The sequence below is a fragment of the Robertmurraya korlensis NBRC 107688 genome, from assembly GCF_001591645.1.
Taxonomy (GTDB): Bacteria; Bacillota; Bacilli; order Bacillales; family Cytobacillaceae; genus Robertmurraya_A.
This window is the reverse complement of record NZ_BCVH01000003.1, coordinates 1-57,671: the sequence shown is the minus strand read 5'-3', so window position 1 is coordinate 57,671 and position 57,671 is coordinate 1. Positions and strand designations below refer to the sequence as shown.

General features: G+C 36.9%; 62 protein-coding genes and 1 pseudogene (1 of these 63 running past the window's edge). 15 read left to right on the top strand and 48 right to left on the bottom strand.

Features of this window, described 5'->3' with window-relative positions; all coding sequences use genetic code 11:
- Together BKO01S_RS06765 and BKO01S_RS06760 are read right to left on the bottom strand one after the other, a co-directional pair.
- On the bottom strand, nt 1-1,040 hold the 5' portion of the coding sequence (locus BKO01S_RS06765; RefSeq protein WP_066050760.1) for an MFS transporter. The gene continues 142 nt to the left of window position 1, outside the view; only the first 1,040 of its 1,182 coding nucleotides appear in the window; it begins with the start codon at nt 1,038-1,040; its stop codon lies beyond the left edge, outside the window.
- A 92-nt stretch (nt 1,041-1,132) separates the two neighbouring features.
- A complete protein-coding gene (locus BKO01S_RS06760) occupies nt 1,133-1,870 on the bottom strand; it encodes an SDR family oxidoreductase (protein ID WP_066050757.1) in 738 nt (245 codons plus the stop codon).
- A 157-nt stretch (nt 1,871-2,027) separates the two neighbouring features.
- Here BKO01S_RS06760 and BKO01S_RS06755 point away from each other — a divergent pair, with 157 nt between their 5' ends.
- Nucleotides 2,028-2,930, top strand: a complete 903-nt coding sequence (locus BKO01S_RS06755) for a LysR family transcriptional regulator (protein ID WP_066050754.1) — start codon at nt 2,028-2,030, stop codon at nt 2,928-2,930.
- A 162-nt stretch (nt 2,931-3,092) separates the two neighbouring features.
- On the opposite strand, the gene BKO01S_RS06750 is transcribed toward BKO01S_RS06755, so the two are convergent.
- Entirely contained in the window at nt 3,093-4,133 is a 1,041-nt protein-coding gene (locus BKO01S_RS06750; RefSeq protein WP_066050752.1) for an NAD(P)-dependent alcohol dehydrogenase, read from the bottom strand.
- A gap of 244 nt (nt 4,134-4,377) precedes the next feature.
- Here BKO01S_RS06750 and BKO01S_RS06745 point away from each other — a divergent pair, with 244 nt between their 5' ends.
- On the top strand, nt 4,378-4,782 hold the full coding sequence (locus BKO01S_RS06745) for a MerR family transcriptional regulator (protein WP_066050749.1): 405 nt from the start codon (nt 4,378-4,380) through the stop codon (nt 4,780-4,782).
- A gap of 73 nt (nt 4,783-4,855) precedes the next feature.
- Here BKO01S_RS06745 and BKO01S_RS06740 read toward each other — a convergent pair whose 3' ends face one another.
- Both BKO01S_RS06740 and BKO01S_RS06735 read right to left on the bottom strand, forming a co-directional pair.
- On the bottom strand, nt 4,856-5,278 hold the full coding sequence (locus BKO01S_RS06740) for a hypothetical protein (RefSeq protein WP_157077316.1): 423 nt from the start codon (nt 5,276-5,278) through the stop codon (nt 4,856-4,858).
- Nucleotides 5,279-5,350: 72 nt separating this feature from the next.
- Nucleotides 5,351-5,893 carry a helicase gene (locus BKO01S_RS06735; protein WP_066050744.1) on the bottom strand — a complete coding sequence of 181 codons (543 nt, stop codon included), beginning with the start codon at nt 5,891-5,893 and terminating at the stop codon, nt 5,351-5,353.
- A 193-nt stretch (nt 5,894-6,086) separates the two neighbouring features.
- Here BKO01S_RS06735 and BKO01S_RS06730 point away from each other — a divergent pair, with 193 nt between their 5' ends.
- Both BKO01S_RS06730 and BKO01S_RS06725 read left to right on the top strand, forming a co-directional pair.
- Nucleotides 6,087-6,749, top strand: a complete 663-nt coding sequence (locus BKO01S_RS06730) for a hypothetical protein (RefSeq protein ID WP_066050742.1) — start codon at nt 6,087-6,089, stop codon at nt 6,747-6,749.
- Complete coding sequence (locus BKO01S_RS06725; RefSeq protein WP_066050739.1) at nt 6,688-7,311, top strand: TetR/AcrR family transcriptional regulator; 624 nt, start codon at nt 6,688-6,690, stop codon at nt 7,309-7,311. Before BKO01S_RS06730 ends, BKO01S_RS06725 begins: the two co-directional genes overlap by 62 nt.
- 169 nt (nt 7,312-7,480) lie before the next feature.
- Here BKO01S_RS06725 and BKO01S_RS06720 read toward each other — a convergent pair whose 3' ends face one another.
- The gene (locus tag BKO01S_RS06720) at nt 7,481-7,888 is read right to left on the bottom strand and encodes a GNAT family N-acetyltransferase (RefSeq protein ID WP_066050737.1); all 408 of its coding nucleotides are present in this window, start codon (nt 7,886-7,888) and stop codon (nt 7,481-7,483) included.
- A gap of 231 nt (nt 7,889-8,119) precedes the next feature.
- Between BKO01S_RS06720 and BKO01S_RS06715 the strand changes: the two genes are divergently transcribed.
- Nucleotides 8,120-8,398 carry a hypothetical protein gene (locus tag BKO01S_RS06715; RefSeq protein WP_066050731.1) on the top strand — a complete coding sequence of 93 codons (279 nt, stop codon included), beginning with the start codon at nt 8,120-8,122 and terminating at the stop codon, nt 8,396-8,398.
- An 83-nt stretch (nt 8,399-8,481) separates the two neighbouring features.
- Here BKO01S_RS06715 and BKO01S_RS06710 read toward each other — a convergent pair whose 3' ends face one another.
- The 3 genes from BKO01S_RS06710 to BKO01S_RS06700 are packed head-to-tail and all read right to left on the bottom strand — an operon-like array spanning nt 8,482 to nt 10,110.
- The gene (locus tag BKO01S_RS06710) at nt 8,482-9,105 is read right to left on the bottom strand and encodes an FMN-binding negative transcriptional regulator (RefSeq protein WP_066050727.1); all 624 of its coding nucleotides are present in this window, start codon (nt 9,103-9,105) and stop codon (nt 8,482-8,484) included.
- Nucleotides 9,106-9,117: 12 nt separating this feature from the next.
- A complete protein-coding gene (gene paiA / locus BKO01S_RS06705) occupies nt 9,118-9,633 on the bottom strand; it encodes a spermidine/spermine N(1)-acetyltransferase (RefSeq protein WP_066050724.1) in 516 nt (171 codons plus the stop codon).
- Between the two features lie 24 nt (nt 9,634-9,657).
- Nucleotides 9,658-10,110: a MarR family winged helix-turn-helix transcriptional regulator gene (locus tag BKO01S_RS06700; protein ID WP_066050721.1), complete on the bottom strand. Its 453-nt coding sequence runs from the start codon at nt 10,108-10,110 to the stop codon at nt 9,658-9,660.
- Nucleotides 10,111-10,230: 120 nt separating this feature from the next.
- On the opposite strand from BKO01S_RS06700, the gene BKO01S_RS06695 reads away from it, so the two are divergent.
- Together BKO01S_RS06695 and BKO01S_RS06690 are read left to right on the top strand one after the other, a co-directional pair.
- Nucleotides 10,231-10,671 carry a GNAT family N-acetyltransferase gene (locus BKO01S_RS06695; protein ID WP_066050718.1) on the top strand — a complete coding sequence of 147 codons (441 nt, stop codon included), beginning with the start codon at nt 10,231-10,233 and terminating at the stop codon, nt 10,669-10,671.
- A gap of 20 nt (nt 10,672-10,691) precedes the next feature.
- Nucleotides 10,692-11,342 (top strand): YczE/YyaS/YitT family protein, encoded by a 651-nt coding sequence (locus tag BKO01S_RS06690; protein WP_066050715.1) that lies wholly within the window; start codon nt 10,692-10,694, stop codon nt 11,340-11,342.
- 122 nt (nt 11,343-11,464) lie between these two features.
- On the opposite strand, the gene BKO01S_RS06685 is transcribed toward BKO01S_RS06690, so the two are convergent.
- From BKO01S_RS06685 to BKO01S_RS06550, 28 genes and pseudogenes are all read right to left on the bottom strand, one after another.
- On the bottom strand, nt 11,465-12,667 hold the full coding sequence (locus BKO01S_RS06685; RefSeq protein ID WP_232311184.1) for a glycoside hydrolase family 43 protein: 1,203 nt from the start codon (nt 12,665-12,667) through the stop codon (nt 11,465-11,467).
- A 124-nt stretch (nt 12,668-12,791) separates the two neighbouring features.
- Entirely contained in the window at nt 12,792-16,598 is a 3,807-nt protein-coding gene (locus BKO01S_RS06680; RefSeq protein WP_232311183.1) for a glycoside hydrolase family 30 protein, read from the bottom strand.
- Between the two features lie 294 nt (nt 16,599-16,892).
- Nucleotides 16,893-17,168 (bottom strand): hypothetical protein, encoded by a 276-nt coding sequence (locus tag BKO01S_RS06675; protein WP_066050713.1) that lies wholly within the window; start codon nt 17,166-17,168, stop codon nt 16,893-16,895.
- 56 nt (nt 17,169-17,224) lie between these two features.
- Nucleotides 17,225-17,584, bottom strand: a complete 360-nt coding sequence (locus BKO01S_RS06670; RefSeq protein ID WP_066050712.1) for a hypothetical protein — start codon at nt 17,582-17,584, stop codon at nt 17,225-17,227.
- Between the two features lie 142 nt (nt 17,585-17,726).
- Complete coding sequence (locus BKO01S_RS25165) at nt 17,727-18,017, bottom strand: FtsW/RodA/SpoVE family cell cycle protein (protein WP_066050711.1); 291 nt, start codon at nt 18,015-18,017, stop codon at nt 17,727-17,729.
- Nucleotides 18,017-19,000 (bottom strand): FtsW/RodA/SpoVE family cell cycle protein, encoded by a 984-nt coding sequence (locus BKO01S_RS06660; protein WP_066050707.1) that lies wholly within the window; start codon nt 18,998-19,000, stop codon nt 18,017-18,019. Before BKO01S_RS06660 ends, BKO01S_RS25165 begins: the two co-directional genes overlap by 1 nt.
- 5 nt (nt 19,001-19,005) lie before the next feature.
- Complete coding sequence (locus tag BKO01S_RS06655) at nt 19,006-19,416, bottom strand: PadR family transcriptional regulator (protein WP_066050705.1); 411 nt, start codon at nt 19,414-19,416, stop codon at nt 19,006-19,008.
- Nucleotides 19,417-19,418: 2 nt separating this feature from the next.
- Entirely contained in the window at nt 19,419-19,901 is a 483-nt protein-coding gene (locus tag BKO01S_RS06650; RefSeq protein WP_369690991.1) for a sigma-70 family RNA polymerase sigma factor, read from the bottom strand.
- A gap of 574 nt (nt 19,902-20,475) precedes the next feature.
- A complete protein-coding gene (locus BKO01S_RS06645) occupies nt 20,476-20,988 on the bottom strand; it encodes a VanZ family protein (RefSeq protein ID WP_066050702.1) in 513 nt (170 codons plus the stop codon).
- A 28-nt stretch (nt 20,989-21,016) separates the two neighbouring features.
- Nucleotides 21,017-21,298, bottom strand: coding sequence for a hypothetical protein (locus BKO01S_RS06640; RefSeq protein WP_066050699.1), 282 nt, complete (start codon nt 21,296-21,298; stop codon nt 21,017-21,019).
- Nucleotides 21,299-21,333: 35 nt separating this feature from the next.
- Nucleotides 21,334-21,900 (bottom strand): YqaA family protein, encoded by a 567-nt coding sequence (locus BKO01S_RS06635; protein WP_066050698.1) that lies wholly within the window; start codon nt 21,898-21,900, stop codon nt 21,334-21,336.
- Between the two features lie 31 nt (nt 21,901-21,931).
- On the bottom strand, nt 21,932-22,138 hold the full coding sequence (locus BKO01S_RS06630; protein ID WP_066050695.1) for a twin-arginine translocase TatA/TatE family subunit: 207 nt from the start codon (nt 22,136-22,138) through the stop codon (nt 21,932-21,934).
- A 37-nt stretch (nt 22,139-22,175) separates the two neighbouring features.
- Nucleotides 22,176-23,096, bottom strand: a complete 921-nt coding sequence (locus tag BKO01S_RS06625; protein WP_066050693.1) for an LCP family protein — start codon at nt 23,094-23,096, stop codon at nt 22,176-22,178.
- Between the two features lie 21 nt (nt 23,097-23,117).
- On the bottom strand, nt 23,118-23,762 hold the full coding sequence (locus BKO01S_RS06620; RefSeq protein ID WP_066050691.1) for a DUF1232 domain-containing protein: 645 nt from the start codon (nt 23,760-23,762) through the stop codon (nt 23,118-23,120).
- 161 nt (nt 23,763-23,923) lie between these two features.
- Nucleotides 23,924-25,092, bottom strand: a pseudogene (locus BKO01S_RS06615) (FtsW/RodA/SpoVE family cell cycle protein).
- A gap of 395 nt (nt 25,093-25,487) precedes the next feature.
- Nucleotides 25,488-27,458, bottom strand: a complete 1,971-nt coding sequence (ltaS, locus tag BKO01S_RS06610; protein WP_066050689.1) for a lipoteichoic acid synthase — start codon at nt 27,456-27,458, stop codon at nt 25,488-25,490.
- Between the two features lie 284 nt (nt 27,459-27,742).
- Entirely contained in the window at nt 27,743-28,261 is a 519-nt protein-coding gene (locus tag BKO01S_RS06605) for a hypothetical protein (protein WP_066050686.1), read from the bottom strand.
- 654 nt (nt 28,262-28,915) lie between these two features.
- Nucleotides 28,916-29,311, bottom strand: a complete 396-nt coding sequence (locus BKO01S_RS06600; RefSeq protein ID WP_066050683.1) for a DUF302 domain-containing protein — start codon at nt 29,309-29,311, stop codon at nt 28,916-28,918.
- 234 nt (nt 29,312-29,545) lie between these two features.
- On the bottom strand, nt 29,546-31,396 hold the full coding sequence (locus BKO01S_RS06595) for a DUF2264 domain-containing protein (RefSeq protein ID WP_232311182.1): 1,851 nt from the start codon (nt 31,394-31,396) through the stop codon (nt 29,546-29,548).
- Between the two features lie 27 nt (nt 31,397-31,423).
- Nucleotides 31,424-32,548, bottom strand: coding sequence for a glycoside hydrolase family 88 protein (locus BKO01S_RS06590; protein WP_066050679.1), 1,125 nt, complete (start codon nt 32,546-32,548; stop codon nt 31,424-31,426).
- Nucleotides 32,549-32,563: 15 nt separating this feature from the next.
- Entirely contained in the window at nt 32,564-34,390 is a 1,827-nt protein-coding gene (locus BKO01S_RS06585; RefSeq protein ID WP_084361991.1) for a heparinase II/III family protein, read from the bottom strand.
- 11 nt (nt 34,391-34,401) lie between these two features.
- The gene (locus tag BKO01S_RS06580; protein WP_066050675.1) at nt 34,402-35,235 is read right to left on the bottom strand and encodes a carbohydrate ABC transporter permease; all 834 of its coding nucleotides are present in this window, start codon (nt 35,233-35,235) and stop codon (nt 34,402-34,404) included.
- A gap of 14 nt (nt 35,236-35,249) precedes the next feature.
- A complete protein-coding gene (locus BKO01S_RS06575) occupies nt 35,250-36,194 on the bottom strand; it encodes a carbohydrate ABC transporter permease (RefSeq protein WP_084361990.1) in 945 nt (314 codons plus the stop codon).
- A gap of 165 nt (nt 36,195-36,359) precedes the next feature.
- Nucleotides 36,360-37,973, bottom strand: a complete 1,614-nt coding sequence (locus BKO01S_RS06570) for a response regulator transcription factor (protein ID WP_066050674.1) — start codon at nt 37,971-37,973, stop codon at nt 36,360-36,362.
- Nucleotides 37,951-39,783: a sensor histidine kinase gene (locus tag BKO01S_RS06565; RefSeq protein WP_084361989.1), complete on the bottom strand. Its 1,833-nt coding sequence runs from the start codon at nt 39,781-39,783 to the stop codon at nt 37,951-37,953. Before BKO01S_RS06565 ends, BKO01S_RS06570 begins: the two co-directional genes overlap by 23 nt.
- A 92-nt stretch (nt 39,784-39,875) precedes the next feature.
- Nucleotides 39,876-41,228, bottom strand: a complete 1,353-nt coding sequence (locus BKO01S_RS06560) for an ABC transporter substrate-binding protein (RefSeq protein ID WP_066050668.1) — start codon at nt 41,226-41,228, stop codon at nt 39,876-39,878.
- A 119-nt stretch (nt 41,229-41,347) separates the two neighbouring features.
- Complete coding sequence (locus tag BKO01S_RS06555; protein WP_066050665.1) at nt 41,348-41,986, bottom strand: YesL family protein; 639 nt, start codon at nt 41,984-41,986, stop codon at nt 41,348-41,350.
- Between the two features lie 281 nt (nt 41,987-42,267).
- Entirely contained in the window at nt 42,268-43,128 is an 861-nt protein-coding gene (locus tag BKO01S_RS06550) for an SDR family oxidoreductase (protein ID WP_066050662.1), read from the bottom strand.
- Between the two features lie 194 nt (nt 43,129-43,322).
- Here BKO01S_RS06550 and BKO01S_RS06545 point away from each other — a divergent pair, with 194 nt between their 5' ends.
- On the top strand, nt 43,323-43,757 hold the full coding sequence (locus BKO01S_RS06545) for an Rrf2 family transcriptional regulator (RefSeq protein WP_066050658.1): 435 nt from the start codon (nt 43,323-43,325) through the stop codon (nt 43,755-43,757).
- A 118-nt stretch (nt 43,758-43,875) separates the two neighbouring features.
- On the opposite strand, the gene BKO01S_RS06540 is transcribed toward BKO01S_RS06545, so the two are convergent.
- A complete protein-coding gene (locus BKO01S_RS06540) occupies nt 43,876-44,640 on the bottom strand; it encodes a DUF4367 domain-containing protein (RefSeq protein ID WP_066050653.1) in 765 nt (254 codons plus the stop codon).
- Nucleotides 44,625-45,173 carry a sigma-70 family RNA polymerase sigma factor gene (locus tag BKO01S_RS06535; protein WP_157077313.1) on the bottom strand — a complete coding sequence of 183 codons (549 nt, stop codon included), beginning with the start codon at nt 45,171-45,173 and terminating at the stop codon, nt 44,625-44,627. The genes BKO01S_RS06540 and BKO01S_RS06535 overlap by 16 nt, the downstream gene beginning before the upstream one ends.
- A gap of 468 nt (nt 45,174-45,641) precedes the next feature.
- Here BKO01S_RS06535 and BKO01S_RS06530 point away from each other — a divergent pair, with 468 nt between their 5' ends.
- Together BKO01S_RS06530 and BKO01S_RS06525 are read left to right on the top strand one after the other, a co-directional pair.
- Nucleotides 45,642-45,893, top strand: a complete 252-nt coding sequence (locus tag BKO01S_RS06530; protein ID WP_066050649.1) for a hypothetical protein — start codon at nt 45,642-45,644, stop codon at nt 45,891-45,893.
- Between the two features lie 225 nt (nt 45,894-46,118).
- Nucleotides 46,119-46,601 carry a hypothetical protein gene (locus BKO01S_RS06525; RefSeq protein ID WP_084361987.1) on the top strand — a complete coding sequence of 161 codons (483 nt, stop codon included), beginning with the start codon at nt 46,119-46,121 and terminating at the stop codon, nt 46,599-46,601.
- A gap of 104 nt (nt 46,602-46,705) precedes the next feature.
- Here the strand turns inward: BKO01S_RS06525 and BKO01S_RS06520 are convergent, their stop codons facing one another.
- From BKO01S_RS06520 to BKO01S_RS06495, 6 genes are all read right to left on the bottom strand, one after another.
- Nucleotides 46,706-47,200, bottom strand: a complete 495-nt coding sequence (locus tag BKO01S_RS06520; RefSeq protein ID WP_439951034.1) for a tetratricopeptide repeat protein — start codon at nt 47,198-47,200, stop codon at nt 46,706-46,708.
- A gap of 97 nt (nt 47,201-47,297) precedes the next feature.
- Entirely contained in the window at nt 47,298-48,206 is a 909-nt protein-coding gene (spoIIP, locus tag BKO01S_RS06515) for a stage II sporulation protein P (protein ID WP_066050643.1), read from the bottom strand.
- Entirely contained in the window at nt 48,196-48,735 is a 540-nt protein-coding gene (locus BKO01S_RS06510; protein ID WP_066050637.1) for an RNA polymerase sigma factor, read from the bottom strand. Before BKO01S_RS06510 ends, spoIIP begins: the two co-directional genes overlap by 11 nt.
- 223 nt (nt 48,736-48,958) lie before the next feature.
- Nucleotides 48,959-49,435 (bottom strand): pentapeptide repeat-containing protein, encoded by a 477-nt coding sequence (locus tag BKO01S_RS06505; RefSeq protein ID WP_066050634.1) that lies wholly within the window; start codon nt 49,433-49,435, stop codon nt 48,959-48,961.
- A gap of 122 nt (nt 49,436-49,557) precedes the next feature.
- Nucleotides 49,558-49,920 (bottom strand): VOC family protein, encoded by a 363-nt coding sequence (locus BKO01S_RS06500; protein WP_066050631.1) that lies wholly within the window; start codon nt 49,918-49,920, stop codon nt 49,558-49,560.
- Nucleotides 49,921-50,046: 126 nt separating this feature from the next.
- Nucleotides 50,047-50,577: an alpha/beta hydrolase gene (locus BKO01S_RS06495; RefSeq protein ID WP_232311181.1), complete on the bottom strand. Its 531-nt coding sequence runs from the start codon at nt 50,575-50,577 to the stop codon at nt 50,047-50,049.
- Nucleotides 50,578-50,804: 227 nt separating this feature from the next.
- On the opposite strand from BKO01S_RS06495, the gene BKO01S_RS06490 reads away from it, so the two are divergent.
- On the top strand, nt 50,805-51,698 hold the full coding sequence (locus tag BKO01S_RS06490; RefSeq protein WP_066050627.1) for an AraC family transcriptional regulator: 894 nt from the start codon (nt 50,805-50,807) through the stop codon (nt 51,696-51,698).
- Between the two features lie 230 nt (nt 51,699-51,928).
- Here BKO01S_RS06490 and BKO01S_RS06485 read toward each other — a convergent pair whose 3' ends face one another.
- Complete coding sequence (locus BKO01S_RS06485) at nt 51,929-52,747, bottom strand: squalene/phytoene synthase family protein (RefSeq protein ID WP_066050624.1); 819 nt, start codon at nt 52,745-52,747, stop codon at nt 51,929-51,931.
- A 484-nt stretch (nt 52,748-53,231) separates the two neighbouring features.
- On the opposite strand from BKO01S_RS06485, the gene BKO01S_RS06480 reads away from it, so the two are divergent.
- The 4 genes from BKO01S_RS06480 to BKO01S_RS06465 all read left to right on the top strand — a co-directional run bounded on the left by BKO01S_RS06480 (nt 53,232) and on the right by BKO01S_RS06465 (nt 56,155).
- Nucleotides 53,232-53,672: a cell wall hydrolase gene (locus tag BKO01S_RS06480; protein ID WP_066050618.1), complete on the top strand. Its 441-nt coding sequence runs from the start codon at nt 53,232-53,234 to the stop codon at nt 53,670-53,672.
- A gap of 432 nt (nt 53,673-54,104) precedes the next feature.
- The gene (locus tag BKO01S_RS06475) at nt 54,105-54,971 is read left to right on the top strand and encodes a dimethylarginine dimethylaminohydrolase family protein (protein ID WP_066050615.1); all 867 of its coding nucleotides are present in this window, start codon (nt 54,105-54,107) and stop codon (nt 54,969-54,971) included.
- Nucleotides 54,972-55,333: 362 nt separating this feature from the next.
- Nucleotides 55,334-55,519, top strand: a complete 186-nt coding sequence (locus BKO01S_RS06470) for a hypothetical protein (RefSeq protein ID WP_066050612.1) — start codon at nt 55,334-55,336, stop codon at nt 55,517-55,519.
- Between the two features lie 213 nt (nt 55,520-55,732).
- Nucleotides 55,733-56,155 (top strand): hypothetical protein, encoded by a 423-nt coding sequence (locus BKO01S_RS06465; RefSeq protein ID WP_066050609.1) that lies wholly within the window; start codon nt 55,733-55,735, stop codon nt 56,153-56,155.
- A gap of 304 nt (nt 56,156-56,459) precedes the next feature.
- On the opposite strand, the gene BKO01S_RS06460 is transcribed toward BKO01S_RS06465, so the two are convergent.
- Both BKO01S_RS06460 and BKO01S_RS06455 read right to left on the bottom strand, forming a co-directional pair.
- On the bottom strand, nt 56,460-57,029 hold the full coding sequence (locus BKO01S_RS06460) for a DUF2812 domain-containing protein (protein ID WP_066050606.1): 570 nt from the start codon (nt 57,027-57,029) through the stop codon (nt 56,460-56,462).
- The gene (locus BKO01S_RS06455) at nt 57,016-57,333 is read right to left on the bottom strand and encodes a PadR family transcriptional regulator (protein ID WP_066050604.1); all 318 of its coding nucleotides are present in this window, start codon (nt 57,331-57,333) and stop codon (nt 57,016-57,018) included. The genes BKO01S_RS06460 and BKO01S_RS06455 overlap by 14 nt, the downstream gene beginning before the upstream one ends.
- Between the last annotated feature and the right edge of the window lie 338 nt (nt 57,334-57,671).

The following is a 57,671-nucleotide window of genomic DNA, read 5'->3' as shown; positions in this document are numbered from 1 at the left end:
CCTACAGCTGCCCCAATGGTGGTTCCTACATTACAGGATGAGATAAATAACCCGTTGGCAAAATCAGGTGCTTCCGGAGCGGACGACATAATCCAATATTGATTGATATTCCCTCCAACCCCTGCTAAAATTCCCCAGATTAACGTAATGAACATCATGGGTACGGATAAATGCCCAAAAAGGAATAGCACGATATAAACAGCTCCTAAGGCAAAAGGAAAAACGACTACTGATCTTAGGGCATTATTAGTTAGTAACTTCCCTCCCACCACGTTACCAATAATATTCGCAACCCCGAATACGGCTAAAAGGATGGTAATGGCATCCAAAGACATGTTCGTAACCGTTCGTAGATACTCAGCAAAATAACTATAAACCCCGAATATGGCTGAATTCAGGAAAACGACTGCAATAATCGACTGCCAAGTAATGAATTTTTTCAAAACCGATAATTGGGCTCCATAAGAAAGCTTTTCTTTCACAGGTATAGAAGGTACAAATAATAAGGTAGCAAAGAAGGCTATCACATTTACAACAGCAAAAAATGTCATTGCCATTTGTAGAGAAGCTGAACTCGCAAGAAAACTAGCAATCGGTACGCCAATAACCATCCCCGCTGATACGCCTATAAATACTTTTGATACCGCTTTGGGTGCTTCTTCTTTGCTGACAGAGGCAGCTGCAACTGTAAAAGCCAAGGAACAATAAATCGGATGAAAAAGGGCTGGGATGACACGAACAATTAAGGCAATAGTAAAATTCGTTGTAAAAATAGAAACGATGTTCCCTACCACGAATATACCCAATACGAGTAACATAACCTTCTTCCGGTTAATACCTGAAAACAATAAAGGCATCGTGGGTCCAGCTCCTGCAATTACTAAAGCAAAAAGGCTTACCAGCAGTCCTGCCTTTGATACACTCACATCAAAATGCTCAGCAAGGGCAGGCAGGATGCCAATCACCCCCATTTCGGTATTAATAATTCCGAAAACACCGAAGGTTAAAATAAATATAAGCAATTTGTTTGGTTTATCCACAAAAATCTACCTCCTACTTTCCCCTGTCATGACATAAAAAATTGCCTCTAACCATATTTAGGGCAATTTTTATGGTTATGAAAATACATCCATTAGTCCTCTTGTTGTGTTGGGCGAATAATGATTTCGCTGACGGTAACGGTTTCCCGTGTGCTAATCGCATACGCCACTGCCTCCGCTACGTCACTGGACTTTAAACCGATTGTATGCTGAAGATTTTCGACCCATTGTCGTCTTTCAGGGTCATTGATGGTCATATGAAGCTCGGTATCTACCGTTCCTGGAGAAATTAGCGTGCTGCGGATATTGTTTTCACGTTCTTCCTTACGCAAGCCTTCCATAATGGCACGAACCGCAAACTTCGTCCCACAATAAACCGCACCTTGTTCAAAAACAACATGTCCCGCAACCGAGTCCGTCGTAACGATTTGACCAGACTTTTGTTTTTGCATAATAGGGAGTACAGCAGCAATCCCGTTCAAGACACCCATGATATTGATGTCCAACATTTGACGCCATTCACTAAAGCGTTTTTGTGAAAGTGGAGCCGTTGGCATGATTCCGGCGTTATTAAAGAGCACATCTACACGACCATATTTTTCAACGGCCAGGTCGATCACTGCTTGCACTTGTTCTTCTTTCGTTACATCAGCAACTGCAAAAGAAATTTCAGCGCCTGGCAATGTTTCAACTAGTGCTTTCAAGCGGTCCTCGCGACGAGCCGCGATCACAAGTTTTGCTCCATCTTGCGCAAGTCTCTTGGTAGTTGCTTCCCCAATCCCACTTGATGCACCCATGATAATTACCACTTTGTTTTGAATAGTAGACATATTACATAACATCCTTCCGCTTTACATATTTGATCTGCTTGTTATCATTTTAGTTAGAAAACCACCATATTGCTAATACTTATATCTTATAACTTGATATGCTTGATGAGCATTTCTAAAGCCGTTATACTAATGTATACAAACGGAGGGCTGATTGATGGAATTAAGAGTATTGCGGTATTTTCTTACCGTTGCAAGAGAAGGAAGCATTACGGGGGCAGCTGATTTTTTGCATGTAACACAGCCCACTCTCTCTAGACAACTAAAAGACCTAGAACAAGAGTTAGGTAAAAAACTATTTACTCGAAGTAGTCACAGTATCAATCTCACAGAGGAAGGAATGCTTTTACGAAAGAGAGCAGAAGAAATCGTCGAAATGGTTGATAAATTAGAGACCGAATTTCATTCAATGGTAGGTACCATCAGTGGGGATGTTTACATTGGTAGTGGGGAAACAGAGGCCATGAAACAGATCGCACGGGTAGCAAAGGACTTACAGTTTCAATATCCCAATATACGCTATCATCTTTATAGCGGTAACGAAGACGATGTAACCGAACGGCTGGACAAAGGATTGCTCGACTTTGGTATTTTAATTGAGCCAGCTGATATATCCAAATACAATTATATCAATATCCCAGCCAAAGATGTGTGGGGCGTGGTTATGAGGAAAGACAGTCTTCTCGCTAGCAAGGACTCTATTAAAGCAGAGGATTTATTGAACGTCCCTCTAATCTGTTCACGACAAGCTATGAAACAGACATTTTCTAAAAATGAATTTGCGGATTGGTTTGGTGAGGATTTTGATAAATTAAACATTGTGACTACATACAATCTTGCCTATAATGCAGCCATTATGGTTGAGGAGGGCATTGGTTTTGCAGTAGTCCTTGATAAGATAGTGAATACGTCTAGTGATAGTAGCCTTTGTTTCAGACCGCTAGAGCCAAGACTTGAATCTGGCTTAAATATTGTTTGGAAAAAGCATCATGTTTTTTCCGCTGCTGCTGAGATGTTTATAAAAGAAATTCGGGTGAAATTTTCAAATTCTTTAAATTAACAAAAACGCCGACTTCTGGCGAAATATAATAATATTAATTCTCAAAAAATACAGTGGCATTGGACTTAATTCGACTTTGTAGCAACATATATACAAGGATGTCCAAAAAGCTAGGCTGATTGGACATCCTCAAAATTACATTAGATTTTATCATTTAAGCAATTACATTGTGCTGGTGTCAATCACAAATCGATACTTTACATCTGAAGCTAATACACGTTCATAAGCTTCGTCAATTTGGTCGGCTGAAATTACTTCAATCTTAGGAACGATGTTATGTTTTGCACAGAAGTCTAACATTTCCTGAGTTTCACGGATGCCGCCAATCATCGAACCTGCAAATGAACGGCGATGACCGATAAGTGAGAAGACGTTAACTGATAATGGCTCAGCTGGTGCACCAACGTTAACGAGGGTACCATCCAGCGCCAGTAGCGAAAGGTAGGCACTAATATCGATCTTAGCGCTTACTGTATTTACGATAAGGTCAAACGAACCCGCCAGATTCTTAAATGTTTCTGGATCACTCGTTGCATAGTAGCTGGTAGCGCCGAATTCTAAACCATCTTCCTTTTTATTCAATGTTTGTGACAGGACGGTTACCTCGGCACCCATGGCATGCGCAATTTTAACAGCCATATGACCAAGGCCACCCAGACCAACAACCGCTACTTTTTTACCTGGTCCAGCTCCCCAATGATTAAGAGGTGAATATGTCGTAATACCTGCGCATAGTAATGGTGCTGCAACGTCAAGCTCCATGCTATCAGGAATTCTGACTACAAAGTCCTCGGTTACGACAATATGAGTTGAATAGCCACCTTGAGTAGGCTCACCGTATTTGTCGACACCAGCGTAGGTAGGAACATTCCCTTTAAGACAGTATTGTTCTTCTCCTTTACGGCAATTCTCACATTCACCACAGGAGTCAACCATACATCCGACCCCTACTCGGTCACCGACCTTATACTTTGTAACCTCTGGTCCTACTTCGGTAACAATTCCAGCAATCTCGTGTCCAGGTACGAGTGGATAGTTCACTTGACCCCATTCGCCATGAGCTGTATGGATGTCTGAGTGACATATGCCTGCATATTTAATCTCAATTAAAACATCGTGTAGATCAAGGTCTCGTCTTTTAATTTCAGCCATTCGAAACGGTTTGTCTGGACCGTCGACTGCTCTCGCTTTCGCTACTGTCATTCGATTAATCCTCCAATATGCTTTGATTTTTCAAGAGAAGGGACTAGGATATGGTGTTAATTAACAGCCTTTTATTTCTCCTTTTTCTCTTGCAAATCTAGAATAATCCCTATAGTTAACTCTAGGTCAAGCAATAAATTTATGAATATATTAAACTTTGACGTTAGGAATTCTGCATGATAAAATCATCCCAAAACATAGAGTTAACTCGAAGTCTATATAAGAGAAAAGGAGATCAATAACGATGACCTATTCTATAAGCGAAGTTGCAAAAGAATTAAATCTCACCGTATATGCCTTACGTTACTACGATAAAGAAGGCCTAATACCGTTTGTTGAACGTACCCCTAGTGGAATTAGAGTATTTAAGGAATCCGATATTGAAGCATTAAAAATTATCCAATGTCTAAAATCTACTGGGATGCCTATTAAAGAAATTAAAGGTTTCATTGAATGGTGTTCAGAGGGCGATTCCACCTTGCAGCAAAGATATGACATGTTCCTGGAGCGAAAAGCTGCTGTAGAAGCACAGTTGGAGGATCTGAATAAGACAATGGAGCTCATAAATCATAAATGCAACTATTACAAGACTGCCCTGGATGCAGGAACGGAAGATATTCATAAGAATAATAAAATAGGAAACTTTTAATTAACAGAAAAGCAACTACCCTCATAACTGTTGTTCTGAGGGTAGGTGCTAACTAATTATTCATTATTCTCATTCATCCCTCACTTATTAGATCTAAGGCTCCCTGTATTTCTTTTTCAAACGGAATAATTTCCGAATGATCATCTTTCTCATGTACATAAAAGATTAAGATATTTCTCTTTTCAAACAGACTAGAAGAAACCAATTCCATGGTTGCGGTTTTCTTTGCAAATTCCCTTATCCCCTTCTCGACGTCATTTTCATTTTGGAATTCATAAATATAAAACGGTTTCTCATTTAACGTATAGGATCCTGGCTTTACCTTTGTTAATTCGGAACCGAAGACGTTTCCTTGTGGGAAATCTGCAGCCACTAATGTAACACCATTCTCTTGTAACACTTTTACAACATCTCCTTCTGTTATATGAGAACTATCACTTACAGATTGACAGGAAACCAATAATAAGAGAAAACATAGACTAAGAATCTTCCTCACTTGACTCACCCCAAACTTAAATAGAGACTACTACTTTATCGACTCTGATGATTTCTCACTTCTTCCATTTCTTCATTTTTGGCAAAAGATAAAATGGTCATCAGAATTCCATACATGTAGATCATCTGCCACGTATCCGCGTAGCCACAATACACCGTTGATTCGTCTAAGATAGAAGCCTTTCGGAAAATCTTCTTCTTCAGCTAGTATCTCAGATGCGATTGTGATGGAGCCTGATGGAGCTTGATGTTTTTTCTGCATGTGATTCCTTGAATCCCCTTCAGGCTGGTCCAGGTACTCTAGTCTTAGGTAAGGTCCGAGTTCAATCGGACATAATTCCAACCCAAGTTCGTTCGCCCTTTTAAAGAACTGAGTCGTAGTAGCTCCATCTGGAAAGCCAAGGTTGCCAACGGTTAGTTCAATGGTTTGTAGGCGGTACTTTGTTTCAGAAGTTGTAAACCTTTCATCCGCTAACAGCCTCTCTCCATACTCATTGATTAAAATAGAGGATTGTTGTAATTTCTTAATCAGTTCGCATTTCGTAAGGCCGCCAACCTCCAATGTTCTGGTGATAAATGAGCATTCAGGGTATAACTTTTCATTTGGGATACGCATTTAGTCACTCCTTATAAAGGATCATCCAATAAAAATTAACTTACTTTTGAGCGAACTCTAAAGGATTTCCTCACGATTGCGAAAGCATTGTGGAAATAAGTGGTTGACGAAGCATTAATAGACAGTTAATATAAAATTTAACTCAGGTTAATTTTTAAACCGTAGTTAATTTTTATTGAAATGAGGTTTACTAATGTTAACTTCCTTATCCAAAGTAATCGAAAAGATTCATTGGAAGCACTGGCTTTTCCTTTTCTTATTGTCACAGTCCATCTATGTATTGATGTTAACTATAACCATCCCGAAAATCTCCACTGAGGCTGGAGGAATGAGAATATTTGATATGATGCCCCTTGGATACACCTACCACTATGCCAGCTCATTTCTAGCTCGTTTGTCCGAGCATGGATACCATTTGTATAAATATGTTCAGATTCCTTTGGATATTTTCTTTCCCATTTTTAGTTTCGGTGCCGGATTTTGTATGTTGATTTTACTACTACGATTTTACCGCAGTTTGAGAAGAGAAAAGAAGAGTAAATACGATTTATTCCTTCAATGGATTGGCCTATTTTTACCCTTTTTAGCTATGCTTTGTGATTATTTAGAGAACATGATGATTGTCACAATGCTTTCTTTCAAGGACAATGTTTCAACCATAATCGTTTCAGTGGCTAATATTTTTACCATGATAAAGAGCATGTCCACGACCATATTCTATTCCATTTGTATACTTATTGTTATGTCCATTTGTGTTAGATGGGTTCAAAATAAAGTAAGGGAGAAAAAAACCATTGGAAAACTTCGGTATTCGAGAGAAGAAAAAAGCACAATTGAAGATAGCCATCCTAGATGAAATGCTTCGATTGTTAAGAACAAAGGATCTTACAGATATCTCTGTTGAAGAGTTGTGTCAAAACATCCAAACGACCAAAGTCACTTTTTTTAAATATTTTCGATACAAGGAACAAGTTCTTGACTACTTTGTACTCAGGTGGCTTTATGATAGAAGCAATGAAATTCATCGTCAGTGGTTCCATGGTAAAGAAGGAATCATCCATACCTTTCAAACAATTAGTGAAGATCCCTTGTTAGGAAAAAAAATCATGGTTTCACTCGTTCATTACTACTCTAAACTTAAAGAAAAACCAACTACGATGGAGATCACTCCATATGAATACTATTTATTTAACAAAGACGCCTTTCAAAATGGAATAAAACCTTTAGAATTAACCCAAATATTTATTTATTATCTTTCTCAGTTGGAATCTGTCAATAAACGAGACTATAATAAAAAAGCTTGCCAGTTGCTAGCGTTAATGTACGGCGTCCCTATTCAAACACATATTATGGAGCTCGAAGATATGTACCCATTTTATGAAATAGGGATTAATAGCATTTTAAATTCACACATTTGATTAAGGAAATAATAATTTCGTAAGAATGAAGGATCCATTTTTATGGATCTTTTTTCCTTTGTTAGCATCCCTACTTGTAAAATAATATAATATTCCCACCATTTGCTTCACCTTGTAAATCGTAAACCATCCCCAGATTCCCTCCTGAAGTGTATCAGAATAATAAGTATTATATAAACAGCGACATACCTGGGGCTTCAGATTCTCGGCCTACAAAACCTAGTTTCTTGTAAAACTCTTGTTTCCCTTTTGCACAAAATAATTGAACCCACTTTATTCCTTCCTCCTCACATTTGTTTATCAACGCTTCCATTAATTTTTTCCCGATACCTTGTTTTTGATATTCAGGATGAACCATTACATCACAAATAAGGGTTTGATAAACCCCATCTGATATAATCCGGCCAAATCCAATTAAATGTCTATTATGATAAATAGAAACGGAATACCAACTGTTACAAATAGCAGTATATAGTTGGTCATATGTATACAAGCCTTTAGCATTCCATCCAGTTGTTTGATGCAAACTTATAAAATCTTCCTTAACAGGACTTAGCTCATTGATATCGATCTCCATAAAATCATCCCCCTTGTGCATAAACAACCTTTTCCTGTATGTATATTTATACCATCTGTTAAATTATTATTCAATCATTAATAAACTAATATAAAATTTTTATTGGAGTTCTTTTCATATGATATTTGCTTCACAAAAGTTATTAGTTTATAATAATTATAGTTTAGAAGTCATTATAATATAAATCCAAAGAATATGGTTTATAGAACAACAAATAATGGAGGTCATAATATGCAAGCAGGATTAGTTGCGTTAAGAGAGGTAACAAGAGAAGAGTTTATGGACTTAGCTCAAAGTGGGGTTCGTGAACTATTTGACCTTGGACATTATAAAGTGTTTGATGGGACAAAAGGAAAAGAACAAAGTTACTTTGTTTACGAAATGGGAACACACCGTTGTTATTTAATTGATAAGGATACATGCTATGAGTTGGTAACAGCTTTCTATTGTGGCGGAGATAAACCAACCATCCTTACTAGTTTAAACGAAATTGCTTCGTCAGTTAAATAAAAGAGTACTTGTTTATAGGTTTATTCGATAAGGGAACCTCTTGAGGGTTCCCTATTTCTTATCTTGTCGCCCAAATAAAGTGGCTATATGTTATCCTTTCCCCTTTTTTCCATCAGTTCTGCCATTTGTTTCGAATGTAGATTTTCCTCATTTTGTAATTTACCAATGATGTTATGATAATCCGTTTCATTTCGGTTCTGACTTAATTTATAGGCAGCCTGTATTTCTTCCACCTTTATCTTAAATCCAACGATCCCTTTCAGTTCACTTTCTAAGAGATCAGGAGAAAGTTTATCCCATAAAACGGGATTTTCACGATGTTTTTCATATTTTTCAAGCATGATTGTTAATACTTCTATTAATTCCTCTTTTTCTAAAATGCTTGCTTTCCCATATATATGGACGGCTTGATAATTCCATGTTGGAACTGCTTCATGCCCATACCAAGAAGAAGAAATGTACGCATGCGGTCCCTGAAACATCACCAGCACATTTTCACTGGTATCAAATGTTCTCCACTGAGCATTTCCATAAGCCAAATGCCCAGTAATATAATAATCATCCCCCTTTTTATGTAACCCCATAGGCAAATGAGTAGCAATTGGTTTCCCATGTTGTGTTGTGACCATTGTGCCAAAAGAATTTTTCTGAACAAAATCCCAAATTTCATCAACATTTTTGACCTTAAAATATTTTGGAATATACATAGAATTCACCTTTCAAAGTGTTTTAGTCATAATAAAGTCCATTTGTTCTTCCTCACCCATAGTAAAAGAGTGGACGCCTGTTTGTACAAATCCCATTTTTTTATAAAAAGCAATGGCATTTTCATTTTTTTCCCATACGCCTAGCCAGATTTCCTTTTTATGACGCTCCATCGCCATTTCTATGGCTTTTTGTAGCAGATATTTTCCAAGCCCATGTTTTTGAAACTTGCTCTTTATATAAATCCTCTCGACTTCAAGTGATTCTTCTCCCCTTTCTTCAGTCTGAGAATCATTGCTATTGATCTTTAGATATCCAGCTACTTCATTTTCAAAATAAACAAAAAAGAATTCTGATGAACGATTGGATAGTTCTTTTTCTAATTGTTTTACGTTAAATGCCCTTTCCAAATAGGCAATCATATTTTCAGGTGAATTCTGATCTTTAAATGTCTCATTAAATGTTTCATAACTAATTTCTTGAAGTTTGTGTAAATCCTCAAGGGTACATTTTTTTATATTGATAGTCATTACAATGGTCGCTCCTTTATCTAATCAATAATTTCTCTTGTTTCCCTTTTTAACATATTCCCAGTCTATTTCTACATTTTTTCTTACTCTTTGAAGTAGATTGAAAATGGTTTCTGCTTCTTTTTCGCTAAATCCATCTAATGCAACGAGATTGGAATATTGATTTTCTCTTTTTATGAAAGGATAAACATGTTCACCTTTCTCTGTTGCAAAGAGTTTTTTAATTTTTTTGTTGTGTTCATCTTCTTTTTTTTCAATAAAGCCATTGATTTCAAGTTTTTTAATTGCACGAGCTGCCGTTGTTCGATCGACTTTTATCATCTCAGCTAATTTTTCTTGAATGATGCCTGGGTTTTCACATATTCTCACGAGGTACAAATACTGCCCTTTTGTCAGGTCATATTCCTTGAATTCTATATTACTTATGGAATCTAATGCCCTGGCAATCATTCCAATTTCTCGAAGAATTTCCTTCATACTTACCTCCTTATTAGATATTTTTATTGCAAATACAACAAAAATGATTTATGTTAAATTTAACCTAATTTCGTTGCACTTGCAACAATATTAGAATTTTATTTTGAGGGACTGATTCATATGTATATAAAAAAAATAATGAACGAAGAAGATTTAAGGCTAGCGTTTGCTATAAGAAAAGAAGTATTTGTGAAAGAACAAGGCGTACCACTAGAGGATGAATTTGACCCATTTGACACACTAAATGGACTTTGCGAACATATTTTAATCGAGTACAATGACCAACCAGTTGGAACGGGAAGGATAAGATTGATGGATGGAGTAGGAAAATTGGAAAGAATCTGCATCCTTCAACCCTACCGAACATTGGGTCTTGGAAAAATCATTATAAAAGCGTTAGAAGAAATCGCGGAAGAATTGGGAGCGTCACAGGTAAAATTACATGGGCAAACACAGGCAGAAGGTTTTTATCAAAAACTCGGGTATTATCCTGCATCTCCTATCTTTATGGAAGATGGGATCCCACATGTACTCATGCTCAAACAATTGTCTATGAAATAATGATAAAGTGGGCGAGTAAAGTGAAATATGTTCTTTTTGTATTCGGAATTTTACTATTAACCCTTGGTATTTCATTCACTATCCAATCAGACCTTGGAACTTCCCCTTTTGATGCACTATTGGTGGGACTCTCCAACAATGTAGGGCTTACTGTGGGAAGTTGGGAAATACTAATCGCTTTCCTATTGATAGGTTGTAATTCGATATTAAAAAGGCAAAAACCAGAGATCTTGGGGTTGTTAACAGCATTTATAACGGGGATTGGAATTGATATGTGGCTTTTTTTATTGAAAAATGTCATAACCCCCGAACTCTGGGTCAGCAAAGTTATTTATTTTGGAATTGGTTTAGTTGTTATCGGACTGGGAACTGCAATCTATTTACAAACAAATTTTGCACCGATTCCCGTTGATCGATTAACCTTAATCATCCAAGAATTAACTAGAACAAACCTATTCTTTTCGAGAACCATCATTTACCTCGTATTCTTGATCATGGCACTAATATTCCATGGACCTATTGGCATTGGAACCTTATTAACCGTTTGTTTAGGAGGGCTACTACTTAATTTCTTCATGGCAATTACTGAAAAATTATTAGACCGGATATTATCAAACTCTACTCCAGCCTCAAATTATGATACAGACAAAAAGCATTCAATGATGAAGTAACCCAATAAGGTCTGTTTCAGGTACTCCACCGGACTCAGGCCCTTTTTATTCAGGATTTCATCAAAACATGCGTTTATCCTCAGGATTCAACGCATGTATGACTATCCATCCCTATTTTTTTCTCAAACTCTATCCCACTTAGCCCTTATTGCTTCGTATTCTTCTTTTGTAATAGGAATAACTGAACCATGCCTCTTTTTGGTCGAACCTAAAGAATAATCAGAAGTTGGAAATTCACTAAATTCACCGCTTAAAAGAGTTGTAGTTCGTAAGGGAAGATACCCCTTACCTGATGAATACTGATCCACCATTAAACACCATTCTTCTCTATCGTTAAATTTAAAAATTAAAGGACCCTCCACATCGTGTCCAGTTAACTTCGTTGATGCTTCTATTGTTCCAATCTTTGACCATGTACCAAGTAAATGTTCACTTTTTTCTATTGTGATTTGTCCATCCCCAGAGTAGCGATAATATAATGTTTTATCTTTAGTGATTGTTGTGTCAATAATATGCGTATCATCTGAGCGCTCAATGAATAATGATGGTTTTGTAAACCTACGGAAATCCCTTGTCTTTGCATAGTACATTCGATGCGGTCCAAATTCTCCATATTGATCAGATACCCTTGAAGCCCAAAATACGACATATTCTCCTGTCTTTTCATCAAAACATGCCTCTGGTGCCCAGGCGTCCCCAGCATTGGGCCGAGTCACTTCCACCATTCTTGGTTCTGACCAGTTTACTAAATCATTTGATTCCCATACAAGAATCGATTTACTTCCAGCTGTCTGCGCTACATTCCAGCCTTTCCCATTTGCAATACGTAAATCGGTAGCAAGCATAAAAAATTTATCCCCTTCTGGTGATCGGAGAATAAAAGGATCACGTACTCCCTTTTCACCAATTTCAGAAGTTACTACGGGTTGACAATCATTCAGATCATTCCAGTTTAATCCATCCGTACTAATGGAAAAATAAATCTGTTCTCCCGTATCATGGTCACCTGAAAAATGAGCCATTAAATATGAAGTGAAAGATCTATTATTCGGTTTAGCCTTAACTGAAAGTATAATTTGCTTTTTATCACTTACCCTACCAACATTTATATAGGCGGTTAGCTTTACAGTTGTATCCGTTTCCGGTCTTGTTACCACACCAGCTGGGGTACCATCATACTGCTCATTTTTCTTGTTAATTACATTTACTATATCTGGTCTATCTGTTTCCCAGGATATCGTTGCTCCTTTAGCAGTCGTTAATGGTAATGTGATATTCCCTCTGATGTCATGAGCATTAGGAATTTCCAAAGTTGTTTTGGCCAATTAAATTATTTCCTTATCAGATAATATTGCTTTTACCATAATAGCTTTCCCCCCGGTTGGATTTCTAGAATCTATACGAAAAAAATGGGACAGTGTACCTGTCCCCATCACTCATTCCTTCTCTTTATTGTATTTCAGTCAATCCCTCAGCAGCACCCTGCAAATCATTCCTCGCACCTACTACTTCATCCAAACTACTTTGTGGATTTTGCAACACTTCTTTTGCTCTTTGAAGGGATTTGTGGAACGGTTTCCAACTATCTTTCGTATAGTTCTTTTCTCCTAAATCCTTATTAGCATTATATAATTCTTCTAGTTTTGTTTTGTTTACTTCCACTTTATTACGACCATTAATCACATCTATTCCGTCTAGAACATACGTCCCGCCCTTTACGACCACTTTTGCGGTGTGTTTCTTATCCTTCAGGCCACGTAGGTAATAAGAAGTTTGTCGATCACCTATTGAATGGATTCTTACATTTTCCTCTATTAATTGATCGTCCACATACACGTCAATTAATGCATCCGGTGTGGAACCAAAAAGGTTAAAGCCTGATCCTTCAAAATGGAAGACCATACTGCTGCTTGGAACAAAGGTAGGCGTATGGTAGATATTCACTCCTCTATAGTCCATAAAGGTTTCTTTTTGTTCGTTATCTTTTAGGGAAACCTTCAGGGTATGTGGTTTTTCTTCCAAGCCTCGTACCGAATAACGAATACCTGTGCCGGTGTCAACAGCGAAGTTCCCCACGTCTTTTCCGTCTAGTTCAAAGTTATAGAGAGATTTCTCGCCTGTTCCGGCTAGGTAATCAATTCCGCTGCCCGTAAAGTTAATCACGATATACGGATCATCCGCGAAGCTTGCCCATGCATTCGAGGAATTAGAGCCCCACGATGCATTTTTTCTAAAGGCATACACGGTATTCTCTTCTGTTCCGATGAGAGATTCATCAGATATTTTAACGATGTCACTTGGTCCTAACTTCTTGACTGCTAAAACAGGATCACTCGTCTCAATTTCAGCCTTGGTGAGACTGATATACTTCTCTTTTGATACGACTTTAAGCGTATGTGGTTTATCTTCAAGGTCTGCCTGTGACCACACCATTTGCGTAATGCTGCTATTATTGGTGTAGTTTGCCTCACCGACTAATTGTCCGTCTAAATACACATCAGCCTTGCCGTTTGATGGATTTGTTTCTCCAAATAGTCTAATCTCTGTACCTTTAAACGGAATTTCAAAGGATGCTCCTACTCCACCCCAAGCATTCGAACTGTTGGAGGACCAGCCGCTTGAGTAAAAGACTTTATTCAGTGTTCCTTGTACGGTGGTTGAATCTCTGTGACCAACCGTTACCCCGTTCCAAACGGGAGCATCTGATTTTGCGGTCATTTGAGTTCGGTTAAAATGAGCGTAGCCTGCTTGCGTATAGTCCCACTTTCCTACAAACCCAATCGGATTCAAGGAATCTAGCGATTGTAATGCCTCTTCCTCGGAAGAATATTTCTTACCTTGGGCACTATCAATTTTCAACGATTCATAGGTGTACCCTTTGATTGGATCAACACGGAAGTTATCATATAGAGTTTCATAATAACCAGATCCGATCACCACTCTTCCGGACATGACGGTTGATTGTTCATCCGTATACGAAGATATTTCTTCTCCGTCCACATATAGTGTGAATAGGTTTTCCTTGGCTTCGAAGGCTAGATTATGCCAGACTTTGTTGTCAAACCCTTCGAGTGTACCACTTTTCACTACTTTTCCAAGCTTCAGAATTTCGTAATTTCCGTTTGAAAAGACACGAGCATTGTACGGTGCGTATGAATCATTTCCGCCTGCCTTCATTTGACGAACTCCAATAAGGGCATAATTGCTTCTACCTTCAACCTCTGGCGTATGAGTGTCTAGTAAAAAGTCGAACGATGCTTTGTAATTCACCCAGCGGTGATCACCTATAGTTGTGTTTGGATTGCTGTTAGAAGCAGATCCATCTATTCCTCCTCCCCATACGGCCCAATCTGCGCCGATGATGTCATGTGAAATTTTCTGTTGTAGCATATTTCCATGAGCCTTCCCATCTGGAATCTCTAGATTCGTACGTTCAGCACTTCCACTAGCTACTGGTTTGGTGGCTTCTTTCACTACTTCAAAGGCTGCCAGCTGATCGGTTGTATATCGTGGGGTTCCGCCTCGACGGTCCACATAATCTCTACCTTTATCGTCCTTTGGATAATTTTTGTATTCAAAATCATCCTTATAAGGCAATGGAAGGATCGTATCCTTTGATACATCGACTGGTTCTGACACATATTCAAAGCCTTCTACTTCAGATTCCTTATCTAATGTAGAAATCGTTACAATGGAGTAAGGCTGCACTTCCACTTCATATACTCCATTTTCCGGTTGAATCACCTTTACTTTCTTAAACCAGTTTGCATCAATTGCTTCTCCCTGATCTGGTCCGCGTGTTTCCCACACATAGACCGGTGCATTTTCTTTCCCGTCTAAATTTTTCGCTTCGATCTTATATTTTCGAGTATCTTTTGTGTTGTTAGCAAAAACGGTTGAGTAATCATCTGTTTCAGGATCTTTTAATGTTAAATAGTTATGAGTACTCGTATCCACATCTACCCCACCATCAAAAAAGGCTCCATCACTATAAGTTGCACCCTTCACATACTGCCAACGCTCGTTCTCAGGTGTGGTATGGTCATCATATCCAACAAAATTCATCACATGGCGAACTCCTTGTACTCCTCCATCTACTTCATAAAAACCAGACCACGGGTCATACGCACTGATCAAATGCTTTGGATTATAAGCGGACCCTTCGTAAAAGGCGGCCACGGAAGGTTGAAAGTCGAAAGAAACGGCGTTAAGTGGGTTGCTTCCTGCTCCAGTCCAAGAGTAAACCGAAATAATACGGGATGTCACATCAATGATACCTGCCTTGCCTCCAAGTCCTTTATACTGCGGCTCCATATTGTCGCGGTATCGCGCATTGATCATCGGGGCAATCCCCTCAGACACCCAACTTTCTTTCGGCTTCTTCCCCTCGGCAATTAATTTATTCTGTAATTGAGTCATTTCATTTGAACCTGTTAGACCGTAATGGGAGCTGATGACATCAATTTCACCAATTAAATCGGGATGATTGAGAAGTGTCCGGCTAATGGTGGATGTATCTCGGTATCCATCTGCCGCTACTAGCTTGATATCTTTATAGTCTGTTTCATAATTTGGTTCTTGTTTGATTTTGGTCGTGAAGTATTTCAGCCATTCAAGCTCCATTCTTCCATTGTTATTTATGGCACGCTCATTTTGGGAAATCCCCACATAATCTAGTTTAACTCCATACTCCTTATACACAGCATCGATCGTTTGTTTATACCACTGATAGCGATTCTCGTATTCTCCATTTGCCACTCCATTCCATGTCCAGCGTGGTTCTCCCCATCGTAAAATTTCAACGGTAATATCAGGATTGATTGATTTAGCATCGGCTGCAAATTGGAAGCCAGCCCCTCTAAGGACATTGGCTGGTTCATCTGCATAACGCATGGTGGCTGGTTCTGTACCAGAAGAGGAATTCACATCTGCACCCAACTCCACTTTGACATGCGCGAGTCCAGCACCCGTATCCTTATTAAAAAGCTTATGCATCATTTCCCAGTATTCCTCTGGATGCTCTTCTTTGTAATCCATCATGAGCCGTGAAGTATTGTTAGCTGTTACCGTTCCAAAGCCTTTGAAGCGGTTATATTTATCAACATTGTTTCCGTCAATCGTAATCGTTTTTGTAGGAACTTCCGCTTTTGTTTTCGGTGTATCTACAAAAGCAACCGAGCCAAATAGCATGGACGTCACACAGATACTTCCGATGATTTTCTTAAACTTTTTCCTTTTTCTTGTCATGTTTCGCATCTTTCCTTCCCTTTGTTTCTTGTATTCTAAGTACCTTCAACTCCCCTCCTCTTATCCAAGTATTATGTTAGCTAGTGAGGGTTCCCTCATTAGTTCTAACTGATAATTGATTGAAGCAAATCACCTTGTTAGCGCTTTCATTATTTCATAGTTGGTTTGGATTTCTATACTAATTTCTTGACTACCTTACCGCTTTTTTTGACCTTTTTAATGAGTTTCGAATAATAGAAACACAGAAACCTGTCCTCTAAAAGAACAGGTTTCAAGACCTTTATTATCAAATTACATTTCAAACTAACATATCGTAGTCTGCCCCTCTTTTATTTCTCCATTTTGGTCATCAATATAATCTATCCCATTCTCACAGTTTTCTTTTTTATCCCACACAATCATATACTCATTTTTTTTGTGAGTTACAGAAATTATGTCCACTTTTCCATTGTTACTAGTATGATGTTCGATCACTATGGATTTCGCTCGTTCTTCTGTAATTTTAGGTTTTGTATTTTCACACCCGTTCGTGATCAGCAATGATAAAACCAATATTACAACACAACTGACTTTTTTCATTTTGCTCCCTCCTACCCATATCAACGTTACTTCCTGATTTATAGTTAGCCAGGCCGTCATTCATTGCCATCAAACTGTTCAATTTTTAACCCTCTTGTCTGTGGAGGATAAGACTCTCTAATGTAATCGTACCAAACTAAAATATGTTGTTCTTCTACCAGATTATCTAACATCTTCTCATCGCCTACACTGACCCTTATTGTGTTTGATATATTCTTTGAATCACCCATTAATTCAAGAAAAACACTAGTTGAGTTTATCTCCAAAATTTTACCCTGTATGATTTTCTTGTCAGATAACTCAATGTCAATTTCAGTATCTTCTCGTTCATGATCAATTTGATAACTATTTAAATAACCAAGTATAAAAACAATCAGGCCTAAAATAAGGATAAAAAGCATTGCTACCCTTAACATAAGATCACCTCAACTGATTAGTCGGAGGTTATATCTGCTACGTTACATACTTTCCTTAACTTAGTCCTACTAGGAACAAAAACCAATAAACGGCTATCAATAGTGACAGCCGTTTTAATAAAGAAATTACTTTATAAAAAATTTAGTCATAATTTAAAACTAAGTTTTTCCTACGATACACACTTAATACGATCCCAATTAAAAGAGAATTTAGGACGGTTGGTGTTAAACCGTAGCTAATAAAGGGTAATGACATCGATATAATTGGTAGTAATCCAAGGATCGTTCCTACATTATATGCAAATTGAACGGACAGTAATGAACATACTCCTAGGATAAGTTGTTTACCGAATTGATCTTTTATTTGTGCAAAAAGGATGAGTAATTTAAATAAAAGTAAAGAGAGTAATACGAACACGAAGCCAGCTAACATCACCCATAAAAATAGGTAATATTAGCAAAAGCCATGTCAGGTGTTAATATGCCAACATAACTAGGTGGATCTTGATTACCGACCCATCCACCATCAGATAGCAAATTTTTTAACACAATGTACGTATAACCAGCATTTTGTGCATATTCATCGGGATTTAAAAAAGCAAGTAACCTAACCTTTTGGTATTCTTTTGCGGTAAACCATAAAAAACTGACAAGGATAAGGATAAGAGTAAAAGATACCCCAATGGTTCCATAAATGACCTTCTTACTAATGGAACTAAAGAGAAATAAGCCGAACACAAGAACAGAGTAAATGATTACACTAGGAAAGCTAGGTAGTCCCATATATAAGAACACAGACAACAAGTAAACTGCTAGGACTACAATCAGTTTCGGCTTTTTCTTAGACAAATAGAAAGCCCAAAACACTAGAAGTAGAGGGAAAAGTGAACTCCCAGTAATGGTAATTCCAAATAAATGAATATACCCAACTCCATTAATCTCAACATTTGGTAATAAATTTAGGGTCAGTAATAATCCTATCCCTGCTATGAGGAAAAACCAACCCATTTTCTTAATCTTTCTATAATCAATCAGCATAACAATAATTGAAACAAAAATACCTAATATGATGTAAATCTTTTGATTGAGCATTAAATTTCCTGCGTATCGTTCCTGGGCATAGTCATTTAGAGTCGGAAGAATCCCCATAATTATAATAAATAAAAAGAGGCTAAATAGCTTCCAGTCAAACATTGGACGATAAAGCTTATTAAAGTGTATACCAAGTTCATTAGGGCTTCCCATTTGCTTAATAGCTTTTTCTTCAGCTTCTTTTTCATTCGTCCCCTTCGACACTAAGTCTACCTTGGACATTCTAATATGATAACTTAACTCTTTGTAAACAACCTCTTTGGCTTCTTTTGACTTAATATGCTGCAGCACTTCAGATAAGAAATGTTCTTTTATATTTCCCATATGTGTTACCTCTCCAATATTTCTTTTAGAAAGTAAGCTTTGCTATTCCCTTCGTTTTGAAGGTTTTGTAACAATCTTAACCCTCTGTTACTAAGCTGATAGTACTTAACATCAGGTTCTTCCCAGTAAGTCTGAAGGTAACCGTTATGTTCGAATTTATGTAAGGACATATAGAGGAAACCCTCTTCGTTTTCAAACTTTTCGATTCCTCTTGCACGCAGCAATCTACTCAATTCAAAACCCGTACGCTTTTCTTTAAGTAACTGAAAAATAGCTAATAATACATCCTCTTCTGAAGTTACAGAAAGCTGATTCATTTGTCGTCTAATGCTACTTTTATGTTTCTCGGTAAAATTCAGGTCCTGTAAAACCGCTCTTTTCATAGCATTTTTCAAGTTTTTTAACCGTTCTTCCATGTTTATCCCTCCAAGCTCTCTTTTAGGATTTCTTTTGCTCGTTTTAGCCTGGTCTTAATCGTATTCTGATTCACACTTGTCAGGGAGGAAATTTCTCTAATTGATAGTTCCTCGAAGTAGTATAAATAAATCACTTCCCGGTATGTATCAGGCAAACTCAATACGATTGCCACTAATTCTTCGTCTTCATATCTCTGTATCACTTGGTTTACCACTTCTGTTTCCTGGCTTTGTGTATCCCTTATTTTTTCCTCCGATACGATGATATGTTTATAATGCCAGTTCCTTAGATAGTCCTTACAATGATTGATGGCAATTCTCCAAATCCATGATTTTAATGAAGACTTTTTTTGAAATTGCTCTAATCTTTGAAAGCATTTAACAAATATCTCTTGTGTAAGGTCTTCTGCAATCTCCCTCTTACCTACGTATGAATAGGTAAGGTGTAATAACGATTGGCCATATTCATCCATTAATTGATCTATTAGTTCTCTCTGTCATGTACGATAAGGTCTTCAATGATACTTTCTTCCACTGTAATCTGCTCCCTTCCACCCATTAGACGTTTCTAAACAAAAGAAAGTTTTTGCTCTTTATTAAAAATTGTTTTCACCAACAAAAAAAGAGCTAGGATCGTACCCAAGCTCTCTAATGTTTAAATTGATAACTATGTATATCTATCTTTATTTTTGTTTCTTTTTAACACTAGCAAGTTTGAATATTAAGAAACCAATACCCACCAAGATGATTAATGATGTCAACGGAACAATAATATTTGTAGTCATCAGCTTCCTCCTTAGAAGAACATTAATTCCCATACTACTGACCTTCTTTATTAGGATTCTTCAATACCTCTAAAAAGCTTCTTGAAATTTTCATTGAATCTAGAACGTTCGTAATAATAGGTGCCTGAATCACCGGAATTAAAACTGGCATCTCTTATTGCGCTAGCTATATTGTTTGCTGAAAATAATATACAAACACTAAGAATGACAATTGCACCTGGTAGTGTTGACGTTCAACTTTCACAGGCGTAGTCACCAATAACAGGATATTTTTTTATCTATGGAATACAAACTTACCTATTTTCTTAGAGATTATTTTATAAATAATGCGCCCTATAAACACACCCAAAACACTGTATACTACTTCTTTCATGTTCGTGCTTAATTTGAGTTTGTCATATTTTAAGCCTATAAAATTAACCACTTGAGTGCCTACTGATACCATTAGCCCAATTAGCAATATATTTTTCAGCCGACTAATTTTTCCCCATATAATTGGTGCAAGGAATCCCAAGGGGAGTAGCAAAACCATTTTTCCAATGGCACTATCAGAGAGTGGTCCCAAGAGAAATGGATCCCTCTCATAATACGTATAGCTGATTTGACCAATTTTCAAAAAAAAAGACTTTAAAGACGGCAGATTGATGGAACGATGGATATTTTCAGTACTTATTGTTACAGAAAACATAACCACACAGACATACAAAGGAAATAACAGCCTGACTAATAACTTTTTTTGTTCTTGCAGATAGAGTAACTTCAATGAATGATTCTCAACTAAATACAAATTGAAACCTCCATCCTCATCTGTTTCACTATTTATTACCATTCAACCTTTGATTAAATTTTATAATATTCACTATTCTATCCGTTTTCTTCTGGATAAGTAGTACAAAAAACGCAAGGTACATCGCTACCATCGAAATGATGATTGAGTATCTAAAAATGGTAAAGAAAAAGTCTGAATAAGCGATTGCTTGAACCACTGAAACTCCATCAACATCTACCGTTTCCATATCCTTTTTAAATCCAACGGTCATTAAAAGAAACGAAATGACTAATGAGTATACTCCGGTTTTAACTATTTTCTTCTCCACTCTAAACCCTCCAACCAAAGTAATTTTTGAGATTACTAGTTTGAACTCTTTTTAGACATAAACAAGATAATGACGATGGTTACTAATCCACCAACCAGCGTAATCCACGGAAAATAATCATTCATAATTTGAACGGCACGGTCGCCAAAATACATAATGATCACTCCTTCTAATAGAAACCTAGCGCCTCTTCCAAGAAGTGACCAAATAATAACATCTTTTAGCTTCACCTGACTGATACCTGCTAATATAGTAAAGACCTTAAAGGGAATCGGAGTAAATCCTGTAAAAAACAGAGTCTGACCACCGTATTTATTAAAATATCGATCTGCTTTACTAATAATATCTTCAGATACAATCAGTCTTAAAACTTTTCTACCGAATTTCTTCCCAATCCACCAACCGAATATAGCCCCAGCGACAGATGATACCGTAGTAACCCCTGCATATAGAATAGCTCGGTCAGGGTTCGATATTCCCATCGGAATTAACAATACATCCGGAGGAATTGGAAAAAACGAGGCCTCGGCAAATGACATAATGATTAGACCAATTAGTCCATATTGATCAAGGATCTCAACGATTTTATTAAAAAATTCCACTCAACGACTCCCATCTAACGATTTCATTTAATTAGTTATTTTTTTCTTCTTTATGTTCGGCACCTAAAGTTGTAATTTCCTCTTTTATGCTGCCGGTTAATCCTTGAGACGCTCTCTTAAACTCTTTAATCGATTTCCCTGCCGCTCGACCGATTTCAGGGAGCTTTTCTGGGCCAAACACGATAAGAGCAACAACAAGTATTAATATAACCCCTGGGGCACCAATATTAGATAACATTTCTTTCATCTCCAGTTATAGTAATTTGAATCACCAATTAAGTTTCTAAGAATGACTTTAATGCTTCCTTATTTATATCTAGATCTGCTTTAAGAACCGCACCAACATCAACCGTGTCATTCTCAAAGGAATATTGAATAGGGATTCTAATACTCTCGACCCCTTGCGACTTGTTCGTAATTAGCCCCTTACTTATTGATAGGATAGATTGGGTGTCTAAGTTTGTATCAACATACGGTGCTGTACGGCCGATAATTTTCGGAAGATTGTACAGGTTTTCAATACTTACTGCTTGTTCTTTCAATTTCGATATTACTTCTTGTTGTCTTTCCACTCGACCAAAATCACGTAATCGATCATGACGAAAGCGAACATATCCGAGTAAATCGTTCCCATGTAGCACTTGAGTACCTGGCTCAAGGACCGTATCAATTCCATAAGACATTTCATAAGGGATTTCAACCTCCACACCATCCGGTGCAACAACATCGACTATTTTGGTAAACCCCTCGAAATCGACGATCGCATAATAATTAATATCTACATCAAAGTTTTCCTTGATAGTTTGCCTAACCAACTCGGGGCCGCCAAATGCAAAAGCTGCGTTTATCTTTTGGTACCCATGACCCGGAATATCCACATATGTATCTCTCATGATAGAGGCCAACTTTATTTTATTGGAGATAAGGTTATAATGAGCAATCATTAACGTGTCTGAACGTGAATGTTCTTCCCCTCTGGAATCATTACCGATTAACAACATATTAATCTCTCCAAATTGTGGCTCCAAAGCATGAAATTCATAATTATTATTTTCTTGATGTAATTCGTTACTTGATTCCATTACTCCACTCTTAAATTGGTAAATAGAAAATCCTACAGTTATCACTGCTACTAAAAACAGAGATAACAGAGAATTCCTCAACCATTTCCTTTTCTTCCTTACTCTTCTAATCATAGTAACACCTCTTGAATTCCTTTATCCTACTGTCTTAGGTAACAATGACCTAGAAACAATCTTTAATGAAATTGCATCATCTAAATATCCTATCGCAAATAAGTAATCAGGCAAGACATCAACTGGAATAATAAAATACATTAACACACCACCGATAATTGCCAGTTCAGCTGCTGTACCTTTACCCGTAAGGAACCTTTTGAACATTCCACTTAACTCATTGATAAATGGTCCCACACTACCGATCCTATCAATCTTATTCTTAAAGTTTTTGATTATCTTATTTTTACCTTCCGGTGTTTGAGAATAATGATTCAATTCTTCCAGCTGCTTTTCAACCTGCTCAACACTAAATTGTTTGTTCTCATGTTCAGATATGGAAAGCATGTACTGAATGCTATCGATAGATAATTGAAGCTCTGATATCTGATTCCCTTTTTCGAGTCCAAGCGGGTATCCTGCAGCCGAGTACAATTCATGTAAAGGAATGGTAAGACATTCTGAAAGGATTTGTAGATGATTGGGTGTAGCCTTCCTTTTGCCATTTTTAATTCTTGAAAGTGTTCCTTTATCAATATTCGTCAGCTCACTAAGTCGTCTTAGTGATATTGATTGTTTCCTCAGTGATTTTTCTATAAGCAAACCAAGTTCTGTCTCTATGACCATTACCTCCTAACTTACAACATCTAAAACAAGTTAAATTTGTCTAATTGACTATAACTGAATCGTTGACATAATGTCAACGGATTTACACAGAACGACAACGACTCGACACATCCTAGATAACTATTACATAGGACGACACTAGTACTTATTTTTATAATTCTTTATTTTGCCTGAAACATGTACTTTTGGTATGGCTTACGTATGGATAATATGATTCCCAAGAAAATCATATTGGAGAGCAAAGAACTTCCTCCATACGATAATAAAGGGAGAGAAATTCCCTTTACTGGCATGAGACCTACTGTCATTCCGATATTTTGGAAAATTTGGAGGCCATACATCATTAATAACCCAAAGCATACATATTGACCAAATGGAGACTCTGCCTTATCTCCGATAACAGCCATACGATATAACAAGAGGAAAAATAAACTAATGACAAGCGAAGCAACCATAAAACCTCCCTCTTCCGCAATGGTGGCAAAGATAAAATCCGTATGCTTCTCAGGGATATAGACCGTTCCATTTCCAATCCCATTTCCCTTTAACTCTCCGCTACCAACAGCTAACATCGCTTTTTTCGTTTGATAGGCATGATCGGCATATTCATTTGGTGAAAGCCAGCCCAGTATTCTCTCCTGCTGATGGGGTTTCAATATAGGTATCAGCTGATCATAGAAGACATGAGGATGCAGAAAATAGACATATATGAAAATGGCAATGGCCACCGTAGGAACGGCAGCAGCTGCCGCAAGGATTTTCTTATGTAAGCCGGATAAAAAAAGAACGGTTGTGCTTCCTGCTAAATAAAGTACCACCATGCCAGTATCAGGCTGTTGGTAAACAAATAACGAAGGGATGATTGTAACCAAAAGGACCTTACCAATTAGAAGAAAATCTGTCCAGATGGTCCATGTAGATAGAATAAATTATGTCTATGGGCTAGCTGGGAGACCAACAAAAGCAAAGCAATTCTAAAAAACTCGGATGGCTGTATAGAACCAATGAAGGGAAAGCTATACCACCTTTTTGCCCCCAAAATGGACGGAGCCATACTAGACGGCATAAGAGGCAATAAAACAATAGTCGTAAGACCTATAAGATATAAAGGCCAAGCGATTCTTTCAAATTGATCTGAATCTAAATAGGCAACCACTAGTAAAATGATAAATCCCAGTAAATAGCTGACTCCCTGTTTAAGAGCAAAATTCTGCTCCCCATACTGACCAATTCCCTGGCTACTGTAAATAAAAAGGAGACTCAGGATACTGAATGTGCCAATAATAAACAATACCGACTTATCTAATCTCTTTAAATATGTCATTTCCATCATTCGTTCTCCTTTTTTATGTTCCCTATGAGAACTGTAATCACTCTTCCACCCACTTAGAGGGGAGAAACTCTATCAATATTACATTTATCGTTGACAATTTGTCAACGATAGAGGCGATATCTAGATACTAGTGGAAATGAGTGAACTAAGTTGGCATTTAGGACACATGATTCCCAAAAACTAGTAGGATAGGTGAACTAAATGAGCATTTAGGACATGTGATTTCCAATAATCAGTAGAATGCGTAAACTAAAAAAACATGATATCCATCAAGCTTAATTAATACGTTCCTAGTCTATCTTAAAAGCAAACCTCCTGAAACCAACCTTTCCTCTTCGATTCAAAACAAAAAAGGCATTAACCAATAATGATTAATGCCTCCTGCGACTATTCTATTTTTCTTTCTCTGCTTTTCCATTTACTTCTGCATTGCTGGCTTGCTTCTTGCCGTATAAATACTTACTCGGGTTTACGGGCACCCATTTTTCATTAGGTGTGTAGAAGCGCAGAAGATCGCCATTTAATAGTTTGTCAGAATAGCTTAGCTCTTGTAATACCGTATCCTTCATCTTCAGCATTTCTTCCGAGGGTTCATAAATGACTTCCTTCGTTGTATTATCGTAGTAATCACCTTTAATGTAACTATACTCCCTTGTTACAAAATCCCCATTTCGGAATGGAACAAAGTCTCTATGATGGTCTGAGAACATATCTGTCCCGAATAAAAGATAATCTTTTGCATCAATACCTAACACATGAAGAAGAGTTGGTACCACATCAATCATTCCGGCATATTCGTGGTTTGTACCTTGACCTTCAACGCCTGGTATATGAATCATAAATGGCACTCGTTGAAGTTCTGAGTTTTTCAACACGGTGATCTCTTCACCTAGTATTTCTTGCATGGCTCGATTATGATTCTTAGAGATTCCATAGTGGTCACCGTAAATCATAATAATAGAGTTATCATATAGTCCTGCTTCTTTTAAATCCACAAAGAACTTTGCTAACGCTTCGTCTAGATAGCGAGCCGTCTGAAAATACCCATCCACTGTGCTATCACCTGTTTGTGAAGGTACGAGCGTTGCTTCTCCTTCACCAAGAACGAATGGATGATGATTCGTTAACGTAATCATATGTGCATAAAATGGTTGTTTTAATTCTTTTAATAGAGGGATTGATTCCTCGAAGAAAGGCTTGTCCTTTAACCCATAATTGATCACATTATCCTCGTTCATATTGTAGTAAAGGTCGTAATAAAATTGATCAATTCCTAGTCTTTTATAGATTTTATCCCGATTCCAGAAGGATTTGCCATCTCCGTGAAATACTGCACTTGTGTATCCCTGTTGTTGCCCGATAATAGCCGGTAATGCCTGAAATGTATTATTCGCCTTCGTGACAAAAGCGGAACCTTGTGAAAGTCCATAGAGGGAGGTATCCATAATTAGTTCTGCATCGGCTGTTTTTCCTTGTTCTGTCTGGTGAAAGAAATTATCAAAGTAAGTAAAATCTTGAGTCTCATCATGGACGAGTGAATTTAGAAACGGGGTTACTTCTTGTCCGTTTAACTCAAAGTCTATGAGGAATGACTGAAATGATTCTAGATGGATTTTGATAATATTCTTTCCCTGTCCCACACCAAAAATCTCGGGGTTCGACTCTGCATATTTCGCTTTTGCATAATTTTCAACTTCTACAATAGCGCTGCTGTCAGCCATGACTCGCTGCGAAGAGTTTTGAAGACTCACAACCGCATCATAGACAATAAAATTATAGGTTCCTAGATATTTCACCAAATAATTTCGGTCAAAGGTACGCTTCAGTAGTTGTGGCCGGTCCTTTTCAGCTAAATGGAGATTAAGACTGAAAGCTAATATACCTGTTACCAAGACGGCTATTGGTATACGTAACTTAAGTCGATCTGTTGTCCACTTCCCTTTTACCTTACTATAAAGGAATAGAAGAAAAAGGATGTCGATGATATACAAAAGATCGTAGGGTTCCATTAAGTCTAGAATACTACCCCCTAGACTGGTTCCAAAGTTACTTGTCTGCGTAAGAGTAGCTAAAGTCATAAAGTCACTATTAAAACGGTAATATACGACATTTGCATACTGGATGAGAAATAACAACGTGCTTAAATAAATAATAGCTCGTCCTGATCTTCTCCCTTTTGTAAATAACCCCAGCCCTAGAATGAGAATTCCTGAACTAAGAGGATTAAAGAACAGAAGGAACTCCTGTACGGTCCCTTTCACACCCAACGAAAACTCTAGTTTATAAAAACTATACGTTTTGATCCAAAAAAGAACGACAGCTATCACGAAGAAGCTCATTCTTGAATAGATAATCTTCTTCATTTTTCCACCTCAACAATAGTAAATTACATTTGCCACCTGTAAGAGGTCATTCTATGATAATTTTCTTTAAAGGTCAATTGATAATATCACTCGACCTCAACTAACATTCCCTGTTTCATTGAATTCAATATCCCTGTAGCTAGGTACATAAAGCCTTATTTATGAGGTCGAAACTGAATCCTAAACACTCCAGGAACAACTTAATTGAAAAAGCAATGCCTGATTAAGCATTGCCCATTAAGTAAAGTGTAATTTTGTGCCAGGATTCTGGGTTTTCTACTCCACTATAGCAAACCCAATCCTCTAGCTTTCTGATCTGATAGGGGAGTAGGCTTAAAGCCTCCCATTTCTATAACAACCTCTTTACCCTTTAGGGTAACTATATAATAATCTTCTAATCTCGTAGCTACTATCTTATCAACTTGTTCATTTTTATAAAATCCCTCAATATCCCTACGCACTTTATCTGGAACAACTCTAAAATCCCTTGTATCATGTATTACAGGCTCTTTTAATAAGGTTGCTTCTTCCTTACTGCCGGGAAGATCCATTTCGTTTTGCTTGTTTTTCTGAAGGTTATAGATGCCTTGTAATAGTTTAATCAACTCTGAAAAACCTAGAAACACGATCCCTGAAACTACTCCGCTCAGTAAAACTGTCCAACTGAGAACTCCTTGAAAGTTTCCCAGAGGATAGTATTCTACACTTGTACCATAATATAACCCAGAAATGACTCCACCAATAATAGATAAAATTCCAATGATAAATAAGGCCTGTGCTATATTATTACTTTTATCATTCATAAAGAGCACCTCCGTTATATTAAATTATTCTTGTACTGCTACCATTCCCTCCCGGTATAGCAAATGCGTTTTATTCATTTACCTTTTTCACTAAATTATCTACTGTATTTTCACCTAGCTTTATTAGACAAGAAACGAAGGAAACTACTAAACCGACAAATGAAACCACAAGTCCAAATATTGAGGCACCTGTTAGAATAAGTGCTATCCCGAATAGGGATATAGAAATGCTAAAAGTGATAATCTAAATGAGTAAACCTCCATAGTACATCTATTTCAGAAAATAAGATTGCTCTTCTTCAATAATCGTTAACTATATTTTAACATAAAATCCCATTACCCTTTTCTTTATTATTCGAAATGACTTTTATCCAACCAAATTTTTATGGCTGTTGCTAGAATAAATAAAGCCAGGACTACTTGAAGGATCTTTGTATTTACCTTTAAAAAAAGAGAACCCAAACTGGTCCCCTTTGTCTCATCCTGTTTTAATCCAAAATTTCAAACATCATTTTCTTCTTCGTGCTTGATTAACTCATGACCACCTGATTTTGTCTATATTTTTACTCTGAATGAACCATTTTCTGATTGGCAAACGCAAATGAATCCATGTCGATCAACCTGTACCAGTTCGACTCTATATTCCCTTCTCCATCATAATGCCTTTTCGATACAATCGATCAGTCGCTTTTCTATATCTTTTGCCATCTCTTTTAATTCATTATTATCAAGCATATTGATAAGCGCTGAAGGTTTTGGCAATCCTATTTTGGTTGTTCCATTGTCCTTATAAACAACTATTTTACAAGGGAGAAAATATCCAACCAATTTATTTTCTTTAATAACGCGTTCCGCTTCCTCAGGGTTGCACACTTCCAAAACAAAGAATGGTTCGTCTAAACTAAAACCCTTTTCTTCTAGCTTTTCCTTGATATTAAATGTCCAAAGCACTCCAAAAGATTCCTGCTTTAAACTTGTTTCCAAAGACTCTATGCTCTCCTCTATTGTTTTACCAGTCTCTACCGTATAATGGAAATCCAAAATGATCATCCTTTCTTAAACTTGCGGAAGTAGGTAGTGTCATAATGCTAAACTTTTATTGCATTCCCCTTAATGTTCCCCCCAAATAAATCTTTTAACCTTCCACAACAGTTAAGTGAAAAACTTGGGTTTAATTTTTCACAAAAAAAGAAGTCCAATTTACTCCCGAATTGGACTTCAATAATTGATGCTCTTATTAAAACTGATCCGTTGTCAATTATGACAGCTATTTGACTATAAGAGTTAAAAAGGAATGATCATCTTGTCCATTCCCTCACCAACTACGATCTTTCCATCGTATACCTTAACCTCTGGAACAGCTTCCCATTCGTTCCCCACTCCATCAGATCCTACCTCACCAAACACCGCATTCAGCATCCAGTGTGTACCAGGTTGAAAGCTTGATTTGATGGTAGGAATGACGGTTCTTGCTTGCATGACATTTGTATTGGCATGTGCGTAAATGAGCTCTGCCTGACCATGTTCATCCAGGCTTTGAATGCCGCTTGCTCCCCATGGATAAAAACTTGCGCAAAGTTTGGATTGTTTAATGATTTTGGTATCTTGACCGTTCGTTTGGGAATTTTCTAGTCCTAAGGCAAACCCACCATCCGCAACATCGAGCTTCCTTCCCGTAGAAATTTTATGAATACGAATATGCCAAGGGGTACCTGTCACAAGCCAGGTTTGAATATCCACATCTCTCCAAGGCTTCCATCTCGTGTAGATCACATCATCGTCTACACGGTATTCCTCACATGTTCGTTTTCCTCTATACATATGGTCCCCTTCACTCACAGCCAGCATCGAATCAAACGCACCTTGCCCTAATCCCCACTCACCCTTCGACACGCTAAAACCAAAGAAGTTGGAGTAAACGAACTTTTCATACTTGGCATGTGTATGAGGGTGGTCATTTGTATGCTGATACCCTGCGTTAAACACAACCACATGATCCTGTTCCTCTTTCCGATGAATAATAAACCGTGGAGAAGCTTGGGTCACTTTTTCTTTTAAAGCCGGTAATGGCTCTTCCTCTGTTGTCCAAAAAGGATGATCCTTAGGTAGAGCCAACACCAAGTAGGTTTTTAAAGCCCAATACGGAGAACCTGGTGCGTTATAGTTCTCTGCCATTACTAAATTTGGATAACGATAGCCAATAGTAAGTAACCCGTTAGCGTCAAAAATCGGCTGACGGAACCACCATCGAAGATTTCTCATCAAAATTCCCTTCATCACTCCTAGGGAAAAGGATTCAACGTCCGCATATATAAGGGCACTCCAAAAAGCGGACTGAGCAAATCGATACGTTAAGCTTCTTCCATAAGGCAGGGAGGAACCATTGTTAGAGAACCAATAGATAAAATCCTTGGCGAAGGTTTCCGCTCTGCTTCGATAGCATTCTGCACGCTTAGTGTCCTCCTCTCTCATAAGCTTGCTATAAAGTAAACTATAAAAATGAATCGCAAACGGCCCGTAATAGTCACAGTGGGCATCCATTCCGTCTGCGTACCAGCCATCTTCTAAATAAAAATCATCGATTCGATCTAGGTTTTTCTTTAGTTTTTCCCGGTCATACGGAAGCCCCACCTGCTTGAAACCAAGATTCACAAGCACAGGAAAAAACAGCCAGTTACAATCGTACACATCAAATTGGTTAATTTGATTCAGCCATTGAAATAGATTCTCTTTTTCAAGGTCATTTAGGGGATCCCAAATTCTTTCAGGAATTAGAGCAAGGGCATAACCAAAGGCAGCCATTTCTACGGCACGCTGATCAAAGTTTGTAATTTCGCCCCAGTATTCCTCATGAGACGGGTTGGTTCCATTGATGATTCCTTCTAAATGATCATCCCAATGGTTTGAGTCTTCTCCTCCAGCTAATAAGGGAACTAGTCCCCACAGGATTCTTGAAAAACCCTCCATCCCGGAAATGGCACCCGAGTAGCTCGTACCTGTGTTTCCTAAATCAAGTCTTGCTTTTCCTTTACTATAAAAGGGTTTGAAAGGTGAGAGAATTTGCGATAAAGATGTGATGAGATCCTCTCGTGATTTTAGTGAATTTCCTTGGATAGGTAATTCAAGATTTAACAATGGCTCCATGCCTCCTTTTACGGAATTCTACCAAAATAACTCTTTATACCCTTTTAATCTGGCCATGCCTTCTACAAAATAGTAATCTCCGTAAATCAGAGGATTGTCGGTATATTTACCTTCGGGAAAGTGGCTGGTGCCATGGAGGATCAATCCCTCTTCCGTTCCCTTCCAATCTCCGTAGTTCATATATAGAGACTTTAAGATGTTTTCCCCTGCCTTTTGATACAGTGGGGACTCGGTTTCTTCGACCTTTTCAGCTAATAACAGAAGACCAGAGGCAGCAATGGCCGCTGCAGACGAATCTCTTGGTGCCTCTACCCCACTCGGTAGGCGAAAATCCCAGGCTGGAACTAAATCCTCCGGAAGATGTGAAAGGAAGAAGTGCGCGACTCTTTTTGCTGCCTCTAAATAATTCGGTTGATTCGTATGATGGTAGCTTAAGGCCAACCCATAGATCGCCCAAGCAACTCCTCTTGACCATGCAGAGAAAGGTGCATATCCTTGGCCACATATAGCTTCGGCCCTTTCTCCAGTCTCAGGATCAAATCGCACAATATGATGAACCGCACCATCACTTCGGACAAAATGTTCCAACACGGTATCGGCATGCTTTTTGGCCACACTCTTAAATCTCGGGTCCCCTGTTTCTTCAGACGCCCAGTACAAGAGAGGAAGATTCATTAAACAATCAATAATCGCCACCCCACTATTGTCCTCCCCTTCCGTCCAAGGGTTCCATGCTCTTATAAAGTTTCCATTCACATTAAAGCGGCCCATTAAAAGATTAGCGGCTAGTAAAGCTCGTCGCTTAGAATCCTCATTTCCTACTAATTTATAATGAGCCACACTTGTTAAGGTCCACATAAATCCCATATCATGGTCTAATCGATAATAGTTTTGCTGAACATCATCCAGCTTAAGTTCGCATTCTAGTGCCAATTGCTTCATTTCATTGTTCTTTGTATCCCGATACACTTGCCACAGAATTCCTGGCCAAAATCCAGCCGTCCACCAATATGGCTCTGCTAGATCATATTGACCGTCTTTACTGGCATGAGGAAAATTTGCTCCAATTCGCTTGCTTGTTCGGTCCACTTTACGAATGATTTGTTCCCACGCTTCGTTAATCCATTTACCTTGTTCGACCAATTTCTTCACCCTTCCTCACTCAAATTGAAAAATCAACTCTACCTTACAATCCTTGCTGGGGTTTAATACAGTAAAGTCCAGCATCGCGTTTTCTTCTGTTTCACCAAAATGGTTCACAAAATGGAACCTTTTCACCTCTAAGTAAAGCAATCTCCTATCATAGAAAATTCGCAATCTACTTTTCCCTTCTAACATCACTTCATCCTCTTCCTCTGTGATTAATAAAGAAGGAACAATCAGTCGTTCAATAATAGAAATTGGCTGTTCAGTAAATAAAAAATGATCCTCCATGATGAGCTTTGGCAGATTCTTTTTCACCCATACAAATGAACGAGTGAGTGCTTTTAATGGTTCCACATCATACGCTTTACCGAAGTCCAACTTCAAATGATCCTCATCTTCTCCAACATCCACTTGAAGATATCTAGCATAGTGAGTTTCACCCTCCACCTGGTATTGATGATTAATGATAGGAACCGAATGTCCTTGTGACCCATTCCCAACATAGGTATAGCGTTTTTCACTAAAATAATCCTTCGTGTATAAGCCAGACCCTAAATCCTTCAAAAATACCTCTTGGTTTCCCTGCAGGATAAAATGACCTAGATCATTATGATTATGCGGCTCGTTATTATGACCAGCCTTCGTCGCAAAGGAGTAATTACCTGATAGGTCCTGATACCGTGAGATATACCATCCGGATTCCATCGAGAAAAACGTTCCTCTTCCCCAAATGGTTTCTTTTGCATGTTCATCAAACCATAAGATATTTCGAATCCCAGGTGCCCATCTACTACAATGGTCTCCGGTGTACTTGGCACGAAGTTCATTTTTTGGAACGTCAAAATCATCATAGATCTTACTCAAATAATGACTAAGCCCTAGAAATACAGAAGCCGTTGGAACAGCATCGGAGAAATTAACGACAAGATGATTATTTAGAAAACACCTTTGTTGAAACAAGGCGATTTGATGAATCTTCTCGGAAGCAAATAAATCGAGCTTCCCTGCAGTCCGCTTTTTTAACAAATCGGCAAAATACACATAATAACCGAAACCATACTGCCAATATCCATAGCCTTCTAAACAAAAGCCGTCCTGTGTAAATCCACTAACATAGCCTTCCATCGCTGGTAGAACGCGCTTGATTATCCGCGTTAACTCGTCATTATCGTTTATAAGATGCAAGGCCGCTGCACCGATCGATCCAGCACATACGGCCGCCCAATTATGGGTCTCTGTTTCCCATTTAAAGGTTGAGTTCATAAATGATGTGAAGATTCTCTTATAGATTTCTTCATAAATGCGCTTACAAATTAACGGTGACAAAGAATCCTCCGTTAATTTCATGATTTCTGCCAAGGAAAAGGCCGTTTCTGCTGCAAACAAATCAATAGAGTATGTTTTTGTCACAGAGGTATTTAAGGGGAAATCAACAGCAGTTGACGTCTCGCTCGTATTTGATAGATGAGCAGGCAAACACCAGGAATATTCATTACAAATCGACCAAATACTATTTTCCAATTCTTCTCTATACGCTTTATTATCTGGTTCAAGTAACACCATGATGGCGAAAGTCGTCAATCGCCTTCTCTTTTCAAAATACACCTTTTCATATTCTGCTCGAGAGCCGTTTTCTTCAAATAGCTTAAACAAGGAAAAGCTCAATTCTGGCTCTTTTCTCTGAAGAAGACTTTTTGCTTCCACTCTTATTTCATCAAGTAATGGCTGATAGGCGGTGGAGCTCCCTACCTTCTTCCACCAATCACTCTTCTCTTTATGACTTCCAAACAAAAGTGGTGCTTCCATATCTAATAAGCTTTTCATATCTGCTGTAATCAAGGGGTTCCCTCCTAGCCTTTTACTCCACCTAAGGCAATTCCTTCAATAACTTGCTTTTGACCAATGATAAATACGATGACCAGCGGTAGGATCGCTGATACCGCAGCTGCCATGATCAAGGAGTAGAATTCCCCATTGATGGTGGTGAATTTCTGCATCGCTAACTGAATCGTTAATAAACTGTCTGTTCGTAAGAAAATCAGTGGGTTTTGATAATCATTCCAAGTCCAGATAAATCGAAGAATTCCATACGTCGCGATCGCTGGCTTGACGATCGGTAAAGCAATCGACCAGAATATTTTCCAATGACCCGCCCCATCAATTTTAGCTGCTTCAATCAGATCATTATGAATACTCATAAAAAACTGGCGTAACATGAAGGTTCCTAGCACACTGAAGCTTCCAAGGAGAATAAGCCCAAAGTGACTATCAAACAAACCGATTTTCCTAAATAAGATGAATTGTGGAACAAGGATGGCCTGTGGCGGGACCATGTAAGTGGCTAGCACGATGATAAAAAGAAATCTGCCAATTGGAAACTTTACCTTTGAAAATCCGTACGCAGCGAGTGCAGATACAACAACAGAAACCAAAGTTGTTAGAACGGTTACTTTAATGGTGTTCCAGTAATAAACATAAAAAGGATAATCGCCAAACCATACTTCCTTATAATTATTAAAGCCATTCCACCTTTCCGGAATCCACTGGATGGGAAATTTGAATACATCTGCTTCGATTTTAAAGGATGTTGAAAGCATCCAAACAAAAGGCAATAGAAACAACACACTAACTGCTAGCATCAATACCGTGATGATACTTTTTTTCATCCCTAATAACTTCACCATTTCTTACTCCCCCCTTAATAATTCACCCATTTTTTCTGTCCGATCCATTGGATAATGGTAATCGCGAACACAATCACAAAAAGAACAACGGCCATTGCCGAGGCAGGACCAATTTTCAAGTTAACGAAAGCGGTTTCATAAAGGTTCCAAACAATCATAGAGGTCGAGTGCATCGGCCCACCCTTTGTTAAAACAGCGACTAAATCAAATACCTTAAATGTTGAAATGATCCCTGTGATGAAGAGGAAGAAGGATGTTGGTGAGATCATTGGTACGGTAATATGCTTGAATTTCACCCACGCATTCGCTCCATCAATATCTGCGGCTTCGTATAAATCCTTCGGGATATTTTGTAATCCCGCTAAGAATATAATCATATTAAATCCAATCGATACCCAGACTTGAATGAGCATAATGGAAATCAACGCGAAATTTGGGTCAGCAATCCATTTGGGAGGATTGTCGATTCCAAGAGACATCAACACTTGGTTAATGGGCCCAGCAGAAGGATGGAATAGTACTTGCCAAACAACTGCAATAGCGACCACACTTGAGATATAAGGCATAAAGAAGGCTACTTTAAAAAATCCTTTCATATACACATTTCGATCAATCGTAATAGCCAGTAATAAGGATATGATCATACAAATAGGAACAGTAAGAATAAAGATCGCATTATTCATAATTGATTTTAAGAAAATAGGATCTTCAAACAGTCTTGTGAAATTATCAAATCCAACCCATTTTAATTGTGATAAGGGAGTAATAAAGCTCCATTCGGCAAAACTCAGTAAAAATGTAGCCAAAATCGGAATTAATACAAGAACAGACACTCCAATGAGCATGGGAGAAACAAACAATAAACCAGCTACGTTTTCTGTTTTCTCCTTATTGATTTTTTGAGTTGTACGTCTCTCAGTCACCTGTGTTGATTTGGAGAGTTCAGTGTTGGCACTCATCTTTTTCACCTCGATTTTTTGTATAATTTTATTATAAAAGAATACTAATTTTCACCATTAGCAGTATTTTGATGTATCTCTATACTATTTTGACTTATTTCTAGTTGTTAAAATCGAAAACGTCCATCTTTGCACAAGATGGACGCTAAGAAATGTTATTCTGTTTTACATCTTCCCAGTTCGAAACTCAATCGGTGTGACTCCGACATAGTTTTTAAAGATTTTTATAAAATAGCTTTGGTTGTCATAGCCCAGTCTTTCACATATTTTCCCTACAGAATCCGCTGTTTGCTCTAGCAATTCTTTCGCCCGATTTATCTTCATCTTTGTTACGTATTCAACAAACGTCTCCCCTACCTCTTTTTTAAACAAACGACTAAAGTAACTTGGATTCAAGTATAGATGACTAGAAACTTCATCCAGACTAATCTTCTTCTCTATGTGCAAAGAAACATATTTAAAGGCATCTAGTATTTCTTTTCGGCGGGTTTGCTCATAAACCTCGTTTATTCTCGATAAAGTAGTTTGAAAGTAACGAATTAACCATGTATACAGCTCACTTAAAAAATGAATGTCTAGAATTTCATTATGCATCGGCTCGACGGAATGAGTAGCTCGGAAAAACTGTAAAGCTTGGAGCTTGCCTCTTAAATCCAATAATAATTTAACGAGCCAATCCTTAACGATTTCCGGTGGGAATTGATAATCATTAAAAAATGAAGTCCACTTATTAACGAAAACCGGAATCCGGTCTTCGTCTCGAAGCATGATGAGCTCTCTCATTTCAGCGGCCGCTTGGTCATATTTAGAAAATAGCTCTTCTGTTTGGGACTCCTGTTCTTTATTCCTATCAACAATGGTCCCAGGTTCCATATAAAAACTCTGCTGTTTGCTATCAATTAAACCAATTACTTCTTCTTTAAACTCTAAAACGGATTGACAACCATCCCCTACTATAAAAGAAAGAGAAATACCTGCTGATTTTTTTAATGCATGCTGAATGAGCTTCATTTTTTCTTTTGATTCAGAAATCGCATTGTTCTTTAACACTAATGAAGCAGGAAAGAACACAAAGAATTCTCTAGGTCCCAGTTGAAAATGAACCGCGCCTAAACAATATCTCTCCATCGCTTCTGTGACTACATTATTAATGGCAAACATCAATGTGTCCTCAGACACAAATTTCTCTTTTACTAACGAAAAGTCGTGAATCATCGCTAAGGAACCGACATAGCCTGTTTGATCGATATGTAGACCGAGAGATTTGCATTCTGCTAATCTTTCCTTCTCATCAATATCACACGTATCTATTACCTTTTGAATAAATCGTTGTTTCACACTTTCTTTGTTTCGATCCAGCATCTCCTGAAGCTGAATTTGTTTGATCATTTTATGATTTTTCTCATCAAGTGTCGCCTTAAACTTTTTGATTAACTCACATAAATCATCTGGATCCAAGGTATCCTTTACAAGGTAGTCTTGAACTTGAAGTTTTAGCGCTTGGTGTGCATACACAAAATCAGAGTGACAGGATAGGATCGCAACCTGTAAATGAGGGTTTCTCTCTTTTAATTTTTTTGTAAGCTCAATCCCATTCATCTTGGGCATCCCGATATCCGTGATCAGGATATCAGGCATATCTTCCATGGCCTTTTCAAAGGCACTTGCACCGTTTTCATGAGAGCTTTGGAGCGTAACTCCAATTTGCTCCCATTGAATGGTTTCGGATAATAACTGAATCACAGGATAATCATCATCAACTAGCATCACTTTGTACATCCGTATGACAGCCCCCTTTATGAATGGTTAGAAAAACTTTTGTCCCCTCTCCAGATTTGCTTTGAATATCCATATGAAAGGATTTGCCAAAAGTAATAAACATTCTTTCATACACATTCGATAACCCTAAGGACGAGAATCCAGTTGTGTGTTCACTACTTATGAAGTCGATTCCAGATGGTTGACTAACCTTTCTTTGTAAAGTGACCAGCGATTCTTGATCCATTCCTTGTCCGTCATCTTCAATGACAATTACCAGCTGAGAAGCCTTCATTTCCGTTCTCACTACAATGGTGCCTTCACTTTGGCTCAACCCGTGAATGATAGAGTTTTCGATGATCGGCTGTAAGATGAATCGTGGAATTCTTAATGAATTGGCTTCTTCGTGGATTTGAAGCTCTACCTTCACTTCCTCTTTCTGTCTCATATTCATGAGATGAACATAATCCAGAACCATTTGGACTTCTTCTTGAAAGGTAATCGTTTCTTTGTTTTTATCAATGGTCATACGTAATAATTTCGATAAGGAGCTTATCATGTTAGCACTTTCCTTATCCCCTTTAACTAACACTTTCATTCGAATGGAATTCAGGACGTTAAATAAAAAATGAGGATTGATTTGCGCTTGTAGCATCGCGAGCTCCGCTTTCCTTTTCCGTTCCTGTGTTACGGTGATTTCCTTAATCATTTCATTAACACGATCTAGCATATGGTCAAAGGAATCTGATAGTCTACCAACCTCATCCCTGCTACGAATTCGGGAACGAACCGATAAATTCCCATGCTTTACGCTTTGTGCCACATTCCCTAAATGAACAATAGGTTTGGTAATCGTTCGAAGAAGATAAGCCATTAAAAACAAAAATAGGGCAAAGGAGACTACTTGGACCACAAATACTTTATTGAATATGGAATTAATTTTATTAACAGCCTGTTTGTAGGGCACAATCGACACCAACTTCCACCCTGTGAAGGAGATGTTATGCTCTGCAATGAGGTAGTCTTTTTTAGATATTTGAAAGATATTGGATGAGTTCTGTTCCTTTAGCTGGGAACTGTATTGAAATTTTCCACCAATTCTAGAATCATCGCGATGAGAAAGGATTTGATTCGAAGCATTTAATAACATCATTTCTTCGTGGCCCTGTAAGCCACTAAACAGTTCATTAATTTTATTCTCCATGATCGTAACAATTACGTACCCATACACCTTTACGTTTTCATCTCTTAGTGTTCTAGCAACAGATATTTGGTACGGATTATTTTTTATTTCCGATTTGAACATCGTTGGCTGACTTCCAATCCATAACGATTCATATCCTTTTAGATCGTCTAATTGTTTAAACCAATCTTCATTCACTAACTGATTGGGATCGTAATCCCAGTTAGAATAATTGGTATAAGACTTACCGTTTTTCAATAGAATCGTTACATATGATTTTTCGCCAACCAGTGTAATATTTTCGATCGTCTTATTGATACGGTTTTCATCAATAAAACTCTCATATTCTGATGGTATGGATGAGGTGTTACTTTTTGCTTTTTCTTTTAAAATCGTGTTCATCTCTGCATCGAGTTGGATAAAGTTTGTTATGTATAGCATGTCTTCTAGTAGCTTTTCTACATATTCATTGGCTATCGTAAGCTCTCGATTAGCATTAGAAAGAGCCTGCTCTTTTAAAGTATCTGTTGTTAAATAATTATAAATTAACAAAGAGATGGTCGCAGGAATCACAAGGCAAATAATCGAAATAAAAATAACCTTAAACCGAAACGACTTCGGCTGTAGCATCCAATGTCTCTTCTGCATCGCCTAACACCCTTTTTAATACAAAGATAGGGTTGTAATCGTTTACAACCCTTTCTTTCTATTATTATAGTTTCTTTATTTCTTGTCTATCCTTATTTATTACTATCAATGATTCCTTGTACTCTTTCTTGAGCAGCTTCAATTGTTTTCTCTACATCTTGTTCACCAAAGATCAGCTTTTCATATTCTTCATTGATTACCTTATAGATTTCAGCCTGATAAGATACAGGTGAAATAATCTTGGATGACTTCGCATTCGTTAAGACATTAATTAAGGAGTCTTTATCCACTTTTTCAGGATTGACCGTTCCGCTAAGAATCTTGTCAACAATACCTGCTAAATCACCTTCACTTACTTTGCTCCAGGAAGGAATGTTTTTCCCCTGAACAATTTGGCCATCCGTTGTATACCAACGAATAAATTGATAGGCCGCTTCCTTATGTTCAGACGTACCGGCAACCGCCATGAAGTCTGTTGTTACAGGCGTGAAGCCTTCTGTTGAACCTTTCTCGTTTTTCGGATACGGAGCAACCGCTACATGAAAGTTTAACGGGAACTGTTCCGTTCCGCCAAGCTCTGTATTCATCCAGCTACCGATTAGAATCGAACTTGAATCCTGATTAAAGAACTGATTCCGGTAATGAAGTTTTTGAGATAAAATATCTGTGTAAGGAACAGCTGATTGATCCTCTTTTTCCATTTTCAAACGAAGTTCAAGCGTCTTTTTGAACAGTGGATGATCAAGATTTGATTTTCCATCAGCCGTTGTGAATTCCGTATCATCCTCTTCACTAGCAAGAGCTAACTTTAAGAATTCCATCCAACCACCATTTTGCGGTCCGTGGAAGTATGTTCCATAGTGATCATCCGTTGTCATTGCCTTCGCATATTCAGCAAATTCATCCCATGTCCAATCTGTTGGTACCTCTAGTCCTGCTGCATCTAAGTGGTCTTTATTTAATAGAACGTACCACGGGTTAAATTTCCCCGGAAGCGAATAATACTTCCCGTCAATTTGCGTATCTACCTTATACTCTTCTGTCACCTTGTAACCTTCTTCATTTATAAACTCATCAATAGGAGCAACCATTCCCATACTTACACGCTGTGCATAACTTGCAGGATCACTGAACATGAGAACATCCATTTGCTCGCCTGAAGCAGCAGCTAAATCTAGCTTTTTCGTTGCTTCCTGTGTATCTCCCTTTTCACTTAGAATCACTAAATCTACTTTGATGTTAGGGTACTCTTCTTCAAAGGCAGCGATCGTTTCCTTCCAGTTGTATGATGCTTCATTTCCATGAGTGTGGAACTTAATTGTTACCTTTTCATCCGATTTTGTCTCGGACGAAGCTTTTTCTTTTGTGCTATTTCCAGAACAACCTGCTAAGACGATACAAAAGACAGCTACTAACACGAATATGGACCAAATCTTCCTCTTCATTGCCTTTCCCCCTACTACTTATTTATTTATTGTAAACCCTTACAAAACAAGTGTAGCAAAATCATATTTTCCCAACATATCAATAAATTTACTTATTATGAGAATTATTTGACCAGTATCTATGAACTCAGAATGGACACATCATATTTTTGAGCTAATTTACTAAATAATAGATTAGAAATATACATTAGTATATAACTTATCCCACTCCCAAAGAAGAGGAATCCTATCCCATTGAAAAATAGACTAAGCGCTAAGACGCAAATAACTGCCAGCAGCATCACGAATGAATACAGTGGATAGGAGATCCCAAGCAAAAACGCCACTTTTATATACTGGAACGTCTTGTTTTCGTAATGTACATAAACGGGGAAAATATAGGTTAAAACCATCATAAATAACAATGATACACCGATTAAACACCCTGCTAAGATCGGATATAACGTTCCTTGAACCCCACCAATTAACTGCCAATCGAACCATATTACAAAACTAGAAGCCATTAACACCAGCCCTAACCGATTGGATGCCCAGAACTCCCTTTTAAAAATCTCCATAAATGTTGAAAAAATAGGCAGCTCCCTTTCCCCCTGTAACCATTTACGAATAATCGTGAACATCGCCACGGTAGAAGGCGCAACCCCAAAGAACACCAGCCCCACACCTATAAATAACAACCAGAGGAGATTCAAATAGGCCAACCGAGAGATCCATTGACAAGCTTGATAAAGTTTCCCCGTCATCCCTGTTGTATCCATCCATATACACTCCTTCCCTATTTTACAAGCTATTTTATTCATTTTATAAATTTCTACAAGATTTGTATAAATATTATTTTGACAGTCTATACAAAAATCTTTACCTATTTGGAAAAAAAAGAGGATGGAACCGTTGAGTTCCACCCTTCTATGTCATTTATAAGTTTTTTACATAATCTTTAATCCGAATTTCCAAAGCAGTTTTTCCTACCACATAAATATATTATGCACATTGATTTCAACTGCCCTATTCTGCAAAAAAATCGACATAATGTCGGTTTTTATAGTTCATTAACAAGTTGTGTTAGAGCTTCGTTGATCGGCGTAACTGGACGACCGAGAACTTTCTCAAAATCGCTAGGTTCAACTTGTAATGAACCGTTCCGAATGCTTTCTTGAATTCCTACCACAATCGGGATCACAAAATCAGGTAGTCCTATACCTTTCATGATCTCTGCATATTTTTCGTCACTTACTTGTTGTACAGGTACTTCTTTACCCAATACATTTACAAGAGCAGATGCCAACTCGTCTTGAGTTAAAAGGGGACCTGAAAGTTCATACACTGTATTGTCATGACCGTTTTCAACCAGTACCTTTGCCGCTGCATCTGCGTAATCTTGTCGCAGTGCCCAGCCTACTTTCCCTTCTCCAGCAGAAGTAACCCATGGAGCTCCTGCCATAGCACCTTGAATGCTTCCAATTTCGTTTTCTAAATACCAATTGTTGCGCAAGAAAGAATATGGGATACCCGTCTTAATAATGGCTGCTTCTGTCGCAACATGAGGTGGAGCCATTAGATTTTTGCTTTCTGTTGCATTTGCTAGACTTGTGTAAGCAATAAATTTTACCCCTGCTCGCTCAGCTGCTTGAACAGCATTCGTATGTTGACGAATTCTTGTTTCATTGTCACCATCCGCAGAAATAATTAATAAGCGATCGATCCCCGTAAATGCTTGATCTAATGTTTCAGGTTGATTAAAATCTCCTTGACGAACTTCTATTCCAAGAGCACGAAGTCCTTCTACTTTCTCTGGATTTCGAACACTTACTGCCAGCTCACTTGCAGGTATAGATTTCAATAATGATTCTACAACCTTTGAACCTAATTTTCCTGAAGCTCCTGTAACTAATATTTTCATTTGTTATTCCTCCTATTTGTATCTGTAACAATTATGATTACATGTATTTATTTTAGTTACATGTAACCGGTATGTCAACAGCTTAAATAATATTTATTATTTTGTGCGTAATTTGGTATAATAAACTTGTAACCAATTCAATTACACGATAAATAAAGTTATTAATGGAAAAGTTATAGAGGTGGTGACTGAACATGTCCATCAGCAGCCGATTTGCTGTCGGAATTCATATATTGACTCTCATTGAATTTAATAAAGAAGGAGTAACCTCTTCTGAGTTTTTAGCTTCAAGCGTTAACACGAACCCAGCCGTGATTAGAAAACTAATGGGAATGCTTAAAAAAGCTGGTTTGATAGAAGTAAATCCAGGGATTGCAGGGGCAAAGCTTGCAAAGGAATTATCCGATATTACATTATTCGACGTTTATAAGGCAGTAAATGTTGTACAGGAGAAAGAATTGTTTAGCATACATGAAACCCCACATCCGAATTGTCCCGTAGGTAGGAACATCCAGAATACAATTGAACCTATATTCACAGCAGCACAATTGGCAATGGAGAAGGTTTTAAGAAATGTTACTTTAGAAGATGTTGTGAAAGATATTGCTACGAAAGAAAATATCTGTTAGAAAAGACATTCCAAAGGAGTGTCTTTTCACTTTGTTCTTCAACTTCCTGCCCTTTTTGTATAGTAAGAAATTCCATACTAAAAGAATTACCCCTTCTTGGATCAATGCCTCCTATACTTTACTCTGAAAACACGATCTGTTCAGCAATACCAGTTAAAATGGAACTATCAATCCCGCCGCTAATGGAATATACGTATTTCTCTTCCATAATCAACACTTCTGATTTACCATTGGTTTCATATAAGATCGCATCTTTACCTGATATAGATAATGTTTTGGTATTTGGAAATAACGAACTTAAAGACTTAATAGCATCCTTTGCAGAGCCATACTTGTTCTCTTTCGTCATTAAAATTATGGGCTCCCCTTCAACAAAAGGAAAAGTTGCTTTCATCAATATAGCGTTATCAGAATTTTTAGTGGCTTCAATTTTAGGTTCACTACTCCCGCCTGTTAAGTCATTCATCTTTTCTAATGGTATAAAGGCATGGCTCGATAAAACAAGTGACTGAATTCCATTCACATCCCTAATTAATTCTTGTTCAGCTGCCGAAAAGGTTACAGTAACATCTTCACTTGAAGGTGTTGTATCGAAAATATTCTTAGTTATACTTGCCTCGGTCCCTGAGGATCCATTTACTGAACTTGTTTGATTATCACTATCTTGTGAATAACCACTCAAATCATTTAAAAAGCTATAGCCAATGATGCCCATAAGAAGTAGTGCTGCGATAGCACCAAAATAATACTGCAACCTATTTCCTTTATTAGTTTTTGTTCGTAAGCTATCTAAAATCTTACGTTCTTCCTTCTTAGATACATAAATACTCTTTAGTACTTGGTCATCTACCATTTTTCTAAAACCACTTAGTTTATCCTCCACTCATGGTCCCCGCCTTTCATTGATTCTTCTAATTTTTTTCGGGCTCTAAATAAACGAGACTTAACCGTGTTGATGTTAATATTTAGAATGGAACTCACTTCTTCAACACTACATTCTTGGTAATAGAACAGTATGATGACATCCCTTAATTTCATCGGTAATTTCATCACCTGTTCCACAAGTTCAATATCCTCTACTTTCGTTATGTAAGTTGACTCAGGACTAGAATGATGCAATTTCTGCATATCTATCTTTGGTTTATAGATGATATTTCTTATACTCCATCTTCTTAATGAGTCTTTACACTTATTAACCGTGATTTTTACAAGCCAAGTTTTATAGCTACTCTCACCTCTAAAATGATCTAGATTGTTGAAACAAGCGATAAACACTTCTTGTAGGATATCTTCCGTTAAAGCATGATCATGGACATACATAAAAGCAATTCTCTTTAATTCAGTACCATACAATGCGAGTAAGTCCGCGATCAATTCTTCTTTATTCTTTGATTCCATATGGGCTCTTCCTTCCATCTCTCTCCCCCTCCACATAAAATAGACGATTCTGGAATTACTTGGGTTCACTATTTTGTTCTTTTAATTCTATTAAATGAAAAAAAGCACCTCATGGTTGAGGTACTCCATTTAGGGAGTCTTCAATATGTTGTGGCAACGTCCGGTAAGCTTACTGAATTTATTAAAGCAATCCCCAGTATAGAAAACTCATAATCAAGAACACAGATACAAATATGGTAAGCACTTTTGGTAATTTCCCATAAAAATATATGAGAGCTAAACCAATTACAATATGAATGATTGAAAAAAGAAGGAGACTCATTCATTTCACCTCTTTTACAATTGTAACATTTTGTAATTTAATTTACCCAATAAATATTCCCTCACCCCTAAACATGCACTGTTAGTGAAGTAATACATAGTACGGGAAGAATTGAAAATAATACTTAGGTAGTACTATCTCTAACAGTAGAAGGAGATGAAATAATGGAAAATATCGCTCATATGGTTCATATCGGTGAGTTAATAGCGGTCTCTAAGGTTTTTCAACTAAACCCTTTTCGAATGACCATATTAATAGAAGAAGGTTTAATGGAAGTATTCGAAACGAAGGAAACTTTTTTAGCAAAATACGGAAACAAGGAAACTTATGACGAATTAGAAAATTGGTGTGAGTTAAACAATGGGAAAATTTTCACTAAACCTAAAGTAGGAAGTGAGTATAATTCCAGTCATTGACGATGGCTTTCAATTGTTGAACAAGGTGGATTCAAAGCATCTCAAAGCTAAGTTTCTTGTATAGTTCATACTCCTGCGTAATATTTTCGAATATGTGTAAATATGTTCAAATAAAGTTTCAGAACCTTTAAAAAAGTTCACAGTCCCGTCATGTTTCACCATCCTATAGTATCTGGAATGCTATAAAATCAATTTGAAACCATACTTTTTATGGAGATGATTTTAATGGATGCGAAACAAAAAAAGTCTTTTGCTTGCTATTTGTTAATTTGTTTACACTTTTTACTTGGAATTGGTGCGCTATTTGGTGGAGGTGTACTAATTATTTTTCCTGACGGTTCGATTTTGGCAATGCCTCTTAGTATGTTGCAGAATAGCCCATTTGATAATTTCCTCATCCCAGGAATAATACTCTTTGTTGGATTAGGTATTCTTCCACTAGTAACTGCCGTTTTCCTTATCTCTGAAAAGCCGCTAAAAATCGCTGAAAAGCTGAGCCTTTATAAAGAAATGCACTGGTCATGGAATCATTCACTATACATTGGTTTTATTTTAATCATTTGGATTACAGTCGAAATGTATATGATTCAAGCCGTTGCATTTATTCACGTCTTCTACATCTTCCTAGGAATATTTATTCAATCCATTACTCTTCTTCCATCTGTTAAGGAGCATTACTCTAACAATAATAGATTTAATAAAATGTAAGTGTTTTTAATCGTCTTAGTTTTTATAGGGATACGACATTTAAAGGTAAGGGGCAATCATCCTCCTTGGATGAACGCCCTCCCCTTAAGTACACCTATTCAAAACTACTCCCAAATTTCATCTAATTTAATCGAATAGAAATCAATTGCTTTTTTATAATTTAAGATATTATCGTCTTTGGTCGTATCTATTAAGCATTTTAATAACAACTCCATCGCTTTACTATGTTCGTTTAAATTATATAAAGTCATCGAATAGAATGTTTGAATTGCTCTATTGTTTGGAAACGATTCGATTCCCTTTTGAAATATCCTTTTTGACTTTTCATATTCTCCTAATGTTCTATAGGTACTCCCTAGTCCTAACAAGGCTCCTTCCAGTTCATTCGAAGAGAGCCCTAATTTGATAGCATTTTCATAAAAGGAAACTGCTTTTGCTTCTTCTCCTAATAAATCAAGACTCCAAGCACATTGATAGTTAATTGACGCATTTTCGGCGTACTCCTGGACTAGTTTCATAAGTAATTCGTTAGATTCTTTGTGATTACCACTTTTCCGTAAATTAATAGCTATATCTAATTCTTTTTCCAACCTTTTCATCTCCAATCCTTTTATTTGTTTGTTCCATATTCCCCATTCATTACAGATTGTCGTCCGATAGCGGCTCAGAAAAAATGTTATAGATTCAGTCGTACTATCAATGACTTTGCTTTTTTAGTATCTTCTCAATAACATCAGCAAGAGCTTCCACTGTTCTAAATGATTCTTCAAAGGTATTATCAACCCCACCGATTTCTACTATCATTGATCCTGCTTTTAGTTCTTGATTATAGGTTATGGTTTTGTCAGACTTTGATTTGGTTACCACCCCTTTAGAGAGCTGCGGATAACTTTCTAGCAATCCTTGGTGTATTGCTTCTGCTAACTTATGGTTTTTTTCGTAATTTTCGGGTGAATTAGATAAGACGAAGGTAACCTGAGCATATTCTTTTCCGTTAATTGTAACCGTAGTTTGATTTCTTCTCAGCGAATCCCTGTGAATATCAAATACCATTTGAATGCTGCTATGTCTCTGTAATTCCTGATTCAGCCTCTCCCTAGAAACTTTATATGAATCTTCAAATCTTAATCCACGGTCCTCGATTATTTCATGTACCTTCGTTTGGTCATGAATTACATGGATCCCTCTCTCTTTCAAAGAACTTCCTAATTTTTCACCGACTTGAGTTATATTTTTAACCTCATCCCAAGCTTGATCAATCCCTTTTTTATTAATTTCAGGTAAATACGATTCCATGTTATGTGTGTGATAAATATAAACCAATGGTTCTTGTTCTTCTGTTTCTGATAAAACAGGAGGGGTATTATGATTTGTTAAAGAGCTTATTACTTCCTGTTTACCATCAAATAAGAAAACCCATGACATGAACATAGAAAAAACCAAAGCCCCTGTAGATATTAAGGAGACTCTTTTAACCTTCCTATTTCGATCCATCTTTCTAGCCAATTTTCTTAATCTATTTTCAGTAGAGCTAACAAATTCATTGGTTGGTTGATAGGGGAACGACTGCTTAATCTGGTCAAACAGCTCTTTGTCATTTTGCATTACTGAAAACCTCCTCTGAGTGTATATGTAATTTCTTCTTGAGGTCTTGTAAAGCCCTATGATAATTCACTTTTACCTTTGTTTCACTACATTTTAGAATTTCAGCTGTTTCCTTAATTGAAAATTCGTTAATACCTCTAAGAATGACAACAGCTCTAAATTGCGGTTTTAAGTTTGATATGGCTAGATGAATTTGAGATACAGTTTCGGCATCTTCTAGTTTCTCATTTGGACCTTTTTCTTTTGACTCTAACTTCTTAAAAAACCCCTCTTTAAAAATGGAAGTGAATCTTTTCCTTCTATAAGTATCAACTGCTACATTTCTTGCGATTGTAAATATCCATGCTTTTAAATTCCTAGTACAATCAAAGTTTTTAAGATTATTTAGTACACGAATAAATACTTCTTGTGTCATATCCTCAGCATCCTGCTGGCTACCAGAAAAGCAAACTAAAAACCTAAATACGTCTAAGTAATAGTGTTTATAAATGGAACTTATACTATCTTCTAAGTTATCTAAATCAACCACCCGTCTCCCCCCTAGTTTGTATTCATATATACTTCGTTTGAAGCAAGGGAAAAGTTACAATATTTTCTAAATAAAAAAAATCAGAGAATAACTTCTCTGACTCATAAATCTTAGGATAAATAATGTAGTTCTACAAAAATATAGTTATTCCTTTTCTACAGCTTTAAGTAAATTGATCCCTTAGTACAAGAATTTACAGATTACTCTTATAACCTAGAAAGATTTATTTCTTAATTTTACCCCTTATCAACTCTTCTATTAATATTCCATTTATTTTTAGACCTGAAATATCACAATCATCTATTTCCATATTTGCTAAATTACAATTTTTCATCTGTGTTCCAGTTAGATTACAGTTATTGAACCTAATCGGTTTATATTGATTTTCAGGACTGACATTTGGATCATTCTCAGTTGGTAGAACAACATCAACAAATTCTGTCCCATATAAATGAACATGGTTAATTACGGCATGACTTAAGTTCGCATGTTGAATCTCTATGTCAGAAAGATTAGCATTTGTGATTTTGCTCTTTCCCATATTAACGTCATTAATCTCCATTTTACTCATATTCGCATTATTTATTGATGTATTAGCTAAACTTACATTATCAATTACCAGTCCCTCAGCCTTCACTTCATGCCATTCCGAATTAGAAATATCCACTCTTTTCAAATGATAATTTTGAGTATTCAACATGGATTTTATCCTCCTCCTGGATTTCCCATTAACCAAATTTTGGTTCACTATCACTATTCTATCTATTAAATGGAAATTCCTTTATAAATTAAAAGCAAGACTACCAGTAATATATTATAAATTTATAATTCTATAACACTTATCATATTTCCATTTATATCGGTTACATCAAAGCGTTTCGGTTCTCCATTTCTTACATTAGATACAGTCACATTTTTTTCTATTAGCAACTGTCTAACTTTTTCTACATCTTTAACCACATAATTAAATGGGGTGTAAGTATCAATTGGTTGGAAATCTGAAATTTCAACCAGATGAAATCCGCAATTTGGTGCAATCGAAAGACCGCACATTCTTTCTTTTTTCCAACGCAGATCAAAACCAAATGTATCTTGATACCACACCAATGATTCCTGAAGATTTTTTACAGGTAGGAATACTGCATCAATTCGTTCAACAAATTTTTCTTGTGGCTGCTCACTCATAAAATTCATCTCCTTATACACATAATTCCTCTTAAGGATTTCCCTCGTATTTTTTTAAAACTCACTAATATCAATAATGACACTATTCAATATTTCAATAGACTTTATTGGTTCGTCATCAATCTCTTAACTGTGATTTCCACCATCAACTACTTTTAAAATAAGATTAGGATTATTTTTCAACCTTACAAAGCGATCCTCAATAAAACAACTATCTTTATCTCCAATAATACAAAGTCCCTTATGATCACTATTAATCATAGCGTTATATACACGATCCTTTTGTAGTAATGGAGTCAACCATACTACTCTAGCTTCTTTGAACATCGTATTATTTAACAGATAACTTAAAGCAATAGTTCCAACTGTTTTACCCACTACATAATACTTACAATATTTCTTGTTCTTTATAGCATTGTTAATTACAAGTTGTACATCTCTAGCGAAATCCTCTTCATTGAGTTCAGATAACTCTTGCCTATTATATGAATAGTTAATATGTAAAACATCAAAGCCTTTATTATAGAATAAGCTAGTTGTAAATCGCAACAATGGAGCCTGTGTTGTGTAACCAGCCCCAGGTAAGACAATAACTAGATTATTGGTTTGTTCTGTTTGCTCTATCAGACTAAAAGGAATACTTTTAGAAAGCTCCATTTTTTCACTCCCCCTTAATTCAAAACATCCATATTATACCATATTATTATCATACTATCTTTTTAGTGTACAACAAAGTTTCTTCTTCTTGATCAAACCCCTTTTAAAGGAAATTTCATCAGGTTATCTACCAATTCTCTGCTGTGTCAATGTATGATAAAAATAGCAAATAATGTTAAGAACGGATATCTGTATACTGTTATATTAGCTATAGGGAGGTGAAGGGAATGGATTATGTAGTTTGTATCGGTCGAACGCTAGATTACATTGAAGAAAACCTGCAAGAAACAATTACACTTGAAACACTAGCAGAAATTGCATGCTTTTCTCCTTTTCATTATCATCGTGTATTCCAAGCCCTGGTCGGAGAATCAGTTATGGATTATGTGAGAAAAAGACGTCTTACACGTGCAGCTGAGCGACTTTTCTATTCGGATGTAAAGGTGATTGATATTGCATTAGATGTGGGTTTTCAATACCACGAGTCATTCAACCGGGCTTTTAAAAAGTTTTATGGCGTTTCACCTAATCAATATCGAACCGCCCATGCATTATCTGGTCCCTTACGTGGAAGATCTTACCTTAATAAAATAACTGTCCAAGGAGGACATATAATGGAACCAATAATAATTACAAAACCAAAATTTCACATCATTGGGTATGAGCTTAAAACAAGAAATGTAGATGGTCAAAACAATAAAGACATTCCTGAATTTTGGCAGTTATACCTTCAAAAGAAGTTATACGAGAACATTCCAAATCCGTTAAACTGCAAAGAGGAGCTTGGCATCTGTACTAATTTCTCCCCAGAAACAGGTGAGTTTGTGTATGTGATCGGAATGGAAGTAGCTGAAGGAACTCCAGCACCTGAAGGGTTAGTTTATAGAAGCTTTCCAGAGATGGAATATGCTGTGTTTACCACACCAAAAGCAGATGAGGCAGGATTCACCAGTTTTATCCAGTCCACATGGAATTATGCATTCACAGAATGGTTCCCTCAATCCGGTTATGAACATGCTGGGATCTTGGATATAGAGTTATATGATGAAAGATGCCATAGGACTGAGAACAAAGTAATGGACATCTATATTCCAGTTAAAAAACAGATGGCAAAAGCCTAATAAAAGGGATGGTTCATGGCTTACTCTGAAGCAATTGAACCATCCCTTATAATATGAAGTATGTTAACTATTCCTATGGCATTGATAGGAGTAAGAATTAATGCATTTGATTTTTCATATACATATTTTACCATAACACAATGACTAGTTGACGGAAATTTCCCTATAAGTTTAATTAAAATCCTTAACTTGCCCTTTTGTCAAAGCGCCTCACTGTCCTGACTGCTTTGTTATTTTACTTGTACTTCTTCAACTGTTTGTTCCACTTCAGCACGTGTTATTTTTTCACGTCCTTCTTTCAATGCTTTTAAGGTTTTATGTGCTAGAGCAAGTGGTAGACGACAGAATAAAATAATACTTCTCTTGTTAAGAGATTTCATATATTCATCTGCTTTTGCTAAGTTTTCCTCTGCATATTCAAATAGCTCCTTACGAGTCCAACCATCAGGTACAAAACTTACTCCACGCTCGTCTAAATCTTCCTTCTCATTTCGCAGAATGTTTACAGCTTGAAGCCCACGACCGTAACCGATCGCAAGTTCCCTGTCTGTTTTTACACCGGCACAGTACTCCCAAATATTTGAAAGCAATACTCCCACAAGGCCTGCAACATAGTATGTATAATCATCTAAATCTTCACGTGTACGAATTTGCCAGTTTGCTTTTGCCCATTTTGCCATGCCAACTGCCATTTCACAGGCAGCGTTCATGACAAAAGATAACGTATCCTTTGGACAAGCTTGTAACCACTCTTCTAAGCGAAGTGTAACTTCAGGCAAACAGTCTTTTATCGGTCCAAGGATCCGTAAATATTCTTCATTATTAAATGGCTGTTTAAATAATTCACTTATTTGCATTAAAATAGTATATTTTAGCTCATTATCTAATTCTTCGTGATCTTCAATCTCATCAATTGCTCGAAAAACCAAATAGGCAGAAGTAACTGTATTTTTTAACTCCCTTTGTAAAAATGTAATCGGAATATAAAATGTACGGCTTGTTTCTTTAAGAACACTTAATGCATCTTTTGTAAAAGTCTTTTCGTTCATTTAATAGTTTCCTCCATCTTTGAATACTGCCTATATAAACACATATTTTGTTAATAAAACCTTATTTATGTATTTATTAAGAATTTTAATCTATTCTACTTTTTATGCGGCTTAACAAAAAGTATTTATCTAGAACTCCTATTCTTTTATTCTACTATACTTAAATTATTCAAGTACAAAAATTGAATGTACATTTTGCCAACTTGATTGCTAGAAGTCCCCACTGGATCAACGCCCTAGTCCAAAAAGAAACTATAAAAAAGGAACCAAAATAACTTCAAAAGATTTTTATAATCTAAATCAGTCGGCTAACCCTCCGTTTTACTCATATGTTCCATTAAATCATTAATGGGTTGTTATCAGTAGAATCTTATCTTAATAAATATTCTGCATTGCCATAATATATCCTTCTTCAAAACTACCACTTCAAATTATAAGGTCTGTTTGCCTGTTTATTTTCATACAATTCATATAGAGGTGATGAATAGTGAGAGTAGCACATACCGAAGCGGACGTAAATTTAATGGCAAGAATGATGAGGGCAGAAGCTGAGGGTGAAGGGCGACTTGGAATGCTTATGGTGGGTAATGTAATTGTAAATCGACTAAAAGCTAATTGCTTAGATTTTAAGGAATTAAGGTCAGTACGTGATGTGATTTATCATGTGCAAGGTGGAAATTATTCCTTTGAAGCTGTACAAAAAGGAAATTTATTTTATAGCCCAGCAAGAGAGGTAGAAAAGAAATTGGCTAGACAAACCTTAAAATATTGGAGACAACAACCTTCTAAATATTCTCTTTGGTACTTTAACCCCTATGGTGAATGTCCACCTACATGGTACAATCAACCATTTACAGGACGCTATAAACTACATTGTTATTATGAACCAATAGCTAATACATGTGAAGGTGCTTATCGATATTAAAGGGTTTCACCTAAATACACGTTTTTGCCCATACAAAACCACCTTCGAATCCACTTTTATTAAGTGTACCATTTCGAAGGTGTTTTAAATTGCTCATTGAATTAGGTTAGTCTACTTTGAAGTTAGATTTTTTCTACTCTTCTACAAAACACAGAAGGACTGAACCTGTCTAACCTTGTTCTTAAATCCCCCCCTCCAAACCTTGTTATCCCCTTGGTAACCTAGAAGTAACAAGTTTTTTGTTGATTTTTGAATATGATTGATATCTCCTCATTTAACTAGTCTAGTCAAAGAGAACCCTCTATTTGGCGTAAATTGTACTCCTCCCCCCTTACAAAACCGTGCTTGCACTATTAAAATTGCTAAAAGCAGCTCATTTTTACACCTATTAAGGGAATAGTGATACTATATCCATTTATAGGAGGCCCAAACATGTCATTAGAATCAAATATTGAGCATAAAACAATCTGTTTCAGTGAATACGATGAATTAAAACGAGTCATCTGCTGTCAGCCTCAGTACATGACGATCAGGGATGTGATTAATGAAACACAAAAGCACTTTAAAAATGAAGGTATACATATAGAAACCGCATTAGAACAGCATAATCAGATGGTTCAAACGATGCGAAATCACGGAATTGAAGTTATTTTACTTCCTTACCACAAGAAGTATCCGGAACAGGTATTTACAAGGGACATAGGATTTACACTTGGACATACTGTTTTTGTAGCCGATATGGCCAGTGATGTTAGGCAAGGAGAAGATAATGTATTAAAGCAGTGGCTGGAGGATGAAGGATTCTCCTACTATAATATTGTCGGGGACCAGATTGAAGGCGGAGATGTAATTATTGACAGGGACACCGTTTACATTGGATTGAGTAATCGGACCAGCCAACAGGCAATTGATCATTTAAAACATCTACTCCCCCAGTTTGATGTTAAAGCCATCCAGTTCAAAGAAAAATATTTACATTTAGACTGTGTCTTTAATGTAGTATCTCCAGAGCTAGCCCTAATCTTCCCAGCGGCTTTGACAAAAGAAGATTTCGACATATTTGGATCAAGATATGAACTTATAGAAGTATCTGAGGAAGAACAGTTCACGCTTGGGACAAATGTTCTTGGAATAGGAAACAAGCGAGTCTTGAGCTTGCCAGTAAATAAAAATGTAAATAAGCAGCTTCGTGACCGAGGCTTTGAAGTAATAGAAGTTGATATAACAGAAATTATTAAATCAGGAGGCTCTTTCCGCTGCTGCACGCTGCCTATTCTTAGGTCAAGGGCAAACGAATAATTTGAGCATTCAAGAAGAACTTTCCCTTTATGTTTCATTGCCGGGGAGAGTTTTTCATTTTGAACACCATTCTCTAAATTTTCCTCCTTACCTAATGACCAATCATTGATCATGTCAAAAAGGCCCCCAAAGTAATTTTTCAAAATAACAATATAGACTTTTATTAACATGTTATCTAATATTATTACACTTTAAAACCTTGTTAGCTAGATAAATAACATGGGAGTTTCCATAATACAAAAGATAGGACAGCCTTTTTTTATTATTTTGATATCGGTTTATACTTGTCCACTTTTTTTACATAAGATGTATTTTGTAAGAGGCCTCTTACAAGAAACTTTCGTTGAAAGGAGGAAAACTAAATGGCTTTAATTCCTGAAAACACAATTGGAGGAATCGTTCAAGGACTTCTTTGTGAAATTGGAAGACTTGTTTTACAAATTCTAATTGCAGTAGCTATTGCAGTTGCAAATTTATTTGGTTTTACAGCTGTAGCTGATGAACTTGCACAAGCTCAAGAAGCTCTTAATGAGGTTGATTGCTTCTAATCTCTTAATTAGCCACAGAATGTTCCTATGTATCTAGGACATCCTAATGAATTGCGTAAAAACCCTAGAGATTATTTAAAAATAACATCTAGGGTTTTTATTTTATGGGAAAAATTTTAAATCATGATATTCACATACTACATCCTTATTTAACAACATAGGATATAAAGAATTTGACACTTTTGCTAATTAAATAAAAAGGTGGGGTAAGTAATGAGTGATAACATAAATGACAACAGCGAACAGAATACGAGTAACAATATGGAAAAGGACCTAGGAAAGAATAATTCCAACAGTCAATCTAAAGTCGATTTGAGCTCTATGATGCAACTAGCATCCACTCTTCTTAAGAACGATGTGATTATGAATTCTGTTACGGAACAACTTAGTAAAAATAAGCCTACCGCAACCCAATCATCAAAAGTAACTGAGAAACCAGAAAATGTGCAGATGTCAACATTATATAAAAAGTTAGAAGAAACAGCTAACGATGTTTCCGAATTAAAAGAAGAATACAAAGGTCTAGCCTCTTTATCTGAAAAAATCGAGAATCTTACTAATGAAATTTCTGAATTAACAAAGGTACTTAAAACAGTAGTAGAACATCAAATTAATCCTGACAAAGATAAAATATAGGTTTATAAGATCAGCCAGTTATTTTATATTTAGGTTATAACACTAATCTGTTGATAGTAAAAAGACCATACATAATAGTATGTCTAATATGTATGGTCTTTTCTCATTTTCTTCTTCAACTAACGCCCCCTTTACTTTAAGTACATTACTTCACAATCTTTTTTGCACCTCAAAAAACTCATTCCTTTAAATTTATTGTCCATTCAAAAAGACGCTTTCTTATCAAAGAAAAGCGCCCGACTGTGATAGATATATTATCCTCAATTATTCTTTGAATTAAAAAAGTTCATAATAAACCTTCGCATTATTTTTCTTTTAACATTGAATACTTTCGATAAGCTTTAAAGAAACTGCTACCAAAGAAAACAGCCATAAGGGTGGGAAGCAACCTCAAAAGGGCAAATGGAGTTTCAAATATGAATGCTTTCCAAAATAATGCACCTTTCATACTCCAAAGACCTTCGGTTAAATATAAACCTGAATCCTTGTATAGCATAAAAGAAAAAGACAATAACAGTATACCTAAACCAGATGTATAACCCATCAATCTTTTATAATAATTACTCTTTGATTGGCGATCGGAGAAGATTTCATTTTGATCATCATCTTCTTTTTGCCAATATTGAATTCCACCAAGCCAGGAGCCATTTATATAGTTCCAACCGAAGTCTTCATATATCCCTCTGTACTCTTTGAACTTTTTCTTAGGTAAATAATCTTGATAATCCAGTCGGATCACATATCTCTTGTCGGTTTTTTCGAAAGTGTATATCCCTAATCCACTAATATTTATACAAGAGTAGCCTTTTTGTAATTGCTCGTTCAGCCATTGCTCCTCTTTTTCAATATCAAAAAACATCTTAAATTTCTTCATTTGATTCACTTCCTTCGTACAGGGATAAAATATGCAATAACCTGTTTTGTTCCATTTTCAAAATTACCCTTCCTTCCGCAGTTATCATATAAACTTTTCTCCGACCGGACTCTCCAACAGCTTCAATCCAACCATGCTTATTCAAGTTTTCAATCGCACCGTACAATGTACCCGCTGCTAAAATAACAGTACCGTTACTTATCTTCTCTATCTTCTGCATTACGGCATAGCCATGGAGTGGCTCACGCAAGGCTAATAATATATAATGCATGGTTTCAGACAACGGTAATAATTTATGTTTCAAATCCTCACCCTCTATTCAGTTCGACTATATAGTTCAACTTAATAATAACATAATGCAGTTCAACTGAATAGTCAACAACATTTTCAAAATTAGTCAAAGGAACTAAAAGTAATAAGCTTGAAAATAAGGAAAAAGTTAATTTAAAAAGTCGCTTTCCTTAAGGGAAAGCGACTTCTGGTGTAGTCTTATTTAATTAAATGGCCCCATTGTTGAACACAAGTTAAACATCTATTATCCAACTAGTCGACTAGAAGAGAACCGTGCTTGCGCTATTAACGCACACGGCTCCTCCTAGTTATCATTTACAGAATATAGCTAATCTCTTCTCTAAGTTCAAA

Coding starts and splice junctions, on each gene's coding strand:
- BKO01S_RS06760 (WP_066050757.1), bottom strand. CDS start 1,870: ATGTCTACTATTCAAAACAAAGTGGTAATTATCATGGGTGCATCAAGT.
- BKO01S_RS06755 (WP_066050754.1), top strand. CDS start 2,028: ATGGAATTAAGAGTATTGCGGTATTTTCTTACCGTTGCAAGAGAAGGA.
- BKO01S_RS06750 (WP_066050752.1), bottom strand. CDS start 4,133: ATGACAGTAGCGAAAGCGAGAGCAGTCGACGGTCCAGACAAACCGTTT.
- BKO01S_RS06745 (WP_066050749.1), top strand. CDS start 4,378: ATGACCTATTCTATAAGCGAAGTTGCAAAAGAATTAAATCTCACCGTA.
- BKO01S_RS06735 (WP_066050744.1), bottom strand. CDS start 5,893: ATGCGTATCCCAAATGAAAAGTTATACCCTGAATGCTCATTTATCACC.
- BKO01S_RS06730 (WP_066050742.1), top strand. CDS start 6,087: ATGTTAACTTCCTTATCCAAAGTAATCGAAAAGATTCATTGGAAGCAC.
- BKO01S_RS06720 (WP_066050737.1), bottom strand. CDS start 7,888: ATGGAGATCGATATCAATGAGCTAAGTCCTGTTAAGGAAGATTTTATA.
- BKO01S_RS06715 (WP_066050731.1), top strand. CDS start 8,120: ATGCAAGCAGGATTAGTTGCGTTAAGAGAGGTAACAAGAGAAGAGTTT.
- BKO01S_RS06710 (WP_066050727.1), bottom strand. CDS start 9,105: ATGTATATTCCAAAATATTTTAAGGTCAAAAATGTTGATGAAATTTGG.
- paiA (WP_066050724.1), bottom strand. CDS start 9,633: ATGACTATCAATATAAAAAAATGTACCCTTGAGGATTTACACAAACTT.
- BKO01S_RS06700 (WP_066050721.1), bottom strand. CDS start 10,110: ATGAAGGAAATTCTTCGAGAAATTGGAATGATTGCCAGGGCATTAGAT.
- BKO01S_RS06695 (WP_066050718.1), top strand. CDS start 10,231: ATGTATATAAAAAAAATAATGAACGAAGAAGATTTAAGGCTAGCGTTT.
- BKO01S_RS06680 (WP_232311183.1), bottom strand. CDS start 16,598: ATGCGAAACATGACAAGAAAAAGGAAAAAGTTTAAGAAAATCATCGGA.
- BKO01S_RS06675 (WP_066050713.1), bottom strand. CDS start 17,168: ATGAAAAAAGTCAGTTGTGTTGTAATATTGGTTTTATCATTGCTGATC.
- BKO01S_RS06670 (WP_066050712.1), bottom strand. CDS start 17,584: ATGTTAAGGGTAGCAATGCTTTTTATCCTTATTTTAGGCCTGATTGTT.
- BKO01S_RS25165 (WP_066050711.1), bottom strand. CDS start 18,017: ATGTTAGCTGGCTTCGTGTTCGTATTACTCTCTTTACTTTTATTTAAA.
- BKO01S_RS06660 (WP_066050707.1), bottom strand. CDS start 19,000: ATGGGAAATATAAAAGAACATTTCTTATCTGAAGTGCTGCAGCATATT.
- BKO01S_RS06655 (WP_066050705.1), bottom strand. CDS start 19,416: ATGGAAGAACGGTTAAAAAACTTGAAAAATGCTATGAAAAGAGCGGTT.
- BKO01S_RS06630 (WP_066050695.1), bottom strand. CDS start 22,138: ATGTTATCTAATATTGGTGCCCCAGGGGTTATATTAATACTTGTTGTT.
- BKO01S_RS06625 (WP_066050693.1), bottom strand. CDS start 23,096: ATGATTAGAAGAGTAAGGAAGAAAAGGAAATGGTTGAGGAATTCTCTG.
- BKO01S_RS06620 (WP_066050691.1), bottom strand. CDS start 23,762: ATGGTCATAGAGACAGAACTTGGTTTGCTTATAGAAAAATCACTGAGG.
- ltaS (WP_066050689.1), bottom strand. CDS start 27,458: ATGAAGAAGATTATCTATTCAAGAATGAGCTTCTTCGTGATAGCTGTC.
- BKO01S_RS06605 (WP_066050686.1), bottom strand. CDS start 28,261: ATGAATGATAAAAGTAATAATATAGCACAGGCCTTATTTATCATTGGA.
- BKO01S_RS06600 (WP_066050683.1), bottom strand. CDS start 29,311: ATGATCATTTTGGATTTCCATTATACGGTAGAGACTGGTAAAACAATA.
- BKO01S_RS06580 (WP_066050675.1), bottom strand. CDS start 35,235: ATGGTGAAGTTATTAGGGATGAAAAAAAGTATCATCACGGTATTGATG.
- BKO01S_RS06575 (WP_084361990.1), bottom strand. CDS start 36,194: ATGAGTGCCAACACTGAACTCTCCAAATCAACACAGGTGACTGAGAGA.
- BKO01S_RS06570 (WP_066050674.1), bottom strand. CDS start 37,973: ATGTACAAAGTGATGCTAGTTGATGATGATTATCCTGTGATTCAGTTA.
- BKO01S_RS06565 (WP_084361989.1), bottom strand. CDS start 39,783: ATGCAGAAGAGACATTGGATGCTACAGCCGAAGTCGTTTCGGTTTAAG.
- BKO01S_RS06560 (WP_066050668.1), bottom strand. CDS start 41,228: ATGAAGAGGAAGATTTGGTCCATATTCGTGTTAGTAGCTGTCTTTTGT.
- BKO01S_RS06555 (WP_066050665.1), bottom strand. CDS start 41,986: ATGGATACAACAGGGATGACGGGGAAACTTTATCAAGCTTGTCAATGG.
- BKO01S_RS06550 (WP_066050662.1), bottom strand. CDS start 43,128: ATGAAAATATTAGTTACAGGAGCTTCAGGAAAATTAGGTTCAAAGGTT.
- BKO01S_RS06545 (WP_066050658.1), top strand. CDS start 43,323: ATGTCCATCAGCAGCCGATTTGCTGTCGGAATTCATATATTGACTCTC.
- BKO01S_RS06535 (WP_157077313.1), bottom strand. CDS start 45,173: ATGGAAGGAAGAGCCCATATGGAATCAAAGAATAAAGAAGAATTGATC.
- BKO01S_RS06530 (WP_066050649.1), top strand. CDS start 45,642: ATGGAAAATATCGCTCATATGGTTCATATCGGTGAGTTAATAGCGGTC.
- BKO01S_RS06525 (WP_084361987.1), top strand. CDS start 46,119: ATGGATGCGAAACAAAAAAAGTCTTTTGCTTGCTATTTGTTAATTTGT.
- BKO01S_RS06520 (WP_439951034.1), bottom strand. CDS start 47,200: ATGAAAAGGTTGGAAAAAGAATTAGATATAGCTATTAATTTACGGAAA.
- spoIIP (WP_066050643.1), bottom strand. CDS start 48,206: ATGCAAAATGACAAAGAGCTGTTTGACCAGATTAAGCAGTCGTTCCCC.
- BKO01S_RS06505 (WP_066050634.1), bottom strand. CDS start 49,435: ATGTTGAATACTCAAAATTATCATTTGAAAAGAGTGGATATTTCTAAT.
- BKO01S_RS06500 (WP_066050631.1), bottom strand. CDS start 49,920: ATGAGTGAGCAGCCACAAGAAAAATTTGTTGAACGAATTGATGCAGTA.
- BKO01S_RS06495 (WP_232311181.1), bottom strand. CDS start 50,577: ATGGAGCTTTCTAAAAGTATTCCTTTTAGTCTGATAGAGCAAACAGAA.
- BKO01S_RS06490 (WP_066050627.1), top strand. CDS start 50,805: ATGGATTATGTAGTTTGTATCGGTCGAACGCTAGATTACATTGAAGAA.
- BKO01S_RS06485 (WP_066050624.1), bottom strand. CDS start 52,747: ATGAACGAAAAGACTTTTACAAAAGATGCATTAAGTGTTCTTAAAGAA.
- BKO01S_RS06475 (WP_066050615.1), top strand. CDS start 54,105: ATGTCATTAGAATCAAATATTGAGCATAAAACAATCTGTTTCAGTGAA.
- BKO01S_RS06470 (WP_066050612.1), top strand. CDS start 55,334: ATGGCTTTAATTCCTGAAAACACAATTGGAGGAATCGTTCAAGGACTT.
- BKO01S_RS06465 (WP_066050609.1), top strand. CDS start 55,733: ATGAGTGATAACATAAATGACAACAGCGAACAGAATACGAGTAACAAT.
- BKO01S_RS06460 (WP_066050606.1), bottom strand. CDS start 57,029: ATGAAGAAATTTAAGATGTTTTTTGATATTGAAAAAGAGGAGCAATGG.